General features: G+C 62.7%; 49 protein-coding genes and 1 pseudogene (1 of these 50 running past the window's edge). 28 read left to right on the top strand and 22 right to left on the bottom strand.

Annotated features, from left to right (window positions below; all coding sequences use genetic code 11):
• Positions 1-868, bottom strand: partial view of an omega-aminotransferase AptA gene (gene aptA, locus AC3ISR_RS03390; RefSeq protein WP_192300142.1) — the 5' portion only. It extends 482 nt beyond the left edge of the window; only the first 868 of its 1,350 coding nucleotides appear in the window; the start codon lies at positions 866-868; its stop codon lies beyond the left edge, outside the window.
• Between the two features lie 125 nt (positions 869-993).
• Between aptA and AC3ISR_RS03385 the strand changes: the two genes are divergently transcribed.
• The 6 genes from AC3ISR_RS03385 to AC3ISR_RS03360 all read left to right on the top strand — a co-directional run bounded on the left by AC3ISR_RS03385 (position 994) and on the right by AC3ISR_RS03360 (position 6,961).
• On the top strand, positions 994-1,914 hold the full coding sequence (locus AC3ISR_RS03385) for a LysR family transcriptional regulator (protein ID WP_192300143.1): 921 nt from the start codon (positions 994-996) through the stop codon (positions 1,912-1,914).
• Between the two features lie 79 nt (positions 1,915-1,993).
• Positions 1,994-3,388: a uracil-xanthine permease family protein gene (locus tag AC3ISR_RS03380; RefSeq protein WP_192300144.1), complete on the top strand. Its 1,395-nt coding sequence runs from the start codon at positions 1,994-1,996 to the stop codon at positions 3,386-3,388.
• Positions 3,389-3,475: 87 nt separating this feature from the next.
• Complete coding sequence (locus AC3ISR_RS03375; RefSeq protein WP_192300145.1) at positions 3,476-4,135, top strand: TetR/AcrR family transcriptional regulator; 660 nt, start codon at positions 3,476-3,478, stop codon at positions 4,133-4,135.
• Between the two features lie 12 nt (positions 4,136-4,147).
• The gene (locus AC3ISR_RS03370) at positions 4,148-4,729 is read left to right on the top strand and encodes an IMPACT family protein (RefSeq protein ID WP_192300146.1); all 582 of its coding nucleotides are present in this window, start codon (positions 4,148-4,150) and stop codon (positions 4,727-4,729) included.
• Between the two features lie 34 nt (positions 4,730-4,763).
• Positions 4,764-5,450 (top strand): SDR family oxidoreductase, encoded by a 687-nt coding sequence (locus tag AC3ISR_RS03365; RefSeq protein ID WP_463984741.1) that lies wholly within the window; start codon positions 4,764-4,766, stop codon positions 5,448-5,450.
• A 152-nt stretch (positions 5,451-5,602) separates the two neighbouring features.
• Positions 5,603-6,961: an 8-oxoguanine deaminase gene (locus AC3ISR_RS03360; protein WP_192300148.1), complete on the top strand. Its 1,359-nt coding sequence runs from the start codon at positions 5,603-5,605 to the stop codon at positions 6,959-6,961.
• Between the two features lie 123 nt (positions 6,962-7,084).
• Here AC3ISR_RS03360 and AC3ISR_RS03355 read toward each other — a convergent pair whose 3' ends face one another.
• Positions 7,085-8,170 (bottom strand): calcium:cation antiporter, encoded by a 1,086-nt coding sequence (locus AC3ISR_RS03355; protein WP_489324578.1) that lies wholly within the window; start codon positions 8,168-8,170, stop codon positions 7,085-7,087.
• A 194-nt stretch (positions 8,171-8,364) separates the two neighbouring features.
• Here AC3ISR_RS03355 and AC3ISR_RS03350 point away from each other — a divergent pair, with 194 nt between their 5' ends.
• Positions 8,365-9,318, top strand: a complete 954-nt coding sequence (locus AC3ISR_RS03350; protein ID WP_463984739.1) for an adenosine deaminase — start codon at positions 8,365-8,367, stop codon at positions 9,316-9,318.
• A 137-nt stretch (positions 9,319-9,455) separates the two neighbouring features.
• Here AC3ISR_RS03350 and AC3ISR_RS03345 read toward each other — a convergent pair whose 3' ends face one another.
• The 3 genes from AC3ISR_RS03345 to AC3ISR_RS03335 all read right to left on the bottom strand — a co-directional run bounded on the left by AC3ISR_RS03345 (position 9,456) and on the right by AC3ISR_RS03335 (position 12,906).
• A complete protein-coding gene (locus tag AC3ISR_RS03345; RefSeq protein WP_463984738.1) occupies positions 9,456-10,826 on the bottom strand; it encodes an MFS transporter in 1,371 nt (456 codons plus the stop codon).
• A gap of 320 nt (positions 10,827-11,146) precedes the next feature.
• Positions 11,147-11,842 (bottom strand): ArsR/SmtB family transcription factor, encoded by a 696-nt coding sequence (locus tag AC3ISR_RS03340; protein ID WP_463984737.1) that lies wholly within the window; start codon positions 11,840-11,842, stop codon positions 11,147-11,149.
• A 134-nt stretch (positions 11,843-11,976) separates the two neighbouring features.
• Positions 11,977-12,906: a LysR family transcriptional regulator gene (locus AC3ISR_RS03335; RefSeq protein WP_192300153.1), complete on the bottom strand. Its 930-nt coding sequence runs from the start codon at positions 12,904-12,906 to the stop codon at positions 11,977-11,979.
• Between the two features lie 124 nt (positions 12,907-13,030).
• Here AC3ISR_RS03335 and AC3ISR_RS03330 point away from each other — a divergent pair, with 124 nt between their 5' ends.
• Together AC3ISR_RS03330 and AC3ISR_RS03325 are read left to right on the top strand one after the other, a co-directional pair.
• On the top strand, positions 13,031-14,044 hold the full coding sequence (locus AC3ISR_RS03330; RefSeq protein WP_489324577.1) for a zinc-binding alcohol dehydrogenase family protein: 1,014 nt from the start codon (positions 13,031-13,033) through the stop codon (positions 14,042-14,044).
• 145 nt (positions 14,045-14,189) lie between these two features.
• The gene (locus AC3ISR_RS03325; protein WP_192300155.1) at positions 14,190-14,363 is read left to right on the top strand and encodes a hypothetical protein; all 174 of its coding nucleotides are present in this window, start codon (positions 14,190-14,192) and stop codon (positions 14,361-14,363) included.
• Positions 14,364-14,371: 8 nt separating this feature from the next.
• Here AC3ISR_RS03325 and AC3ISR_RS03320 read toward each other — a convergent pair whose 3' ends face one another.
• Together AC3ISR_RS03320 and AC3ISR_RS03315 are read right to left on the bottom strand one after the other, a co-directional pair.
• Positions 14,372-15,565, bottom strand: a complete 1,194-nt coding sequence (locus AC3ISR_RS03320) for a multidrug effflux MFS transporter (RefSeq protein WP_192300156.1) — start codon at positions 15,563-15,565, stop codon at positions 14,372-14,374.
• 85 nt (positions 15,566-15,650) lie between these two features.
• Positions 15,651-15,842 carry a heavy-metal-associated domain-containing protein gene (locus AC3ISR_RS03315; protein ID WP_192300157.1) on the bottom strand — a complete coding sequence of 64 codons (192 nt, stop codon included), beginning with the start codon at positions 15,840-15,842 and terminating at the stop codon, positions 15,651-15,653.
• Between the two features lie 147 nt (positions 15,843-15,989).
• On the opposite strand from AC3ISR_RS03315, the gene AC3ISR_RS03310 reads away from it, so the two are divergent.
• The 3 genes from AC3ISR_RS03310 (at position 15,990) to cueR (ending at position 19,036) form a co-directional block, all read left to right on the top strand.
• The gene (locus AC3ISR_RS03310) at positions 15,990-16,370 is read left to right on the top strand and encodes a hypothetical protein (protein WP_192300158.1); all 381 of its coding nucleotides are present in this window, start codon (positions 15,990-15,992) and stop codon (positions 16,368-16,370) included.
• Between the two features lie 66 nt (positions 16,371-16,436).
• On the top strand, positions 16,437-18,638 hold the full coding sequence (locus AC3ISR_RS03305) for a heavy metal translocating P-type ATPase (RefSeq protein WP_463984736.1): 2,202 nt from the start codon (positions 16,437-16,439) through the stop codon (positions 18,636-18,638).
• The gene (cueR, locus tag AC3ISR_RS03300; RefSeq protein WP_192300160.1) at positions 18,635-19,036 is read left to right on the top strand and encodes a Cu(I)-responsive transcriptional regulator; all 402 of its coding nucleotides are present in this window, start codon (positions 18,635-18,637) and stop codon (positions 19,034-19,036) included. The genes AC3ISR_RS03305 and cueR overlap by 4 nt, the downstream gene beginning before the upstream one ends.
• Before the next feature lie 162 nt (positions 19,037-19,198).
• On the opposite strand, the gene AC3ISR_RS03295 is transcribed toward cueR, so the two are convergent.
• Both AC3ISR_RS03295 and AC3ISR_RS03290 read right to left on the bottom strand, forming a co-directional pair.
• Positions 19,199-20,098, bottom strand: a complete 900-nt coding sequence (locus AC3ISR_RS03295; RefSeq protein ID WP_014716761.1) for a PA4780 family RIO1-like protein kinase — start codon at positions 20,096-20,098, stop codon at positions 19,199-19,201.
• A 124-nt stretch (positions 20,099-20,222) separates the two neighbouring features.
• Positions 20,223-21,500: an acetyl-CoA C-acetyltransferase gene (locus tag AC3ISR_RS03290; RefSeq protein ID WP_463984735.1), complete on the bottom strand. Its 1,278-nt coding sequence runs from the start codon at positions 21,498-21,500 to the stop codon at positions 20,223-20,225.
• Between the two features lie 116 nt (positions 21,501-21,616).
• On the opposite strand from AC3ISR_RS03290, the gene AC3ISR_RS03285 reads away from it, so the two are divergent.
• From AC3ISR_RS03285 to AC3ISR_RS03270, 4 genes are all read left to right on the top strand, one after another.
• Positions 21,617-22,960 (top strand): 3-oxoacyl-ACP reductase, encoded by a 1,344-nt coding sequence (locus AC3ISR_RS03285; RefSeq protein WP_463984734.1) that lies wholly within the window; start codon positions 21,617-21,619, stop codon positions 22,958-22,960.
• Between the two features lie 2 nt (positions 22,961-22,962).
• On the top strand, positions 22,963-23,811 hold the full coding sequence (locus AC3ISR_RS03280; protein ID WP_463984733.1) for a MaoC family dehydratase: 849 nt from the start codon (positions 22,963-22,965) through the stop codon (positions 23,809-23,811).
• Positions 23,812-24,102: 291 nt separating this feature from the next.
• Complete coding sequence (locus tag AC3ISR_RS03275; RefSeq protein ID WP_463984732.1) at positions 24,103-25,620, top strand: collagen-like triple helix repeat-containing protein; 1,518 nt, start codon at positions 24,103-24,105, stop codon at positions 25,618-25,620.
• 174 nt (positions 25,621-25,794) lie between these two features.
• The gene (locus AC3ISR_RS03270) at positions 25,795-27,480 is read left to right on the top strand and encodes a ShlB/FhaC/HecB family hemolysin secretion/activation protein (protein ID WP_463984731.1); all 1,686 of its coding nucleotides are present in this window, start codon (positions 25,795-25,797) and stop codon (positions 27,478-27,480) included.
• Positions 27,481-27,532: 52 nt separating this feature from the next.
• On the opposite strand, the gene AC3ISR_RS03265 is transcribed toward AC3ISR_RS03270, so the two are convergent.
• Genes AC3ISR_RS03265 through AC3ISR_RS03255 form a run of 3 tightly spaced genes read right to left on the bottom strand, consistent with a single transcriptional unit; the run spans position 27,533 to position 28,440 of the window.
• On the bottom strand, positions 27,533-27,940 hold the full coding sequence (locus tag AC3ISR_RS03265; RefSeq protein ID WP_192300166.1) for a response regulator: 408 nt from the start codon (positions 27,938-27,940) through the stop codon (positions 27,533-27,535).
• A 55-nt stretch (positions 27,941-27,995) separates the two neighbouring features.
• Positions 27,996-28,193, bottom strand: a complete 198-nt coding sequence (locus AC3ISR_RS03260) for a Flp family type IVb pilin (RefSeq protein WP_192300167.1) — start codon at positions 28,191-28,193, stop codon at positions 27,996-27,998.
• A 46-nt stretch (positions 28,194-28,239) separates the two neighbouring features.
• Positions 28,240-28,440, bottom strand: coding sequence for a Flp family type IVb pilin (locus AC3ISR_RS03255; protein WP_412547883.1), 201 nt, complete (start codon positions 28,438-28,440; stop codon positions 28,240-28,242).
• Positions 28,441-28,754: 314 nt separating this feature from the next.
• On the opposite strand from AC3ISR_RS03255, the gene cpaB reads away from it, so the two are divergent.
• The 8 genes from cpaB to AC3ISR_RS03215 are packed head-to-tail and all read left to right on the top strand — an operon-like array spanning position 28,755 to position 36,196.
• Positions 28,755-29,696 (top strand): Flp pilus assembly protein CpaB, encoded by a 942-nt coding sequence (gene cpaB / locus AC3ISR_RS03250; RefSeq protein WP_192300168.1) that lies wholly within the window; start codon positions 28,755-28,757, stop codon positions 29,694-29,696.
• Between the two features lie 20 nt (positions 29,697-29,716).
• Entirely contained in the window at positions 29,717-30,934 is a 1,218-nt protein-coding gene (locus AC3ISR_RS03245; protein WP_463984730.1) for a type II and III secretion system protein family protein, read from the top strand.
• Positions 30,931-32,121, top strand: coding sequence for a CpaE/TadZ family protein (locus AC3ISR_RS03240; RefSeq protein ID WP_463984729.1), 1,191 nt, complete (start codon positions 30,931-30,933; stop codon positions 32,119-32,121). The genes AC3ISR_RS03245 and AC3ISR_RS03240 overlap by 4 nt, the downstream gene beginning before the upstream one ends.
• Positions 32,118-33,392 carry a TadA family conjugal transfer-associated ATPase gene (locus tag AC3ISR_RS03235; protein WP_192300171.1) on the top strand — a complete coding sequence of 425 codons (1,275 nt, stop codon included), beginning with the start codon at positions 32,118-32,120 and terminating at the stop codon, positions 33,390-33,392. Before AC3ISR_RS03240 ends, AC3ISR_RS03235 begins: the two co-directional genes overlap by 4 nt.
• 12 nt (positions 33,393-33,404) lie before the next feature.
• Entirely contained in the window at positions 33,405-34,289 is an 885-nt protein-coding gene (locus AC3ISR_RS03230; RefSeq protein ID WP_192300172.1) for a type II secretion system F family protein, read from the top strand.
• A gap of 1 nt (position 34,290) precedes the next feature.
• Positions 34,291-35,175 carry a type II secretion system F family protein gene (locus tag AC3ISR_RS03225; protein WP_192300173.1) on the top strand — a complete coding sequence of 295 codons (885 nt, stop codon included), beginning with the start codon at positions 34,291-34,293 and terminating at the stop codon, positions 35,173-35,175.
• An 11-nt stretch (positions 35,176-35,186) separates the two neighbouring features.
• Positions 35,187-35,900, top strand: a complete 714-nt coding sequence (locus AC3ISR_RS03220) for a tetratricopeptide repeat protein (protein ID WP_463984728.1) — start codon at positions 35,187-35,189, stop codon at positions 35,898-35,900.
• A 20-nt stretch (positions 35,901-35,920) separates the two neighbouring features.
• On the top strand, positions 35,921-36,196 hold the full coding sequence (locus tag AC3ISR_RS03215; protein ID WP_192300175.1) for a DUF3613 domain-containing protein: 276 nt from the start codon (positions 35,921-35,923) through the stop codon (positions 36,194-36,196).
• Here the strand turns inward: AC3ISR_RS03215 and AC3ISR_RS03210 are convergent.
• Positions 36,193-36,976: pseudogene (locus AC3ISR_RS03210) on the bottom strand (response regulator transcription factor). The gene AC3ISR_RS03215 and the pseudogene AC3ISR_RS03210 overlap by 4 nt on opposite strands.
• A gap of 116 nt (positions 36,977-37,092) precedes the next feature.
• Positions 37,093-37,578, bottom strand: coding sequence for a prepilin peptidase (locus tag AC3ISR_RS03205; RefSeq protein ID WP_463984727.1), 486 nt, complete (start codon positions 37,576-37,578; stop codon positions 37,093-37,095).
• 72 nt (positions 37,579-37,650) lie between these two features.
• Between AC3ISR_RS03205 and AC3ISR_RS03200 the strand changes: the two genes are divergently transcribed.
• Together AC3ISR_RS03200 and AC3ISR_RS03195 are read left to right on the top strand one after the other, a co-directional pair.
• Positions 37,651-38,091, top strand: coding sequence for a TadE/TadG family type IV pilus assembly protein (locus AC3ISR_RS03200; protein WP_463984726.1), 441 nt, complete (start codon positions 37,651-37,653; stop codon positions 38,089-38,091).
• Positions 38,088-40,820, top strand: a complete 2,733-nt coding sequence (locus AC3ISR_RS03195) for a PAS domain-containing sensor histidine kinase (protein WP_463984725.1) — start codon at positions 38,088-38,090, stop codon at positions 40,818-40,820. Before AC3ISR_RS03200 ends, AC3ISR_RS03195 begins: the two co-directional genes overlap by 4 nt.
• On the opposite strand, the gene AC3ISR_RS03190 is transcribed toward AC3ISR_RS03195, so the two are convergent.
• From AC3ISR_RS03190 to pbpC, 6 genes are all read right to left on the bottom strand, one after another.
• On the bottom strand, positions 40,817-42,826 hold the full coding sequence (locus AC3ISR_RS03190; RefSeq protein WP_463984724.1) for a pilus assembly protein TadG-related protein: 2,010 nt from the start codon (positions 42,824-42,826) through the stop codon (positions 40,817-40,819). The genes AC3ISR_RS03195 and AC3ISR_RS03190 overlap by 4 nt on opposite strands.
• A gap of 164 nt (positions 42,827-42,990) precedes the next feature.
• The gene (locus AC3ISR_RS03185) at positions 42,991-43,548 is read right to left on the bottom strand and encodes a DUF4136 domain-containing protein (protein WP_192300181.1); all 558 of its coding nucleotides are present in this window, start codon (positions 43,546-43,548) and stop codon (positions 42,991-42,993) included.
• A 45-nt stretch (positions 43,549-43,593) separates the two neighbouring features.
• Positions 43,594-44,196: a DUF4136 domain-containing protein gene (locus AC3ISR_RS03180; RefSeq protein ID WP_192300182.1), complete on the bottom strand. Its 603-nt coding sequence runs from the start codon at positions 44,194-44,196 to the stop codon at positions 43,594-43,596.
• Positions 44,197-44,220: 24 nt separating this feature from the next.
• Positions 44,221-44,970, bottom strand: coding sequence for a methyltransferase (locus tag AC3ISR_RS03175; protein WP_192300183.1), 750 nt, complete (start codon positions 44,968-44,970; stop codon positions 44,221-44,223).
• Entirely contained in the window at positions 44,963-45,271 is a 309-nt protein-coding gene (locus AC3ISR_RS03170) for a MazG-like family protein (RefSeq protein WP_048723087.1), read from the bottom strand. The genes AC3ISR_RS03175 and AC3ISR_RS03170 overlap by 8 nt, the downstream gene beginning before the upstream one ends.
• 159 nt (positions 45,272-45,430) lie before the next feature.
• A complete protein-coding gene (gene pbpC / locus AC3ISR_RS03165; RefSeq protein WP_463984744.1) occupies positions 45,431-47,743 on the bottom strand; it encodes a peptidoglycan glycosyltransferase PbpC in 2,313 nt (770 codons plus the stop codon).
• Positions 47,744-47,967: 224 nt separating this feature from the next.
• On the opposite strand from pbpC, the gene AC3ISR_RS03160 reads away from it, so the two are divergent.
• Complete coding sequence (locus AC3ISR_RS03160) at positions 47,968-48,261, top strand: hypothetical protein (protein WP_017738360.1); 294 nt, start codon at positions 47,968-47,970, stop codon at positions 48,259-48,261.
• Positions 48,262-48,400: 139 nt separating this feature from the next.
• Here the strand turns inward: AC3ISR_RS03160 and AC3ISR_RS03155 are convergent, their stop codons facing one another.
• On the bottom strand, positions 48,401-53,299 hold the full coding sequence (locus AC3ISR_RS03155; RefSeq protein WP_489324830.1) for an alpha-2-macroglobulin family protein: 4,899 nt from the start codon (positions 53,297-53,299) through the stop codon (positions 48,401-48,403).
• Between the two features lie 425 nt (positions 53,300-53,724).
• Here AC3ISR_RS03155 and AC3ISR_RS03150 point away from each other — a divergent pair, with 425 nt between their 5' ends.
• Positions 53,725-55,062, top strand: coding sequence for an MATE family efflux transporter (locus AC3ISR_RS03150; protein ID WP_192300184.1), 1,338 nt, complete (start codon positions 53,725-53,727; stop codon positions 55,060-55,062).
• Between the two features lie 57 nt (positions 55,063-55,119).
• On the opposite strand, the gene speA is transcribed toward AC3ISR_RS03150, so the two are convergent.
• Positions 55,120-57,033 carry an arginine decarboxylase gene (gene speA, locus AC3ISR_RS03145; RefSeq protein ID WP_192300185.1) on the bottom strand — a complete coding sequence of 638 codons (1,914 nt, stop codon included), beginning with the start codon at positions 57,031-57,033 and terminating at the stop codon, positions 55,120-55,122.
• Between the last annotated feature and the right edge of the window lie 53 nt (positions 57,034-57,086).

Here is a 57,086-nt window from a genome sequence, read left to right as displayed (position 1 = left end):
GCTTGGCGATGCACATCAGGTCTGGCGTCACGCCAAAGCTGTCGGCGCCAAACATCGAACCCGTACGGCCAAAACCGGTGATCACTTCGTCGAACACCAGCAGGATATTGTGCTGATCGCAAATTTCACGCAGACGCTTGAGGTAACCCTGCGGTGGCACCAGTACGCCAGCAGAGCCGGCCATCGGCTCGACAAACACCGCGGCGATGTTCGACGCGTCGTGCAGTTCGATCAACTTGAGCAACTCATCGGCCAAGGCGATGCCGCCCTGCTCCGGCATGCCACGGGAGAACGCATTGCTCGCCAACAGGGTGTGCGGCAGATGGTCAACATCCATCATCGCCTGACCAAAAATCTTACGGTTGCCGTTCACACCGCCCAAGCTGGTACCGGCAATGTTCACACCGTGATAACCACGGGCACGGCCGATCATCTTGGTCTTGGTCGACTGCCCCTTCAGGCGCCAGTAGGCACGCACCATCTTCACCGCGGTATCGGCGCACTCGGAGCCGGAGTCGGTGAAGAACACGTGGTTCAAGTTGCCTGGAGTCAGGTCGGTAATCTTTTCCGCCAACTGGAAGGACAACGGATGACCATATTGGAAGCCCGGCGAGTAGTCCAAAGTCCCCAGTTGCTTGGCCACCGCTTCCTGGATTTCCTTGCGCGTATGCCCGGCGCCGCACGTCCACAAACCCGACAACGAGTCGTAGACCTTGCGCCCCTTGTCATCGATCAACCAGCTACCTTCCGCGCCCACGATCAAACGCGGGTCACGCTGGAAGTTACGGTTGGCGGTGTAAGGCATCCAGTGCGCGTCCAACTTCAGTTGGCTGGCCAGGGACGATGGGGCGTTTTCGGGCATGTTCATCAGCAAAACCTCGCAGGGCAAAAGGCAGCGTCGGGATTGAAAAGCGTTGTTGCAGCTAAATTGCCACGGCGATAAAGTCGGTGAAATTCAACTCTTCTAACCTTCAGTCAGGCCTTCACTAAACTATGAGCAGCCGTCGACCCGATCCCCTCGCCCAAGTCAGCGACTTCGATATACGCTTGTTGCGCATCTTTCGCAGCGTGGTCGAATGCGGCGGCTTCTCGGCAGCGGAAACCGTGCTCGGCATCGGTCGCTCCGCCATCAGCCAGCAAATGAGCGACCTGGAGCAGCGCCTCGGACTGCGACTCTGCCAGCGCGGCCGCGCCGGTTTCTCCCTGACCGAAGAAGGCCGCGAGGTCTACCAGTCCGCGTTGCAACTGTTGAGCGCCCTGGAAAGCTTCCGCACCGAGGTCAACGGCCTGCACCAGCATCTGCGCGGCGAGTTGATCATTGGCCTCACCGACAACCTCGTCACCCTGCCCCACATGCGCATCACCCACGCCCTCGCGCAGTTGAAGGAACGCGGCCCGGACGTGCAGATCCAGATCCGCATGATCGCCCCCAACGAAGTCGAGCAAGGCGTACTCGACGGCCGCCTGCACGTCGGCGTGGTGCCCCAGGCCAGCGCCCTCTCTGGATTGGAATACCAGCCGCTGTACAGCGAGCGCTCGCTGCTCTACTGCGCAGTCGGCCACCCGCTGTTCTACGCCGACGACAAGCAACTGGACGACGCACGTATTGATAGCCAGGACGCCATCGCCCCCACCTTCCGCCTGCCCGCCGATATCCAGGCCCACTATCAGGCGCTCAACTGCACCGCCAGCGCCTCGGACCGCGAAGGCATGGCTTTCCTGATCCTCACCGGCCGCTACATCGGCTACCTGCCCGACCATTACGCCAGTCTATGGGTGCAACAAGGCCGACTGCGCGCGCTGAAACCGGCTACACGTTTTTACGATTTGAGCCTGGCATCGGTCACACGCAAGGGGCGTCGCCCTCATTTGGTGCTGGAAAGCTTCCTGGAAAGCCTGGCCGCCACCCGTTAATTCGGGTGCAAACGAAAAGCTGAGCAGTTGGACAGCTTTTTGCAAGAACCCAAGGACATAGACCTTGAGTTTGCCCGCCATGCCACCAGAATCCTCCAGCAGCAGCGACCTGATCTACGGCCTCAACGACCGCCCGAAACCCGCCCCGGCCCTGCTCGCCGCACTGCAACATGTGCTGGCCGCGTTCGTCGGCATCATCACCCCGCCGCTGATCATCGGCTCCACCCTGGGCCTTACCGCGCACTTGCCCTACCTGATCAGCATGGCGTTGATGGTCTCCGGCGTCGGCACCTTCATCCAGGCACGTAGGCCGTATGGCATCGGCGCCGGCATGATCTGCCTGCAGGGCACCAGCTTTGCGTTTCTCGGCGCGGTGTTGTCGGCGGGTTTCCTGGTCAAGCAACGCGGCGGCAGCCCGGAAGACATCATGGCAATGATCTTTGGCGTGTGCTTTTTTGGCGCCGTGGTGCAGATCGTGCTGAGTCGCTTCATCGGTCAACTGCGCCGGGTTATCACACCGTTGGTGACGGGGATTGTCATTACCCTGATCGGCATCAGCCTGATCAAGGTCGGTATTACCGATCTGGGCGGTGGCTTCAATGCCCCCGACTTCGGCGCCCCCATCAATCTGGCACTGGGCGTGTTCGTCGTATTGACGATCATCCTGCTCAACCGCTCGAACACCCCATGGGTGCGCCTCTCGGCCATCATCATCGGCCTGGCGCTGGGCAGCCTCGCGGCCTGGTTCAGCGGCAAGCTGGTGCCCCAAGCCTTGCCCGACCTGCCCCTGGTCAGCCTGCCGATCCCATTCCGCTACGGCTTCAACTTCGACTGGAGCGCTTTCCTGCCCATCGCGCTGATTTATCTGATCAGCAGCATCGAAACCGTCGGCGACCTCACCGCCAACTGCATGATCGCCCGCCAGCCCATCAGCGGCCCTTCTTATATAAGCCGACTCAAGGGCGGCGTACTCGGTGACGGCGTCAGCTGCATGATCGCCGCCACCTTCAGCGCCTTCCCCAACACCACGTTTGCCCAGAACAACGGCGTGATCCAACTCACCGGCGTGGCCAGCCGTTACGTCGGCTTATACATCGGCGTGCTGTTGTTTTGCCTCGGCTTGTTTCCGTTGATTGGCGCGGTACTCCAGCAAATCCCCAAACCGGTGTTGGGCGGCGCAACCCTGGTGATGTTCGGCAGCGTGGCCGCCGCCGGGGTGCGCATCCTCGCCCAGGCGCCACTGGATCGGCGCAGCATGTTGATCATCGCCACCTCGTTCGGCGTCGGCCTGGGCATCGCCGCCCAACCGAACCTGCTGCACCTGATGCCGACGCTGGTGCAGAGCCTGTTCGACTCGGCGATCACCAGCGGCGGCTTGACCGCCATCGTGCTGTGCCTGCTATTACCGGAAGCCAAGGCCACCGGGAATGCCGCAAACCACGCGTCGGAAAGCGACACGGTGGAATCGCTCTGACGGTTTTATTGCATCAGGACTTGTCTGAGGCTTGAGGGTGGGTTATCTGTGCACACGTCGTCTCTATCGATCTGCACGGAAACCTCCATGAGCCTCGAAGTTCCTGCCCACAGCAACCCCACCGGAAAACCCGCCAGCCGCATTCGGCAAAAGAACGAACAAGCGATTCTCCAGGCTGCTGAAGACGAATTCGCGCGCCATGGCTACAAAGGCACCAGCATGAACACCATTGCTGCCAGTGCCGGGCTGCCCAAGGCCAACTTGCACTACTACTTCACCAACAAGCTGGGCCTCTATATCGCGGTGCTCAGCAATATCCTCGAACTGTGGGACAGCACCTTCAACACGCTGACCGCCGAGGACGACCCCGCGGTAGCCCTGGCTCGCTACATCCGCACCAAGATGGAGTTTTCGCGACGCCAGCCCCAGGCCTCGCGGATCTTCGCCATGGAGATCATCAGTGGCGGCGAATGCCTCACCGAATATTTCAGCCAGGACTACCGCGCCTGGTTCAGTGGCCGGGCCGCCGTGTTCCAAGCCTGGATCGATGCGGGCAAGATGGACCCTGTCGACCCCGTACACCTGATCTTCCTACTGTGGGGCAGCACCCAACACTATGCCGACTTCGCCACCCAGATCTGCCGCGTCACCGGTCGCACCAAGCTGACCAAGCAGGATATGGAAGACGCCGGCACCAACCTGATCCACATCATTCTCAAGGGCTGCGGCGTCAAGCCGGCCCTATAAACGAAGCGACTTATGCCTTTCACGCTCACCGGCCTTTGCGAGTTTCACGAAGAAATCCGCAAAAGCCGCTTTATCACCCTCGCCGCCCCGATCACCAGCCCGCAGGACGCCCAGGCGTTTTTCGCGCAACACAGCGACTTGAACGCCACGCACAACTGCTGGGCCTGGAAATTGGCTGATCAATACCGCAGCAACGACGATGGCGAACCCGGCGGCACCGCCGGGCGGCCGATCCTGGCGGCCATCGAGGCGCAAGGTTTCGATCAAGTCGCGGTGCTGGTGATCCGCTGGTACGGCGGCATCCAGCTCGGTACCGGCGGCCTCGCCCGTGCTTATGGCGGCGGCGCGAACAAATGCCTGCAGAATGCCGAGCGCATCGAACTGATCAGCCGCGTCCCGCTGAGTTGCGCTTGCAGCTTCTCCGAGTTGAACCTGGTGAAACTGCGTGTCGCCGACCTGGGCGGGCTGGTGGTGGAAGAAACCTTCACCGCCAATGGCGTCGAACTACAACTCGCTGTCGGCCAAGCGCATATCGATACCCTGCAAATTCAACTCGCCGACCTCAGCCGCGGGCGTATCCTGCTACAACGCTGAACTCCCTGAACCGCGACTCCAAAGGAAGCTTTTCATGTCTACGCCAAAAACCGCACTGATCATCGGCGCCTCCCGCGGGCTGGGCCTTGGCCTGGTCAAGCAACTGCTTCAGGACGGCTGGGACGTGACCGCCACCGTGCGTGACCCGAGCAAGGCCGAGGCCCTCAAAGCGCTCGGCCCGGTGCAGATCGAGAAACTCGACATGGACGATCAGCAAGCCGTGATCGCCCTGAGCCAGCGCCTCAAGGCGCGCACCTTTGACCTGCTGTTCGTCAACGCCGGCGTCAAAGGCCCGGCCAACCAGGAGCCTGGCCACGCCACCCTGGCGGAAGTCGGCCAACTGTTTTTCACCAACGCCGTTGCGCCGATCAACCTGGCCCAGCGCTTTGTCGGGCAGATCCGCAAGGACAGCGGCGTGTTGGCCTTCATGAGTTCGGTGCTGGGCAGCGTGACCATCCCCGACGGTTCCGACCTGGCGCTGTACAAGGCCAGCAAGGCTGCACTCAATTCCATGACCAACAGTTTCATCACCCAACTGGGCGATCACAAACCCACCGTGCTATCGCTGCACCCGGGCTGGGTGAAGACCGACATGGGCGGCGAAAACGCCCACATCGATGTCGACACCAGCGTGCGTGGCCTGGTGGATCAGGTAAATGCCTACACCGGCAAAGGCGGCCATCACTTCATCGACTACAAAGGCGACACCATCGCCTGGTAACTCCCACCTCAATCTCGTCCACTTTCCTACATGTGGACGAGATCTTTAACTACACGTAATCTAGCCCCTCGCCTTCACCGGCGACCCTGGATCAGCAGACAGGGCAACACTGAGCTGGCAAACCTGAACCCATCATTCAGAGGAGCCGGCCAATGCCTGCGACCCGTATCTGGTTAAAAAACCCCCTCGCGATTTTCACTGCCAACGGCCTCGACGCCCGTGGCGGCCTGGTGCTGCAAGACGGTGTCATCACCCAAGTGCTGGCCCTGGGACAAACACCCGCACAGCCCTGCGCACAAACTTTCGATGCCCGTGAGCATGTGGTCCTGCCGGGCCTGATCAACACCCATCACCACTTCTACCAAACCCTGACCCGCGCCTGGGCGCCGGTGGTCAACCAGCCGTTGTTCCCCTGGTTGAAAACCCTGTACCCGGTCTGGGCACGCCTCACCCCGGAAAAACTCGCCCTGGCCACCAAAGTCGCGCTGGCCGAACTGCTGCTCTCGGGCTGCACCACGGCGGCCGACCACCATTACCTGTTCCCCGACGGCCTGGAAAACGCCATCGACGTGCAAGTGCAAAGCGTGCGCGAACTGGGCATGCGCGCCATGCTCACCCGCGGTTCCATGAGCCTGGGCGAAGCCGATGGCGGCCTGCCACCGCAACAAACCGTGCAGCAAGGCCAGGTGATCCTCGACGACAGCCAGCGCCTGATCCGTGCATACCACGAGCGTGACGAAGGCGCGCAGGTCCAGATCGCCCTGGCGCCGTGCTCGCCGTTCTCCGTCACGCCAGAAATCATGCGCGCCAGCGCCGAATTGGCTGACAGTCTCGACGTACGCCTACACACACACTTGGCGGAAACCCTCGACGAAGAAGATTTTTGCCTACAGCGCTTCGGCCTGCGCACCGTGGACTACCTCGACAGCGTCGGCTGGCTTGGCCCGCGCACCTGGCTGGCCCACGGCATTCACTTCAACCCGGATGAAATCGAACGCCTCGGCGCGGCCGGCACCGGCATCTGCCATTGCCCAAGCTCGAATATGCGTTTGGCCTCGGGCATCTGCCCGACCCTGGACCTGCTCGCCGCTGGCGCGCCCATCGGTCTTGGCGTGGACGGTTCAGCCTCCAACGATGCGTCAAATATGATCCTTGAAGCGCGCCAGGCCCTGTACATCCAGCGCTTGCGCTACGGCGCGGAAAAGATCACCCCCGAAGGCGTGCTGGGCTGGGCGACCAAAGGTTCTGCGCAGTTGCTGGGGCGCACGGATATTGGTGAATTGGCTGTGGGAAAACAGGCCGACCTCGCGCTGTTCAAACTGGATGAACTGCGCTTCTCCGGCAGTCACGACCCGATCTCGGCACTGCTGTTGTGCGGCGCCGACCGGGCGGACCGGGTGATGGTGGCGGGTAAGTGGCGGGTGATTGATGGCCAAGTGGAAGGCCTGGACCTGAAAGGTTTGATCGCCGATCACAGCCAAGCGGCTCGAGCATTGATCGCCGGAACCTAAGTCATACGCAAATCAAAATGTGGGAGCGGGCTTGCCCGCGAAGACGGCGGGTCAGTCAATGCATGTGCTGACTGATACACCGCTTTCGCGGGCAAGCCCGCTCCCACAGCTGATTGGCGGCGGCTATAGACCCAGTAACGACAACATAATGAAGGTCGCAAACAACACAAAATGCGTCATCCCTTCAATGGCATTGGTTTCCCCGTCATTGAGGTTGATCGCACTGACAATCAACGTGATCAACACCATCACCGTCTGTACTGGCGTCATCGCCATCTGGAACGGCTGGCCAGTGTAGAGTGCCATCGCCTCCATCACCGGCACGGTCAGGATCACCGTCGACAACGAGGCCCCCAACGCGATATTGACCACCGACTGCATGCGGTTGGCCAACGCCGCACGCAACGCCGTCAGAATCTCCGGCGCCGCCGAAATGGCCGCGACCACAATTGCCGTGATCACCGGCGGTGCGCCCGTGCCCTCCAGGCCCAGGTCGAGGGTCTTGGACATCACCTCGGCCAACGCGCCAATCACAATCACGCCAAACACCAACGTACCGATAGAAAACGCCAGATTGATCGAATGCGCCTCTTCCGACGGCTTCTTACCGCGTTTCTCCGGGTAGCTGTAGCTGAAGAAATAACTGTGCGGCCCCACCTGCATGCGCAGGAACAGGGTGTAGAGCACCACCATCGCGCCGATGGTGAATGCCGAGTAAATTTTCCAGTCGGCCTCTGGGATAAATTCCGGCACCACCATCGACACACCCATGGCCGTCAGAATCATCACGCTGTAGCTGCGCGCCGAATCGTCGTTGTAGGACTGTTCGCCATGCTTGATGCCGCCCATCAGCGCCGCTAGGCCGAGGATGCCGTTGATGTCGAGCATCACCGCCGAATAAATCGTGTCGCGCACCAAGGTCGGCGAAGGCTCGTTACTCATCATGATCGCCAGGATCACCACTTCCACCAGCACGGCGGCCAGGGTCAGGATCATAGTGCCGTAGGGGTCACCGACTTTTTCCGCGAGCTGCTCGGCGTGATGGGCCACGCGCATCGAGGCGATCACGATGAACACGATCAGCACCACCCCGCCAAGCAGTGCCACGCCCTGCCCGTTGTTGAGCATCCAGTGTTCCAGGGGGTATGCGGCGATGGCGGCAAGCAGCGCCAGCAGCATGAATTTTTCTTGCTTGAGGGATGTGAGCATTCCGGGCCTTATCAAACAGCGAATCAGTCATTGATGGAGTACAGACTACGGCAGGCTGCTAACGTTTCGTTACACCTTAGTTCACGCGGCCCTTGCGCGAATCCAACGAAAACGATCCTGCTGGTCAGGTTTTACCGATTATTTCAGCCATGCCCTGTAGAATGCCGCCATTGCACCTGATGAGAATTTAGAAAATGTACGATTGGCTCAACGCCCTGCCCAAGGCTGAACTGCACCTGCACCTGGAGGGTTCGCTGGAGCCTGAGCTGCTGTTCGCCCTGGCCGAGCGCAACAAGATTGCGCTGCCGTGGAACGATGTCGAAACCTTGCGCAAGGCTTACGCCTTCAACAACCTGCAAGAGTTTCTCGACCTGTACTACAAGGGTGCCGATGTGCTGCGCACCTCCCAGGATTTCTACGACCTGACCTGGGCCTATCTGCTGCGCTGCAAAGCGCAGAACGTAATCCACACCGAACCGTTCTTCGACCCGCAGACCCACACCGACCGTGGCATCCCGTTTGAAGTAGTGCTCAACGGTATCGCCGCTGCACTCAAAGATGGCGAGCAGCAACTGGGCATCACCAGCGGCTTGATCCTCAGTTTCCTGCGCCACCTGAGCGAAGCCGAAGCCGAGAAAACCCTGGACCAGGCCCTGCCATTCCGTGACGCGTTCGTGGCCGTGGGCCTGGACAGCTCGGAAATGGGCCACCCGCCGAGCAAGTTCCAGCGCGTGTTCGACCGTGCCCGTCACGAAGGCTTCCTCACCGTGGCCCACGCCGGCGAAGAAGGCCCGCCCGAGTACATCTGGGAAGCCATCGACCTGCTGAAAATCCAGCGCATCGACCATGGTGTACGCGCCATCGAAGACGAGCGTTTGATGCAGCGCATCATCGACGAGCAGATCCCGCTGACCGTGTGCCCGCTGTCCAACACCAAGCTCTGCGTGTTCGATGACATGTCCCAGCACAACATCCTCGACATGCTCGAACGCGGCGTGAAGGTCACCGTGAACTCGGATGACCCGGCGTACTTCGGCGGTTATGTCACCGAGAACTTCCACGCGCTGCACACCGCGCTGGGCATGACCCAGGACCAGGCCAAACGCCTGGCGCAGAACAGCCTGGATGCACGCTTGGTCAAGCCATAACCCGCACTCACTGGATGAGTGCAGGCTAAATGTGGGAGCGGGCTTGCTCGCGAAAGCGGTGGATCAGTCCATATAGCACTGACTGAAAGACCGCCTTCGCGAGCAAGCCCGCTCCCACATTAGAGGTGTATCGTCGATCAGATTTCGCTCAGCTCTTCCAGCGTCTTGCCCTTCGTCTCCATCCCAAACACCCACACCACCAGCGCCGCCACCGCAAAACACAGCGCGCCCAGGGCAAACACCCCACCCTGCCCGGTCATCGGAAATACCAACCCGGTCACCAACGGCCCCAGCAACGAACCGACCCGGCCGATCGCCGAGGCAAACCCGGACCCGGTCGCACGCGCCGAGGTGGGATAGAGTTCAGGCGTATAGGTGTACAACACCGCCCACATGCCAAACAGAAAGAACTGCATCAACAAGCCCGAGGTGATCAGCAAGCCCACATTGCCGCCAAACACCGCGCTTTGCCCATACACAAACGCCATCACCCCGCCACCGAGCAGCGTCACCACACACACCGGTTTACGTCCCCAGCGCTCCACCAGCCAGGCCGCCATCAGGAAACCGGGAATCCCGCCCAGGGAAATGATCACCGTGTAATACACCGACTGCGTCACCGCAAAACCCGACTGCTGCAACAGCGCACTCAACCACGACGTCAGCCCGTAGAAGCCGAGCAGGGCAAAAAACCACACACTCCAGATCATCATCGTGCGTTGGCGATACTGCACCGACCACAGTTGCTGGAACGCCGAGAAAAATGTGCCCGGCGTGCTCTCCCCCCGTGGCAAGCGAATCGGCTCCGGCAACTGCGCGCCGCCCAGGGAGTTGCGCACTTTCTGCTCGATGCCCTGCAACACTTGGTCCGCCGCGTCATGCCGCCCGGCCTGTTCCAGCCAGCGCGGCGACTCAGGGATAAAAAACCGGATCGCCAGCACAAACACCGCCGGCACCGCCAACACCAGGAAAATGTCGCGCCAGCCGATCACCGGCAGCAAGAAGTACGACAGCACACCCGCAGCCACAAAACCCAACGGCCAGAAACCATCCATCAAGGCGATATAACGCCCGCGCCGCTTGGCTGGAATCAACTCCGACAGCATCGACTGCGCGATGGGAAACTCCATGCCCATGCCGATGCCCAGCAAGATGCGAAACAGCGTCAGCGTCTCTACCGTCTGCGCGGTGGAACACAGGTAACTGGCGATGCCCCATAACACGATGCTCCACTGGAACACCGGCTTGCGCCCGAAGCGGTCGGCGAGCATCCCGGACAACGATGCGCCCACCACCATGCCGAAAAAACTCGAACTGGCCAGCAATCCGGCCTGGGCCGTACTCAGCCCGAACTCGGTTTTGATCGAGCCCAACAGGAAGGTCATCATCGCCAGGTCCATGGAGTCGAAGAAAAACGCCAGGGCGATGATGATGAAAATGACTCGGTGGTAGCCGCTGATGGGCAACCGTTCCAACCGTTCCGCTGCGCTGTAGCCTCTCATACCCATGCCGCACCCCCAGTGTAAAAGTCCTCTCGGCGAGTGTGCGGCATGCTTTTTCCAGATTATTGCTGGATGCGACCTGATTGAAACTCTGAACGACGCCCGTATGGCCAAGGTTGCCGGGGCACAGGTATCTGCACAACTTTTGGCGAGCGCAAACACTATGACAACCGTGTTGTAGTGAGCGGGCTCGCCCGCGCCGGATGGCGAAGCCGCCCCAAACGGGACGCCGCCGTGTATCAGTAAGACCGCGGCGCCTGGATTTGGGGCGGCTTCGCCACCCGGCGCGGGGCTAGCCCGCTCACTACAAGGATGAGGTTCACGGTTTAGAGATTCTCGGGCGCAGCCAAACGATTGATTTCCACCAGCCCGCTGTCGTTGACCTGCAAGGCGTGTGACTCCTTGATCAGGCTGACCCAGTTCGATTGCAGAAACAGTTGCAGCAAGCCAGCGCCCAACGCACCGCCCAGATGCGGTTGCTGCTGGCTCCAGTCGAAACAATCACACACCACGGGCAATGCCAGCGCCTGGGTAAAAATCCCCAGGTCTGCCAAATGCCGAGCGCCCTTGAGGGTCACGCCCAGACGCTGCTCATGCCGCGCAATCCAGCCGGCCGCCAACATCCGTTGATACAACCCTGCCGCCAGTTCGCCGCCAAGGTGGCCGTGGCACATCCTGGCGTGACGCAGCAGCGATGGCACCACCAACGGCGGCGGTGGCGCACCCGGGCGACTGCGTGCGGCGCTGGCCATGGTGGTACTGGCCAAGGCATCGATGGCCGCACTGACATCCGGTGCCGCCACACGAAACAAGCGCTGGCCACGACGGGTCTCGACCCGCAGCAAGCCACCACCTGTCAATCGCGCCAAATGCGCAATGGCCGAGGCCGGTGACAGCCCTGCATGCGCCGCCAGATCCTGCGACGACTTTGCCGAGCCGTCCATCAAGGCCCAGAGCATCGCCGTGCGCTTGGGCTCGGCGAGCAAGCTGGCAACTTGACTGATGCAAGGTGCATCTTCCATGGTTTCACTCCCTGTTAAATCATTTTTCTGCTGTGGTTGGCGCCAAAGTATAGGGGCGCAAGCAACCCGTTCCGCGCCGTCCGATAGCGCGGATAAGGACAGAATCTGAGTGAAATTTCCTCGCTTGCTGGAGGCTACTGCCCAGCGGTCAATCGCTCCGGCCACTGCGCGGTCAAAGTCGCACAACGCGACACAAGCATTTCGCGCAGCAGGTTGACCGGTTTACTCAATTGCGCACGGTGGGCACACAGCAGATTCAGCGGCGTACGCTCACCACGCAGCTCCGGCAGGATCACGCGCAAGCGCCCGGCGAGCACGTCAGCGCTGACATCCAGCCAGGACTTGTAGGCAATCCCCACCCCCGCCACTGCCCAGCGGCGCACCACGTCGGCATCGTCACTGAAGCGGTCGCCACTCACCGTCAGGCTGACCTCGCGTTTGCCGTCGTGAAAGCTCCAGCGGTCATGCACGCGGCTGCCGAGCATGTACAGCAGGCAATTGTGCTGGGCCAATTGCTCCAGGTGCCGGGGTTCGCCGTGCCGTGCGAGGTAGCCGGGCGCCGCGCACAACACGCGCACATTGTCCGGGGCCACCGGCAATGCGATCAGGCTGGAGTCCTCGGGCTCGCCGTAGCGCAGGGCAATGTCCACCGGCTGGCGAAACAGATCGGCAATCCGGTCGCCCAACAACAGACGCACGGTCAGTTGCGGATGCTCACGCTGGAAGTCATCCAACCACGGCAGCAACAGGTTGCGCCCCAGGTCCGAGGGTGCGGACAACTGCAGCACACCGCTGACCTGATCCTGGCCACTGGCCAATAGGCGCCGCCCCTCGTCCAGCGAACTCAGCGCAGCGCGGGCATATTCCAGGAACCCCTCACCTTCAGCCGTCAGGCGCAGGCTGCGGGTGGAGCGCGCCAGCAAGCGCGCGCCCAGTTGCTGTTCGATGCGCTTGAGCGCCGCACTGGCCACGGCGGGCGACAGGTCCATCACCCGCGCTGCCGCCGACAGGCTGCCCAAATCCGCCGAACGTACAAACAACTGCAAATCGTCAAAACGCAGCATGCCGCCCATCCATTATCAAAATTTTATTGAAACAGACCTCTGTTTTAGCCGCTTTTATCTATACGGGAAATAGCCAATCATCTGTCCATCCCGTTTATTCGCCCACTCCCCGGAGCCCCCCCCCATGAAAGCCATCGCGTACTACAACTCGCTACCGATCAACGATCCCCAATCCCTGCAAGACATCGAACTGCCAGCGCCGGTCGCCGGCCCGCGTGACCTGCTGGTGGAAGTCAAAGCCATCTCGGTCAACCCGGTGGACACCAAAGTGCGCCAGAACGTCGCCCCGGAAAACGGCGCCGCCAAGGTGCTGGGCTGGGACGTCGCCGGGGTGGTCAAGGCGGTCGGCAGCGACGTGACGCTGTTCAAGGCCGGCGACAAGGTGTTCTACGCCGGCTCCCTGGTACGCCCCGGCGGCAACAGCGAACTGCACACCGTGGACGAACGCATCGTTGGCCACATGCCCAAGAGCCTGGGTTTTGCCGAAGCCGCCGCGCTGCCGCTGACGGCGATCACCGCCTGGGAATTGCTCTTCGAGCGCCTGCAAGTATCAGAGGGCAAAGAAGACTGGGGCCAGAGCCTGCTGATCGTCGGTGCCGCCGGTGGCGTGGGGTCGATCCTGACCCAACTGGCCAGCCAGCTCACCGCGCTGAAGGTGATCGGCAGCGCCTCGCGCCCGCAAACCCAGGCCTGGGCCAAGGCACTGGGCGCAGACCTGGTGATCGACCACAGCCAACCGCTGAGCGAAGAACTCAAACGCGCCGGTGTCGGCCAGGTCACCCACGTCGCCAGCCTGACGCAAACCGACCAACACCTCGATCAACTGGTCGAAGCCCTGCAACCCCAGGGCAAGCTGGCGTTGATCGACGACCCGAAGGCGCTGGACGTCAGCAAGCTCAAGCGCAAGAGCCTGTCGCTGCATTGGGAGTTCATGTACACGCGTTCGATGTTCGAGACGGCGGACATGATCGAGCAGCACCACCTGCTCAACCGCGTCGCCGAGCTGATCGACGCTGGCACCCTGCAAACCACGGTGGGCGAACACTTCGGCGTGATCAATGCGGCGAACCTGCGCCGCGCCCATGCCCTGCTGGAAAGCGGCACGGCCAAGGGCAAGATCGTGCTGGAAGGATTCTGAAAAGGGTCTGTAGGCGTCGTCCGTTATTCATGTGAGTGATGGACGACACCATTAGTCAGAGAGTTGATCTTTGTCATATTTGCGCGGGTATTCGGGTTTATATTGGCCGCCTTTGCCACGATTCTTTTACGCGAGGAAGTCAGTAATGAAGATCCTGATAAAAGCGTTAGCAAAATCCCAGTGGGAAGTGCGCCTGGACCAGAAGGCCATCACCTTCCACAGTGAAGCCGAGGCCCGCGCCTTTGCCGATACCCTGCAAGCCCGAATCCAGGCCCCTCACCGTCTTCCCGTCAACCAGCAACACTCCACCGCTGGCTGACCGCCACCTCAGACCTGCGCTTGCGCGGCCCGAGCCCGTTGCAAGCGCTGGGTCGACACGGCCACCGTCACTGCCAACACACCGCACAGGCTGATAACCATGGCCATCGGCATCGCCGTGCCATCGTGCAACAGGCCGACCAACGACGCCGCACCCGCCGCCACACCAAACTGAATGCAACCGAGCAGCGCCGACGCACTGCCCGCCCGCGCCCCTTGCCCACTCATGGCGCAGGCCGAGGTATTGGGCAAAATGCAGCCCAGGCTGGCGATGCAGATAAACAGCGGCACCAGCAGCGGCCACAGGGCATCGGTGTGCAAAGCGCTGATCGCCAGCAATGACAACGCCGCCGCCAGGTACACCCACACGCTGCGCGACAGCAAGAACGCCGGGCCGCGCTTGGCCAGCAAGCGCGCGTTCACTTGGGCGATCAGGATGAAACCGGCCGCGTTGGAACCGAACACCCAGCCGTAATGCTCGGCAGGCACGCCATACAGTTTGATGAATACGAAAGGTGAACCGGCGATGTAGGCAAACATCCCGCCAATCGCAATACCGCCAGTGAGGGCGTAGCCGAGGTAGACCCGGTCCGACAGCAACGACAGGTAGCGCCGCAGCGAGCCGGACAATGGCTGGCGCGGCTGATGGGCCGGGAAGGTTTCCGGCAGGCCGACGGCCACGGCAATCGCCGCCAATACACTGAACGCGGTCAGCGCGAGGAAGATCGACTGCCAGCCCCACAACCCGACCATCACCCCACCTGCCAACGGTGCGAGGATCGGCGCCAACCCCGTGACCAGCATCAGTTGGGAAAACACCTTGGCCGACCCCACCGCATCACATTTGTCGCTGACCACGGCGCGGGAAATCACCATGCCCGCACAACCGCCCAGGGCCTGGACGAAACGTGCGGCGATCAGCCATTCCAACGACGGCGCATAGGCACAGGCAAAGGACGCGAGGGTAAAAAGGGTCACACCGCTGAGCAGCGGCACGCGCCGGCCAAAGCGATCGGCCAGCGGGCCGTAGATCAATTGGCCGATGGCCAGGCCGGTGAAATACACCGCCAGGGTGGTCTGGATATGTTTTTCGTCAGTGCCGAACGCGATAGCCATGGCGGGGAAGCCCGGCAGGTAAAAGTCGATCGCCAACGGTGCGAAGGCGCTCAAGGCGCCCAGAATCAGAATTATGCGCAGGTTCATCAGACACCCAAGTGAGTCGGCAGCTCGACAGTCTAGCCGCGCTTGGGTGCCTTGAACATTACGTTAGCTCGCTAACTATTAAAAATCAGACGACGCTGTAGCCTTCTTCCCGAATCGCGTCGGCGATTTGCTGCGCGCTCAGTTGGCTTTGCACGCTGACTTGCTTCGCGGCGAGGTCCACCTTCACTTCGGCGCTCGGGTCCTGGTTGTGCACTGCCTGGGTCACCGATTTGACGCAATGGCCGCAGGTCATTCCTTCAACGCTGAATACTTGCATGACATGACTCCTGTATTGAGGGTGGAGGCAGTCTCGACCTTGCCATCATGGCAAGGTCAAGCTCAGAAAATATCCGCCGGGCTGGTATTCGCCCGCGCGGTCGGCCAAGCTTCACCCATCTTTGATTCAACCCACGGAGCATTCGCCATGCGCTGGTCGTTTTTTGCCCTTGCCGGCCTGATGAGCTTGTCTGCCGCTGCGCCGCTGGCCAGTGCCGCAGAAGACTATGCGGTGTTGATCATTTCCCGGGAACGCCTGGAAGTGTCGACCAACTGCGAGATCGGCCTGTACCTGAATGATCAGTTGGCCGGGCGGCTGTTCCAGGAACAGTCCACCTCGTTCAACCTGCCGGCGGGCAACCTGTCGTTGCGCCTCAAGTTGCTGCCGGGCCAGGCACCGGGCTGCCAGCCGGGCCTGCTCGCGCCGCCAGCACAGAACATCACGTTGAAGGTTGGCGACGTGCGCAAACTGCGCATTGCCCAGGGTCCGGACGGCATGTATCTCAAAGCCGCTGCGCTGGACTATTAAACGGCCTTGACCTTCCCCACAGGTCAAGGTTGATGCTAGGGGCCACTTCTCCTGGAGGACTGCCCCATGAATGGAACCACCACCTTTGACCTGCCGATCAGCGGCATGACCTGCGCCAGCTGTGCCGGCCGCGTCGAGCGCGCGCTGGGCAAGGTGCCGGGGGTGCAAAGCGTCAGCGTCAACCTGGCCAACGAGCGTGCCCACGTCGTAGTGGCGGGCCAGATCGACCCCGGTGTGTTGATTGCCGCCGTCGACAAGGCCGGCTACACCGCCACCCTGCCGCAGAGTGAAACCGCTACCGAAGTCGATCAGGCCCAGCGCCTGCAGCGCGAACGCCTGTCGCTGCTGCTGGCGATTGCCCTGGCGCTGCCGCTGGTGCTGCCGATGCTGGTGGAACCCTTCGGCCTGCACTGGATGCTGCCCGCCTGGGTGCAGTTCGCCCTGGCCACCCCGGTGCAATTCATCTTTGGCGCACGCTTCTATATCGCTGCGTGGAAAGCCGTGCGCGCCGGTGCTGGCAATATGGATTTGCTCGTGGCCATCGGCACCAGCGCCGGTTACGGCCTGAGCATCTATGAATGGCTCAGCGCCCACCCCGGCATGGCGCCGCACCTGTATTTCGAAGCCTCGGCGGTGGTGATCGCCCTGGTGCTGCTGGGCAAATACCTCGAAAGCCGCGCCAAGCGCCAGACCGCCAGCGCCATCCGCGCCCTTGAAGCCTTGCGCCCGGAGCGGGCGATTCGGGTCAATGGCGGGCGTGAAGAAGACGTCGCCATCAACGCGCTGGCGCTCAATGACCTGGTGTTGGTCAAGCCCGGCGAACGCTTCCCGGTGGACGGTGAAGTGGTGGAAGGCCAGAGCCACGCCGACGAAGCGCTGATCAGCGGCGAAAGCCTGCCGGTGCCGAAGCAGCCAGGGGACAGCGTTACCGGCGGCGCCATCAACGGCGAAGGCCGCCTGCTGGTGCGCACCACCGCTCTGGGCGCCGAAAGCGTGTTGGCGCGGATCATCCGCCTGGTGGAAGACGCCCAGGCCGCCAAGGCGCCGATCCAGAAACTGGTGGATAAAGTCAGCCAAGTGTTCGTGCCCGCCGTGCTGGTGCTGGCGTTGGTCACGTTGGTGGGCTGGTGGCTGTACGGCGCATCGCTGGAAACCGCGATCATCAACTCGGTCGCCGTGCTGGTGATTGCCTGCCCGTGCGCCCTGGGCCTGGCTACACCCACCGCAATCATGGCCGGCACCGGCGTGGCTGCGCGCCATGGCATCCTGATCAAGGACGCCGAAGCCCTGGAGCGCGCCCATGCAGTCAGCGCCGTGGTATTCGACAAGACCGGCACCCTCACCTCCGGCACGCCAAAAATCGCGCATCTGAGCGCCGTGGATGGCAACGAAGCCCTGCTGCTGCAACAGGCCGGGGCGCTGCAACGTGGCAGCGAACACCCGCTGGCCAAGGCCGTGCTGGACGCCTGCAACGAACAAGGCCTGGTGGTGGCCGACGTGAGCGCCAGCCAATCCCTGACCGGGCGCGGCATCGCCGGTACCCTCGATGGTCGGCAGTTGGCCCTGGGCAACCGCCGCCTGCTCGAAGAAAGCGGCTTGAATGCCGGTGACCTGGCCGAGTCTGCCAAGGCCTGGGAGGCCGAAGGCCGCACCCTGTCCTGGCTTATCGAGCAAGGCGCGCAACCGCGTGTGCTGGGGCTGTTCGCCTTTGGTGACACGCTCAAGCCCGGCGCACTGGAAGCAGTCCACCAACTCAAGGCGCAACACATCAGCAGCCACCTGCTCACCGGCGACAACCGCGGCAGTGCGCGCGTGGTGGCCGAGGCGCTGGGCATCGACGACGTGCACGCCGAGGTGCTGCCCGCCGACAAAGCCGCCACCGTCACCGAATTGAAAAAAACCGGCGTGGTGGCCATGGTCGGCGACGGCATCAACGACGCCCCGGCCCTCGCCGCCGCCGATATCGGCATCGCTATGGGGGGCGGCACCGACGTGGCCATGCACGCGGCCGGCATTACCTTGATGCGCGGCGATCCACGCCTGGTGCCGGCCGCGCTGGAGATCAGCCGCAAGACCTACGCAAAAATCCGCCAGAACCTGTTCTGGGCCTTTGTGTATAACTTGATCGGCATTCCACTGGCAGCATTCGGCCTGCTCAACCCGGTGTTGGCCGGTGCGGCGATGGCGCTGTCGAGCGTCAGCGTGGTCAGTAATGCCCTGCTGCTGAAAACCTGGAAACCCAAGGACCTGGAGGATCACCGCCCATGAACATCGGCCAAGCCGCACGCCAGAGCGGGCTCAGCGCGAAGATGATTCGCTACTACGAATCCATCGGCTTGCTCAAGGCCGCCCACCGCACCGACAGCGGCTACCGTGTGTACGGTGCCGACGACCTGCACACCCTGGCGTTTATCAAACGCTCGCGGGACTTGGGGTTTTCTTTGGAGGAGGTCGGCAAACTGCTGACCCTGTGGCAGGACCGGCATCGGGCCAGCGCCGACGTAAAAGCCCTGGCGCGCCAGCACATTGATGAGTTGAATCAGAAGATCATGGAACTGGGGCAGTTACGCGATACGTTGCAGGACCTGGTGGAGCACTGCCATGGCGATCATCGGCCGGACTGTCCGATTCTCAAGGAGTTGGCTTCGGGCAGTTGCTGCACCTGATGGAATCTAACTGACTACATACAAAACCAAATGTGGGAGCGGGCTTGTGTGGGAGCGGGCTTGCTCGCGAAGACGGTGCGTCAGTCAACGATATATTCACTGATCCACCGCATTCGCGAGCAAGCCCGCTCCCACATTTTTAGATCTACGCAGGCCTTGAGATCACTGCATCCAAGGCGGCGGCGGTGGCTCGTCCGGCACTTTGCTCGGTGGTGCATCGTCCGCCGCGCGGATCGCCTGCCGACGCTCTTCATCCAGCCGCGCCGCTTCGATCTCGCGGATTACACCGCCCACGTCCGCCAGCTCTTCCGGCTCATCGAACTCGCCGGTCAACACACTGGCCGGGTGCAACGTGCCGGCTTCGTAAAGCGCCCACATTTCCTTGGCGTATTTGGTCTTTTTCAACTCCGGGGCAAAACGCCCGAAGTACGACGCCATGTTGCCCACATCCCGCTCCAGCATGCTGAACGCGTGGTTGTTGCCCGCCGCATCCACCGCCTGGGGCAGGTCGATGATCACCGGGCCGGTCGGCGTGAGCAGTACGTTGAACTCGGACAAGTCACCGTGCACCAGGCCGGTACACAGCATCAGCACGATCTGCGAGATCAGGAAGGCATGGTATTCACGCGCCTGGTCCGGCTCCAGCACCACGTCATTCAGGCGCGGCGCCGCATCGCCGTACTCGTCGGCCACCAGTTCCATCAACAGCACGCCTTCCAGGAAGTCGAACGGCTGGGGCACGCGAACGCCCGCACCGGCCAGGCGGAACAACGCCGCCACTTCAGCGTTCTGCCAAGCATCTTCGGTTTCTTTCTTGCCGAATTTGGAGCCCTTGGCCATGGCCCGGGCCTGACGACTGTTGCGGACCTTGCGGCCTTCCTGGTATTCGGACGCCTGACGAAAACTTCGTTTGTTCGCCTCCTTGTAAACCTTGGCGCAACGCAATTCATTGCCGCAGCGCACCACATAAACAGCTGCTTCTTTACCACTCATGAGTGGGCGCAGCACTTCGTCGACCAGACCGTCTTCGATCAGGGGTTCAATGCGTTTAGGAGTCTTCATCAGCTTTTATTGTGGGTCCTTTATTACCAAATACGCGTATGGCACTCGTTATACGGCAATCGGCCGGCCGGTGGGAGAGGCGACTGACCGTTGATCACTTAAGAATGCATCAGATATGCCAGTTTCAGCGCTCAATGATCGCCGTAACCCCCTGCCCGCCTGCCGCACAGATTGAAATCAGCCCACGCCCCTTGCCCGCCGCGTCCAACAGTTTGGCCAGGTTGGCGACGATACGCCCACCCGTGGCAGCAAACGGGTGCCCGGCCGCCAATGAACTGCCCTTGACGTTGAGCCGGCTGCGGTCGATCGCGCCGAGGGGGGCATCAAGCCCGAGGCGCGTCTTGCAGTAGTGCGCATCCTCCCACGCCTTGAGCGTGCACAACACCTGGGCAGCGAAGGCTTCGTGGATCTCGTAGTAATCGAAGTCTTGCAGCGTCAGGCCATTCCTCGCCAGCAAACGCGGCACCGCATACACCGGCGCCATCAACAGGCCTTCGGCACCGTTGACGAAATCCACCGCCGCCGCTTCACCATCGCGCAAATACGCGAGGATCGGCAGCCCACGCTCTTTAGCCCAGGCCTCGCTGCCCAACAATACCAATGAGGCACCATCTGTCAGAGGCGTGGAGTTGCCCGCCGTGAGCGTGGCTTTTTCGCCGCGTTCGAACGCCGGCTTGAGCGCGGCAAGTTTCTCCAGGGTCAGATCCGGGCGCAGGTTGTTATCGCGGGTCAGGCCGAGGAACGGCGTGAGCAAATCGTTGTGCCAGCCTTCGGCGTAGGCGGCCGCCATGTTCCGGTGACTCTCCAGCGCCAGCTGATCTTGCTCGGCGCGGGGGATCTGCCAGGTCTGCGCCATCAGTTCGCAATGCTGGCCCATGGACAACCCTGTGCGTGGCTCACCGTTGCGCGGCAGTTCCGGCTTGAGGTGATGGGGGCGCAGTTGCAACAGCACTTTAAGCTTGTCCGCCAGGGATTTGCTGCGGTTGGCTTGCAGCAGAATCTTGCGCAGCCCTTCGTTGACGCCGATGGGCGCGTCGGACGTGGTGTCGACTCCACCCGCAATCGCGCACTCGATCTGGCCCAGGGCGATTTTGTTGGCCACCAGCAACGCCGCCTCAAGCCCGGTGCCACATGCTTGTTGAATGTCATAGGCCGGGGTTTGCGGCGACAGGCGCGAGCCGAGCACGCATTCGCGGGTCAGGTTGAAGTCCCGCGAATGCTTGAGCACCGCGCCGGCGGCCACCTCGCCGATACGCAAACCGTGCAGGTTGTAACGCTCGATCAGGCCTTCCAGCGCAGCGGTCAGCATCGCCTGATTGCTCGCCGTGGCGTAGGGACCATTGGAGCGGGCAAAAGGGATACGGTTACCGCCAATGATCGCTACACGGCGCAATTGAGTCATGAAAATCTCCCTGCTGGAAATGGGTGTAATCCGTCAGCCTAGCCTAGGCTGATCGAACGACTAGCGCGTTTTGATGGTCAACTCTTCTTTGAACCACAGTTTCTGGAGAGCGTTCCATGCCTGACCGTTATATCGACTTCGCCAATTCAGGCCTCGGCCATCGTCTGGTCGCCGCCCTTGGCCTGCCGTCACCGGTACGCCTGGAACGCTGGCAGGCCGGGCGTCTGCGCCCGGTCGAAGGCGCCTTGTTACTCGGCGGTGGCGGGTTGGTGGACAAGGTGCAGGCATTCGCGCACAAACTCACCGACGCCATTTACACCTACGGCACCGAAACCTCGACATGGATCCCCGGACATGGCCCGAAGATCAAGGCCGTGGTATTCGACGCCAGTGAGTTGCAGCACACCGAGCAACTCAAGCAACTGCGCGAATTCTTCCAGCCACTGCTGAAAAACCTCGATAACAGCGCACACCTGGTGATCCTCGGTCGTGCGCCAGAGAGCTTCCTCAACCCATTCGCGGCCAGTGCCCAACGCGCCCTTGAAGGCTTCAGCCGGTCCCTGGCCAAAGAGTTGCGCAACGGTGGCGTGCTGCAATTGCTTTACGTCGGTGACGGCGCCGAAGACCAACTGGAAGGCGCGCTGCGATTCTTCCTCTCACCCAAAAGCGCATACATCTCGGGCCAGGTGATCCGCCTGGAAGCCTGCGCCACGCCGGTCGAGGACTGGACCCGCCCGCTGGCCGGGCGCACGGCGCTGGTCACCGGAGCCGCCCGAGGCATTGGCGCGGCCATCGCCGAGACCCTCGCCCGCGACGGCGCCGAGGTGGTCCTGCTCGATGTGCCCCAGGCCAAGACCGACCTCGACGCTCTGGCCGCACGCCTGGGTGCGCGTAGCGTCGCGCTGGACATCTGCGCCGACGCCGCCGCCGACCAGTTGGTCGAGCAACTGCCCACCGGCCTCGACATTCTGGTGCACAACGCCGGTATCACCCGCGACAAGACCTTGGCCAACATGACCCCGGACTTTTGGGACGCGGTGGTGGCGGTCAACCTGAACGCCCCGCAAGTGCTGACCAAGGCGCTGATCGACAGCGGCACCCTGCAAGACCACGCCCGCGTGGTGCTGCTCGCCTCCATCAGTGGCATCGCCGGCAACCGTGGGCAAACCAACTACGCCGCGAGCAAGGCCGGCTTGATCGGCCTCGCACAGGCCTGGGCGCCGCTGCTCAAGGGCCGTGGCATCAGCATCAATGCCGTGGCGCCGGGCTTCATTGAAACCCAGATGACCGCGCATATCCCGTTCGGCCTGCGTGAGGCCGGGCGTCGCATGAATTCGCTGGGCCAGGGCGGCCTGCCGCAAGACGTCGCCGAGGCCGTGGCCTGGCTTGGCCAACCGGGGTCCGGCGCGGTCAGCGGCCAGGCGCTGCGGGTGTGCGGGCAAAGTCTTCTGGGAGCGTAGCCATGGATTGGCAAACCTTAGGCAGCACTCCGTTTCTGCCACCGCTGTACTGGCGTGCGGCGCTCAAGCGCAAAATCAGCGGCGACACCTTGCCCGCCCTGGGGCTGCGCTGCCGGGTCAGCGTCGACCCTACGCACGTGGCGGCCTATCGCAGGGTCTGCGGCTTTGCCGACAGCCCGATCCTGCCGGCGACGTACCCGCATATCCTGGCGTTCGGCCTGCAGATGCAGTTGCTCACCGACACAAGGTTCCCCTTCCCGTTGCTGGGCCTGATTCACCTGGGCAACTGCATCCGTATCCACAGGCCCTTGGGCGGCATCAGCGAGCTGACCCTCAGCGTACACACGCAAAACCTCAAGCCTCACCCCAAGGGTGCGACCTTTGACGTGGTGACCACCGTCGAAGATGCCCTGGGCCTGCTGTGGGAAGCCGAAAGCCGCATGCTTTGCCGAGGCGTGAAGACTGACGGCAACGCGGCGGACGACGCCCTGCCCACGCCCACCCCCGTCAGCGAACTGACACGCTGGCCCGCCCCTGCCGACGTCGGTCGGCGTTATGCCAGGGTGTCCGGCGACTACAACCCGATCCACCTCAGCGCCCTGACCGCCAGGCTGTTCGGGTTCCCCCAGGCCATTGCCCACGGTCTATGGAACAAGGCGCACGCCCTCGCCGCCCTCGGTGAGCATCTGCCCGCGGCCAATATCGAAATACACGTCGAGTTCAAAAAACCGGTGCGCTTGCCCAGTGAAGTGCGGTTATTCACCAGCGCAGCCGGTTCCAGTGGTGAATGGGTGTTGAAAGGCAGCGAAGAGATTGAGCATATGCTCGGCAAGTGGCAACCCATTGCCTGAAACAAACCGATAAATTGTATATATACACCTTAAGTGATAGCGGACTTCATAAAGTCCGCCCATTTATTCAACCCCATGTTTTTTAATATATATACATCCTCCCCCTACACCCTTCGTATTAATCGCCAAGTACACACTTGCCCTCCCTATATAAATCGTTAATACCAAGTTGAGCATTGCGCGAAAGTTGCCCCAGGCCTGTGATGATTCCACGGACAAACCCATCGCTATCCAAAGAAATAGCGAGTGTTTGAAGACAACTCAGGTTGTACAGGTGCAAGGAACTCAATCATGAAAACTCAAGTAGTGTTTTGGAAAGCAAGTACCGCACTCGCCCTCGCCGTAGCACTGACACTCGGCGGTTGCAGCAGCGGCGGTGGTGGGCATCACAGCGGCGGCTCGTCCTCCACCGACGATACGACTGCCGGCACAGGTGGCACCGGCGGTGGTACTGGCGGCGGCACTGGAGGTGGAACAGGTGGCGGCACCACCGGTCCTGGCACTGGCACCGGCGGCACGACCACGCCATTGGTCACCGCCACCGTCGTCGACACCGTGGGCACTACCGTGACCGGTGCCGGCACCGCTGTCGAAAGCCTAGGCACCCAACTAGGCAACCTGCCGATTGTCGGCGCTACCGCCGGCGGCCTGGTGACTGCCACTGGCACCGCAGTGGGCAGCATCGGCACTGGCCTGTCGGACGGCTTGGGCACGCTCGGCACTGACAGCAACGCACTGGGCACGACCCTCGCCGGGGTCGGCAACGGTGTCTCGGACCTGGGTGATGGCGTGAGCACGACCGGCACCAACGTTGCCACCTTGCTCGGGCGCGTGCCCGTGGTCAGCGGTGTCGCGCCGGTGGTCGGCGGGGCAGTCGACAATGTCGGCAACGTCGTGACCATGCTCGGCGACACCCTGAGTACCGCCGGCACCACCGGCCCACTGGGTTCGGTCACCAATGCCGTCGGCGCCAGAGTGCTGGTGCCCGTGGTCTCGCTGGTGGAAAAAACCACCGGCCAAGTCGGCACCGCGACCGGCCTGAACAGCCCTGTCAGTGGCCTGCTGAATAAAGTCGGGAGTACCGTCGACGGTCTCGGCAATCAAGTCGCCAGTGCGGGCGGCACTGGCAACCCAGTCACCGGCGCGGTGGGCAGCGTGCTCAATGGCGCGGGTACCGTGGTCGCCAGCGCCGGGGGCTACGTCAACCCAACCGGCGGCACGGGTGGCGGCACGGGGACAACCAACCTCGGCCTGCCGGAACTCATCGGCGGCGTGATCGCCGGCGCCGGCAACGGCCTCAATGCCGGCAACACCAATGGCCTGGTCAGTGCGGCGGGCATCACGGGCGGCAACGCAGGCGGCAGCGTGGCATCCCTGGGCACGCTGCTCGGCGGCAGCGGCGTGCCGAACAGCGCAGCGGGTGCGCCGGTGGCGGCACTCACCACCAGCGTGGGTGGCGCGCTCAACCCGGTCACCAGCGGCGTCACCAGCCTCACGCAGAACGTCGGTAGCGCCACTGGGCTCGGCGCTCCGGTCAATGGCCTGGTCACCAACGTCGGCGGGGCTGTGAGCAACCTGGGCGGCGCCATCGTCGGCACCAATGCCAACCCGGTCACCAATGCCTTGGGCGGCACTGTGAACGCCGTCGGCAACACCGTGGCCTCGGTGGGTGGCGTGGTCACAGGTGGCACCAGCGGCGGTGGGTTGCTCGGTGGCGGCCTGAACCTGGGCGGCAGCGCATCCGCCAGCGCCAGCGCCGGTACGAGCAGCAACGGCGGCCTGCTCGGAGGCCTGATTGGCAAGAAATAGAATTGCACCTGGCCGATTAGACGGCCTCCCCTACAGCGCCTACGCTTGGTTGAGACGAGAGACCCAGTAAGTCTCTCGTCTTTTTTAGCGCCAATGAAAGGCACCCGAACCGCGCCCCCAGAGCCCGGCGGGAATCTGCGAAACGCTGCAGCAGTTTTGACCATGGAGTGTCCTATGCGCGCTTTCACGCCGTTGTTGTTGCTCACCCTCAGTGCCTACGCCCACGCCGATACCCTGCCCAGCTTCCTCAATAGCAACGACACCATCCGCAACCTGCCCGTGCCCAACCTGCCCGCCGATGCCTATCGACCGAACACCCCGCAGACCCAGTTGCCGACGCCCGCAGCCAGCGAAGCAAAACCCTTATTGATGGACACCAAAGTGACCATCCGCAAACTGCAGATCGACGGTGGCACGGTCTACCCGCTCAAGGAACTGGCCCAGGCGTTCGAGCCGCTGATTGGCCACGAAACAGACCTGGCCCACCTGATCGAAGCCACCCGCAGCATCACCCGGCGCTACCAGGCGGACGGCTACCTGCTGTCCTACGCGTTCCTGCCGGAACAACATTTCGAAGGCGGCCTGGTGCACGTGGTGCTGGTGGAGGGCTATATCCGCGATTACCAAGTGCAGGGCGACATCGGCTCGGTGTCGGCCTACGTCGCCAAACTCGCGGACAAACTCAAGGCCGAACGCCCCCTCACACGCAAGACCTTCGAGCGTTACACCACGCTGATGGGCGCGATACCGGGCGTGACGCTCCAGGCGCAAGTGCCGCCACCGGGCACCACCGACGGCGGCACCCGCATGCAGATCACCGCCAGCCGCAAGCCGTTCACCACCAGCATGAGCCTCAACCAGGCCAGCCGTGGCGGCCTGCAAGCGCTGCTCAGCGCCACCAGCAACTCCCAGACGTCCATGGGCGAGCAGTTGACCGTCAGTGGCCTGTTCCCGCCGGGCGACGACAAGGAACACTACTACCGCGCCGCCTACAGCCAATTCATCAACGCCGAGGGCACCCAACTGGCACTTTCGGGGGAACGCTACCGCGCCGACCCAGGCACCCATTTGCAACTGGGCGGCGGTTTCGAGCTCAAGCCGCACCAGGCCATCGACCGATTCTCCATTGGTTTGAGCCACCCGCTGATCGCCTCGCCGACCGAGTCGTTGAGCCTGGGTACACGCTTGTACGGCGTCGACCAGAAAACCCGCTATCAACTGGTGGGTTTCCCCAATCGCTTCGATGTCGAAACAGACCTGCGCGCCCTGGCCTTCGAAGGCGACTGGCGCAAGGCCGACAGCGACCAACTGCGCATCCTCAGCGCCGGTTTGTACCAAGGCATCAACGGCATGGGCGCCAAGACCCGCAGCGATCTGCAAGGGTTAAAACCCGACCTCGACTTCTTCCGCCTGCGCCTGTCCGGCGTGCAAAGCAACAAGCTGTTCGCCAGCAACTTCCAGGGCGTGCTGTCGGGGGCGCTCTACTGGAGCGACGACACCCTGCCCGACAGCGAACGCGCCACGTTCGGCGGGCAGAATTTCGGCCGAGGCTACCCGGATGACCAGGGTTCCGGCGACAAGGGCTGGGGCGTGGCCTACGAGGTCAACTACAGCTACAACCGCGCCGGCGACTGGGTGCGCATCCTGCAACCCTACGTGGTGTTCGACCGCGCCAAGACGTGGTTCAACGAAGTGCCGGTCAAGGGCAATAACCTGTCCTCGGCGGCCGTCGGCCTGCGCTTTGGCGACAGCAAGTACTACAACATTGCGCTGGAAGCGGCCAAGCCGATGTCGGACGTCGCGCTGGACAGCTTTGATCGGCGGCCGCGCTATACCTTGAGCTTCAGCTATCAACTCTGAACGGCAGGGTTGTAAATCTGTGGCGAGGGCGCTTGTTGCCTCGCCATTGAGGTCAGAGATGGCGTTTCTGGAGAGGAAACAGATTGTTGAGGGTATCGATCAAGCGCACCAGATAGATCGGCTTGCGAAACAGATCCAGCACTTGCAGGCGCAGCATGTCGCTGACGTCATCCATCTCGGCATGACCCGACATCACGATCACCGGCAGGTGCTGGCGGTCGGTGTGTTCGCGCAGGCGCTTGATCAGAGAGATGCCACTTTCCTCGGGCATGCGCAGGTCGGTGATGATCAGCGCGATGTCGGGGTTGAGGGTCAATTCCTGTAGCGCGAAGGTGACGGAGGTGGCGGTGAAACAGACAAATCCCTCATTTGCGAGGGATTCGGCGAGTTCGATCAGGGCGTCTTCTTCGTCGTCCACCAAGAGGATTTGTTGCCGGGAAGACGAGGCAGGGAGGCTCATGGAAAAAGATCCTGACACTAAGAATGTACTCAGGTTAGTCGCGTCAATAAAATGATCAAGTCGACAGCAGGCTCGTTTCGATCAGGTTGAACAACACCTTCACACGGTCGCTGATCGGGGTCATGAAAATACCGATCACCGCCGCGCACATCGCCGCCACAATGGCGTACTCGATGCCGGAGGCGCCGTCCCTGGCGCTCACCATTACTTGCACTTTCACGTACGCGCTGCGAATGCTGTCTTCGATGTGCATGTAGAGCTCCGTCAAACTAAAGAGGAGAACGCAACGCATTAAAACATCAAGTACCGATCCCGGTTTGTATGGAAGTAAAGATAGCCTTCACCTTGGTGCTGATCGGCGACATGAACGCCCCGATGACCGCCGCACACATCGCTGCAACAATCGCATATTCAATACCGGAAGCCCCTTCCCTGCCATACGACAGGATCTGGATTTTGATGAACACCTTGCGAATACCGTCAAGGAACATATTGAACATATGACTTCTCCTTTGCGCAGGAAGCGCGATGTAGCGGGCTTGCAACATGATCTTGCTATGCCACAAGAGCATTGTCGGCAAATCCACTCCCAACAACTGTAACAAGCGACTAATCACAAAGTATTAGTCAGTTTCATGGCGCCAACCCCCCTGTATTTGTGTGGCGACGCATAATATTCAGACGGATTAATGGCGTTTTGTCCTAGCTCTACTACCTTCAAATAGCGAAATAGTCAGAAGCCCAGAATGCACTGATTGCGTAGTCGCTGGACGGACCCGATGGCAGGCCCGGCAGCAGGAAAGGGAGAGCCTTTATGAGCAGTCGTATCAGCATGATTCTGGCCGTGATATTGCTGCTCGGCGCGCTGATCGCCGGGTATTGGGGCCTCGTCCTGAGCCGGCCGGAGCCCATCACCGCCGTCGCGCCACCTGTCATTAACAACGCCCCCGTGGCTCCCGTCGAAGACCCGACCCGCCTACCCGTGGTCGTACTGATCCATGACGTGCCGCCCTTCGTCGCGCTGACCGCCGCCGACCTGAGCGTGGAAAAACTCAAGACCGTGCCCGCCGGCAGCCTGACCCGCCTGGACCAAGCCGTCGGCCGCGCCCCATGGCGCGCCCTGGAAGCCGGCACCTGGCTGACCGAAGAGAGCTTCAGCGCCGGCGGCAACCTGTCCCGCATGATCCGCCCCGATGAGCGCGCACTGGCGGTCGCCGTGGATGAAGTGACCGGCGCCGGCGGCCAACTCAACCCGGGTGACTACGTTGACGTGATGCTCTATCTGCGCCAGGAAAACGGCAACCCGCAACCCTCCGCACAAACCATCATCCCGGCCCTGCGCCTGCTGGGCGTGGGTGATCAGCTGGGGCTGACCAACGACGGCAAACCCGGCTCCCCGGTACCCGTCACCCAGGAAGACAAGGCCAGGCAACAACAAAACCGCGCCAGTGCGCGCACGGTGTTGCTGGCGGTGCCTGAACAGTTGATGACCCGCCTGGTCCTGGCCATACAAGCCGGCAACCTGCGCCTGGCCGTACGCAGCGCCGACGAGCAGCGCCTGAGCCACTACTGGAGCGGCGGCACCGACGCCATGGCCAACCTCGACAGCGCCAAGCGCGATCTCTACCAATTCAACCAACTGGCGCTCACCACGCCGCCCCTCGGCAACTTCAACCGGCCCGCCACCACGGGCGCCCCGCGGCGCTCTGGGGTCGAAGTCATACGCGGCAACCAGATCACTCAACAAACGCCCTGATAGCGCTAAGGATGTCTTGAATGAGCAGTCGTTCCATGCCGAAGTTTTCGCGAGTGTTCTGGACCGTCATCACCCTCAGCCTGCCCGTCGCGGCCGCCCAGGCGGCTTCCGCCAACTGCGCCAGCCTGGGACAGTTGCCCGCCACGCTGGAGGTGGGTGAAGGGCTGCAACAGGCCATACAGTCGCCGGTCGCCATTACCCGGCTGGCCGTCGGCGATCCGAAAATCGCCGACGTACACGTCAACGGCAACCAGGCCTTCCTGCTCACCGGCGTCGCACCCGGCGCCACCACCCTGATGATCTGGACCGCCTGCTCGCCCAACCCGCGCCAGACCATGGTGTTCGTCAAAGGCAAGGCCACTTCGGCGTTGACCAGCCTGTCGCTGTCGCCATCGGATGACCCTTCGCTGCCCAGCCAGGTGCAGACCGACATCCGCTTCGTTGAAGTCAGCCGCACCAAGCTCAAGGAGGCGAGCACCAAGTTCCTGGGGATCGGCACCAACTTCTTCGTCAGCAGCCCGAGCATCGTCTCGCCCTCGGAGAGCGTGTTCAAACTGCCGGTGAGTACCGACAATTTCAACGTCGGCTTCGGCGGGGGTCGAGTCAAGGCGATGATCAATGCCCTGGAAAGCAGCGGCTTCGCCTACACCCTCGCACGCCCCAGCCTGGTGGCCCTGAGCGGCCAGAGCGCGACCTTCCTGGCCGGCGGCGAAGTGCCGATTCCGGTACCCAGTTCCGGCAGCGACAGCATCTCCATCGAGTACAAGGAATTCGGCATCCGCTTGACCCTCACCCCCACGGTGATCGACCGCAACCGCATCACCCTCAAGGTGGCGCCGGAAGTCAGCGAACTGGACTACAGCAACGCCATCGCGATCCAGGGCATCCAGGTGCCCGCGCTTACCGTGCGCCGCACCGACACCAGCGTGTCCCTGGCCGATGGCGAAAGCTTCGTGATCAGCGGGCTGATCAGCACCAACAACCGTTCGACCATCGCCAAGTTTCCCGGCCTGGGTGACATCCCGATCCTGGGTGCATTTTTCCGTGACTCCAACATCAGCCGCGAAGAAAAAGAGCTGCTGATGATTGTCACCCCGCACCTGGTCCAACCCCTGGCCGCCAACGCGCAACTGCCTTCGCTGCCTGGGGAAAAACTGCGCAGCTATGACCCGAACTGGTATCGCCTGTTCTTCCTCGAAAACGGTAATTTCGACCGACGCACGGGACTGTCCCAATGAGTGAAAGCCTGAGCCAGACCTTCCTTGCAATCACCCGCAACGGCACCGACCTGGAATGGCTGCAGGGTGCCCTCGCGCCCCTCGGCCAAGTGGTCAGCGCCGGCAGCGGCAGCCTCGACGAATTGCTGGCGTTGGTAGACGTGACCTTCGCCAACCTGGTGTTCATCGGCCTGGACCGGGAAAACGTCAGCAACCAGTGCGCTTTGATCGAAGGCGCCCTGGAGGCCAAGCCCATGCTGGCCATCGTGGCCCTGGGCGACGGCATGGACAATCAACTGGTGCTGAACGCCATGCGCGCCGGGGCCCGGGACTTTGTCGCCTACGGCTCGCGCTCCAGCGAAGTGGCGGGGCTGGTCCGGCGCCTGGGCAAACGCCTGCCCGCCGTGGCCCACACCAGCCACCTGGGCGGCCTGACCGTGCTGTACGGCACCCAGTGCGGCACCGACGGCGCCATGCTGGCCGACCACCTGGCCCACGTGGTGCAGAAAAGTGGCCAGCAAACCCTGGTGCTCGACCTGGGCCTGCCACGGGGCGACAGCCTGGCGTTGCTCGGCCTGGAAAGCTCGTTCCACTTTGGCGATGCCCTGCGCCACCTGCGCCGCCTCGACGCCACGCTGATCAACAGCGCCTTTACCCAGGCCGAGGATGGGTTACGGATCCTCGCCTACACCGACGGCGACGATCCCCTGGAACAAACCAGTGCCGCCGAGTTGTACATGCTGCTCAGCGCCCTGCGCCAACACTTCCAGCACATCGTGGTGAACCTCACTGGGCAGCCGGACAGCGACGCCCTGCGCACCGTTGTCAGCCACTGCGACAAGCTCTTGTGGTGCACCGACCAGAGTGTGCTCGACTGCCGTCGCAACCTGGCAGTGCTCAATCGCTGGCGCGAAAAGGGCATGAAACTCGAACACGGGCGGCTGCTGATCGACCGCTACATCAAAGGCGCCGCGCCCGAGGCCGAAGCCTTGGGCAAAACCTTCGGCCTGGAGGTGATGGCCATATTGCCGCTGAGTGCAGACATCCGCCTCAACGCCAAGAATCAGGGCCAAAGCCTGTTCACCCTGGCCCCGCGCGAACCGTTGACCCAAGGCTTGCGCAACCTCGGCGAGCGCTTGGCCAAGCGCTCCGAAGGCCTTGAGAAACCCACCGCCAACTGGCTGACCCGTCTTTGGAGCACCAAATGAGCGGCGACAAACTGTTCGGCGGGCCGGGCGGGCGCAGCGCCGTCGGCAACACCGACCATGACGGCCTCAAGCTGGTACTGCACCGCTACATCATCGATGCCATCGAGGAGTCGGGGCGCAACCTGCTGGAAGGCACACGCCAGTCCCTCGCGCAGTTTGTGATCGACAAGGTCAGCGAATACATCACCCGCATGCACCTGGCGATTTCCCGCTACGAGATGGAACGCCTGGCCGAAGAGATCGTCGACGAACTCACGGGCTTCGGCCCCCTGGAAGTGCTGCTGCGCGATGCCTCCGTCACTGAAATCCTGGTCAACGGCCCCCATCGGGTGTTCGTTGAGCGCGAGGGGTTGCTGCACCAGAGTGACCTGCGGTTTATCGATGACCATCACGTAGAACGCGTCATGCAGCGCATCCTCGCGCCGTTGGGGCGGCGCCTGGATGAGTCCTCGCCGATGGTCGATGCGCGGCTGCCCGACGGCAGCCGGGTCAACGCGATCATCCCGCCGATTGCCCTGGATGGGCCGTGCCTGTCGATCCGGAAATTCCGCAAGGACATGCTCAAAAGCAGCGACCTGGTGGCGATGCAAACCATCGACCAGCCGATTTTCGAGTTCTTCCAGGGCGCGGTGGGCAAGCGCTGCAACATCCTGATCAGTGGCGGTACCGGCACCGGCAAGACCACCTTGCTGAACATCCTCAGCCAACTGATCAACCCCCATGAACGGCTGGTCACCATCGAAGACGTGGCTGAACTGCAACTGGGCCACCCCCACGTGGTACGCCTGGAAACCCGCCCGCCGAATGCCGAAGGCCACGGCGAAGTAAAGGCCAGCGACCTGATCCGCAACGCCCTGCGGATGCGCCCGGACCGCATCATCCTTGGCGAGATCCGTGGCGTCGAAGTGCTCGATGTGCTCACCGCAATGAACACCGGCCACGACGGCTCGATGAGCACCGTGCACGCCAACAATGCCCAGGACGCGCTGCTGCGCCTGGAGACGCTGGTGGGCCTGACCGGGCGCCTGATCGCGGAAAAAACCCTGCGCCAGATGATCTGCGCGGCACTCGACGTGATCATCCAATTGTCACGCCTGCCCGACGGCCGCCGCTGCGTCACCGAAGTGGTGGAAGTGGTCGGCGTGCGCGATGACATCTACGTCACCAATACCTTGTTCCGCCTCGACAAGCGCACCGGCTACGGATTCTTGCGCGAGGCCATCCACCCCGCCGGCGACAAGCTGCGCCGCGAGAGCCACCTGCCGCACTAGGAGGCGTGCCCCATGCTTGGTCCGATACTGCTCGCGCTGACCTCCCTGGCCATGTTGTTGCTCGGTGTGCAGTTGATGCGCCGCGGGGTACGTCAGGCCCAGACCGACCGCGTATTGGAGCGCCTGGCCCACGGGCAGCCGCAAGCCCAGGAAAGCAACCCACTGCTCAACAGCCTGGAGCGCGCCTTTATGCGTGCCGGCCTGGGCAAGCCGACCGAACGCCTGGGGCTGTGGCTGAGCCTGTGGGCGCTGGGCGTAGTGCTGGGCTTGCTCGCCTTCGAATGGCTGGGATTGCTGGTGATGCTACTGGGGCCGCCGCTGATCCTGCGCTTCTACATTTCACTGCGCTATCAACGGCGCTTGCAGCGCATGATCGAACAACTGCCGCAGTTGCTCGATCACGCGGTGCGCAGTCTCAAATCCGGGCGCACCCTCGCCGATGCGGTGCTCAACGCTATCGACGCCAGCGACGACCCACTGCGCACCGCCATGGGCCGCATCAAGCGCAATGTGCTGCTGGGCGTCAGCCTGCCGGAGGCCACCCACGATTTCGCCGAGCTGTATGAACAGGATGAATTGCGCCTGTTTGCCCTCGGTTTGAAGGTCAACCATCGGTATGGCGGCAACGCCAGCGAGCTGCTGGAAAACCTGATCAAGATGATCCGCGAGCGCGACCAGGGTGCGCGCCAACTGCGCGCAATGACCGGCGAAACCCGGGTCACCGCGGTGGTCCTGGCGTTGTTGCCGGTCAGCGTGGCGAGCTATTTCCTGCTGACCAACCCGACGTATCTGGTGGGCATGTGGGCCGATGACAGCGGCCAATGGTTGCTGATCGGCGCCTTCAGCATGCAGGTCATCGGGTGCGTGGCGCTGTGGCGCATGCTGAGGAGCGTCTGAGATGGCCGTGATGATCAGCATCGCCCTGTTTTTCGCGGCACTCGCGCTGCTGGTCATCAACCTGCTCGCCCATCGTCGCCAGCAGCGGCTGGTCAGCCAGCGGCTACAGGGCAACACCGTACGCGATGACAAGATGGGCCAGTTGCTGCGTCAGTTGGGCAATACGCGCATCGGCCAGCGCACCATCAGCCTGGACAACGAAACCCAGACCCTGCTCAACCGCATCGGCTGGAGAAAGGCCAGCCAGCGCTCGATGTTCGCCGCCTGCCAGGTGGGCGCGCCGATTCTGTTGCTGGGCCTGACGATCCTGGTGCAAAGCCTGTTTTTCCCGGACGTCGCCCATGTCTGGCCGGTGCCGTTTCTCGGGTTTGCCGTCGGTTACCTGCTGCCCAAACGTGTGCTGGCCTCCGTCGCCAAACGGCGCCAGGAGCAGATCGCCCAGGAGATTTCGACCTTTATCCCACTGCTGCGCATCCTGTTCGAGTCCGGCATGGCGGTGGAGCAAACCTTGCGGGTCATGTCCAACGACTCCCAGACGTTGATGCCGGTGCTGACCGCCGAGTTGCGCCTGGTGCTGGCACGGGTGGACTCGGGCCTGGAGCTGGGCGAAGAACTGAGCAAAACCAGTCTGATGCTCAGCGTGGATGAGTTCACCGACACCTGCACCATCCTGCAACAGCTGCTGTATCAGGGCGGCGGTGCGATGAAATCGTTGCAGGCCCTCAAGCAACTGCTCGATGACCGGCGCCTGACGCGCATGCAGGAATTCATTTCCAAGATGTCGGCCAAGATGTCGGTGGTGATGATGGTTTTTCTGTTTCCCGCGCTGCTGATCGTACTGGCCGGCCCGGGGTTTATTGCCATATCCAAGGCCATCGGCACTTGAGAGGACGCACCATGAAATTACTGTTTGCCGCCTGCAGCCTGCTACTGATCAGTGGTTGCGCGAACATGGGCCAGGCTCCCTGGGCCGGGTTCGCCGGCACCGGCAGTTGCACCAAGCCCAACGCCGACCAGGAGCTGTCGCTGAACCTCGCCGACGACATGGCCAACGACGGCAAGCTGCACGCCAGCCTGGCCAATCTGCAGAACCTGTCGGACAACCTGCCGCAGGTGCGCCTGCGCAAAGCCAAGGTCTACCGCTTGCTGGGGCGCAGCGAGGCCGAAGGGTTGTATCGCGGCCTGCTCGGCACGTGCCTGGCGGCCGAGGGCGAGCACGGGCTGGGCCAACTGGCGGTGGCCAAGGGGGATAACGGCCAGGCCATGGAGCATTTGCAGCGGGCAGCCAGGTTGTCGCCCATCGACGAGAAAATCCGCAATGACCTCGGCGTGGTCTACCTCAACCAGTTGCGCCTGGAGGACGCGCGCTTCGAATTCCTCACCGCCATGGAACTCAACCAGAGCAGCTCGCTGGCGGCGGTCAACCTGGTCACCCTGCTGATCTATCAGGACAACTGGACGCAGGCGTCGCAGTTGGTCAGCCGCTTTGGCTTGAGCCCCGAGCAATTCACCCAGGCCCAGCTCCGCGCCGAACAACTCAAGCGCTCGGCGCCCCGCGCCAAGGAGCAAGTGGCAACCGTCAGCGACGCACGGCAAGTGCCCGTCAAATAAGTATCCGAGGGAGTATTCAGATGACACTCAAACCGTTCGCCCACCTGCTGCTGGCCACCCTGCCCCTGAGCGCACTGGCCATCGAGCCCGGCCCGTCATCGCCTTATCAACAGCAGACCGAAGGCTGGCTGCAGATGCAGGTCACCGGGCAATTGGCTTCGTCCACAGCGCAAAAAGCCTCCCCGGCGGAACGCGAGCAGGCCATGCAACGCTTGATCGAAAGCTACAAGCACCCCATTCCCGAGTACTACGACCAGAAGCAGGGTGGCGCCGCGAAGAGTGGCAGCAGTAACTAGTGGGCGCTCACGCGCTGGCGGATCGACGCGCTGGCGGGTGACAGCGCGAGCGCCAGTTGCGTGCGGTTGTGCATGTGGGTCAGGCGCAGCACCTGGGACACGTAGAGCTTCACCGTGTTTTCGGTGATGCCCAGTTCGCAGGCGATCTGGTAGTTGGTCTGGCCCTTGCCGACCAGGCGCGCCACATCCAATTGGCGCGGCGACAGTTGCTTGAAGATCACCGGCATTTCGGCGCCTTCGACGTCGTCGCCCAGGGCGTCATCAGTAGCAGGTTGCGGGCCGCTGCGCACCTTGTCGAGGTCGTGGTAAAGGTCGTCGATCGACGCGGACAGGAACTGCAATTTCTGATTCAACTGCCCCAGTTCCAGATCCTTCTGGCGCTCATGCAACGCGGCCTCCTGGCGTTGCAGGCCTTCAAGCAGTTCTTCGAGGTTGATCGGCTTCTGATAGTAATCGGCGATGCCCGCCCGCAGCGCCTTGATCACGTCCTGTTTGTTTGTCGGCACGCCCGGTCAGCATGATCGCCTCGAAGGCGCGGCGTTTGCCGGCAAGGCGTTGCAGCTCCTGGACCAGCTCGATGCCATCCATTTCCGGCATGTGCAGGTCGCACAGCACCAGGGCGATTTCAGCGTCTTCACGGAACCGCGCGATGGCCTGCCGGCTTGAATCGCAAGGCACGCAACGGTAACCGCTGCTTTCGAGGTATTCGCACAACTCTTCCACGATCAAGGGCTGATCGTCGACCACGAGGACTTTCATCTGAGAGATAAGCTTGTTCACGCTCTACTCCATGCCTGGCCAAGCAAAAATCGGTTCAAAACGGTACAACCGCGTCTATTACGCACATCCTGGCTATAAACGTAGACGCACTTTCCGACTATGTACATAGAGCTACGCTACGTTGCGATCAGTGGGTTCCAAAGCCAGGCGAGGGTAAATCCGACCAACAAAAACGGCGCGAAGGGCTGTTTTTTTGACTGGTGCGGGCCGAGGTACTCAAGGGCATTTCTAAGCCCTTGATTCATCAGCGGCCACAATTTTGGCGCCAGCAGCAGCCACACCACGCTGGCCAGGCCGGCACCGACAAACGTGCCGAGCAAGTACGTGCAATTGCTCGCCAGGCCCAGGGCCGCCAGCAGTTTTACATCCGCAGCGCCAAGACGCCCCAGGGCATAACCGGGCAAGGTGAACACCACGGCAAGGGCAAATGCCCAGGCTCCCTCGGCCGGCGTCGCGCCCAGCCAGGTGGAACCGCTCCACACCAGGTAAACCAGTGCCAGCACGAAACCGCCGAGGGTCAGGCGGTTGGCGATCTGGCGTTGACGGGTATCTTGCACGGCGCACAGCGCCAGCCAAGCAAACACGATGAGGCTGTGAATCACGTAAAAAAAATCCCTTTTTACTGAATGACTCTATGCTGATATCAAGTAGTCGTTGTCAGGGTAGACGCGGTCATGAGAAAGGGCCCCCCCAGAAAACAGAAAGGTGCCGCCGCGCTTGAGTTCGCGATGGTGTTCATGATCTTTTTTGCCGTGTTTTACGGTTTGGTCAGCTACAGCCTGCCGTTGCTGTTGCTGCAATCGTTCAACCAGGCCACGGCCGAGGGTGTCAGGCGCAGCGTTGCGCTGGACCCCACCACCCCCGGTTACTCCAGCGCCGTCACCGCACGTGCCGTGGCGACCGCCCAGGCTCAATTGCAGTGGCTGCCTGCCGCGTTCAAATTCGTCCCGGGCTATGTCACCGCCACCTACTCGGCCGGCAACCTGTTGACCGTGCAAATCAACTACCCCTCCGACAACCTCAAAAGCGTCCTGCCATTCCTGGTGCTGCCGGGCTTCGGCACCGTGCCCAACCTGCCCACCACGCTGTCGGCCCAAGCGAGCCTGCAATTTTGACCTCGGGGGAAAAGTTCTTCGACCGCCTGCTCGGCCGCCCGCCCGAGTCACACCAGCCCGCGGCGCACGTCCCCGTCAACGCCGGTTTGCAGATTGACCTGGACAACCTCGGCCGCGTCCTGCAAACCCACGGTCCGCTGCGTCATCGCCTGGTCAAACACACCGCCGAGCAACATCCCGAACCGCTGGTGGACTACCTGTGTGCCCACAGCGCCGTGGTGATCGAGGGCAGCCCCGCCGATTGGCAGGGCCAAAACCTCGACCTGGATTTCAATGGCTTCGCCGGGCGCCCCCTGCAAACCCGTGGCTGGATCCAGCCCAGCGGCGACGGCTGGGTTTTGCAGCTGTTGGACATCGGCGACTTGATCGGCCACCGCGAGCACGCCGAAGCCCGCGAGCAACACCAGTTGCTCAGCGCCCAGGTCAGCGAACGCTTGCGCGTGTGCAGCCTGACCCGGCTGCCGGAAGTGGTGCAGGACAACCTGCAAAGCATCGCCCAACACTTTCAGATTCCCTGTGTCGCCATCGCCCTGCTCGACGAACAGGACCTGGGCTGGCGGGTCCACAGCCAATACCGCACGTTTGACGCCCCGGTGCTGTGGCACGATGGCCAGGCACTCGGCGCGGCCCTGGACAGTTTGGGCGGCACCGCGCCCTTGAGCCTGACCCTCACCCACGGCCACAGCGAGCATCCGCGCCTGCAAGGCATCTTTGCGAATGCCGAGGGGTTCCTGGTGCCCTATCGCGATGACCATGGCGTCGCCGCCTGGCTGCTGTGCGGTTTCTACCACGCCCAAGACACCTTCGAGCGCGACTGGCTGCAACTCACCGCAGCCCTCGCCGCGCCCCTGCTCAGCCGCCTGCGCGAACAGCGCCACCAACAGCAACTGGATCGCCTCGAAGCCCTGCAAGGCCTGCTCGGCACAGGTTGGTGGGAACTGCCCAACCTCAGCGACGACATCCAACTGGCGCCCCAGCTGCAACAGCACCTGAACCCCGACGAAGCCACCACACGCCACACCTTGAGCGACTGGCTGCGGCTGTTTCACCCCGCCGACCGCGAGGAACTCGCCAGCCGCCTGCACGACTTGCAGACCCTGAGCAAACCGCTGTCGACCAGCGTGCGCCTGCACCGTCTCGACGCCGCGCAAAACCCCATCTGGTATCGCGTCCAGGGCCAGGCCCTGGGCGTCGGCAACCATCGGCGCCTGGTCGGCTTCATGCTCGACATCAGCGACATCAAAAACCAGCAACAGCAAGCCGCTGCCGCCCACGCCCGGCTGGACAACCTGATCGCCAGCTCACCGGCAATCATCTATGTGCAGCGCTACGTCGAAGGCACCCTGCAACCGCTGTTTTTCAGCGACAGCCTGCTGCCGTTGCTCGGCCGTACGCTCGCCGAATGCACGGCCGCCAGCCTGATCGAATGGCTGCACCCCGACGACCGCGACCTGTATTTCGAACGCACCCGCCAACTGCTGCGCGAAGGCAATGTGCGCAGCCGCTATCGCGTGCAGGACAAGCAAGGCAACTATCACTGGCTGCTCGACGAAGCCAGGCTGCTGCGCGACGACCTGGGCCTGCCGGTCGAAGCCGTGGGCCTGTGGTTGGATGTGACCGAGGCCACCCTGGCGGCGGAGCACGTCAAGCAAAGCGAGGAACGCTACCGCATCCTGGTAGAGGACTCACCGGCGATGATCTGCCGCTACCGCCCCGACCTGACCCTGACGTTCGGCAACACCCCGCTGGCCAACTATCTGGAGTGCCGCCCGGAACAATTGCCGGGGCTGAACCTGGCGGATTGGCTGTCGGCCGAACAACGCGACAGCTTTGTGCAGCGCATTGGCCGACTGACGCCGGAGTTCCCGGTCAGCACCGCCGAAATCAGCCTGCAACTGCCGGGGCGCGAACATGCCTGGTGGGTATGGTCGGACCGCGGCGTGTTCGATGAGCAGGGCGCGCTGGTGGAAGTGCAGGCTGTGGGCCGCGACAACACCGAAGTGCGCCGCTCCCAGCAACAACTGACCCAGAGTGCCAAAATGGCCACCCTCGGCGAAATGGCCACGGGCCTGGCCCACGAGATCAACCAACCGTTGAACGTGATGCGCATGGCCATCGTCAACGTGCTCAAGCGCGTGCGCGATGGCGATGCACAAATCGACTACCTGACCGAAAAACTGCAACGCATCGACACCCAGGTGCAGCGCGCGGCGCGGGTGGTCGACCATATGCGCGTGTTCGGCCGCCGCTCGGAAGTCGAGCAGCACCCCTTCGACCCGGCACAAGCGGTGGAAGGCACGCTGTCGCTGCTCAGCGAAGGCTTGCGCGGCAAGGGTGTGGAGTTGCGCCTGACACCGCCGGACTTCACGGCGCAGGTCAAGGGCCACGTCGACCAGTTGGAACAGGTGCTGATCAACCTGATCGTCAACGCCCGCGACGCGTTGCTCGGCCAGCGCGAAAAACAGCCGCAGCTGCGCCCCTGGATCGCCATGCACAGCGAGCATGACGGCCGCCACGTGCGCATCTGGGTCGAGGACAACGGCGGCGGCATCGACCCGCGCCTGCTGGAGCGGATCTTCGAACCCTTCTTCACCACCAAGCCGATTGGCGTAGGCACCGGCCTCGGGTTGTCGGTGAGCTACGGGATTGTGGAAAACATGGGCGGACGCCTGAGCGTCAGCAACGGCGAGCACGGCGCCCGGTTTTGCGTGGAGTTGCCGCTGGCCTAGTTCACCAGCGCCGCCTGGCCATGGGGGCGGCAACTGAGGTTGGCACCGACTTCGACCTGGTTGAGGTTGATGCCGAGGGTGTTCAGCAGGCCGTTGACCAGTGGGTCGACGACTGGGCTGAGTACGTTGCCGATCACGCCGCCCAAGGCAGTGGTTAAGTCATTGAGCAAGGTGCCACTGGTTGCCAGCAATCCGCCCAGCAAGTTGAATCCGGTGGGTTTATAGACTTCGAACTTCAGGTTTGTTTTCAACGCTGATGCGACCGACGCCACCAAATTTTGAGTAGAAAGAGAATGATAAAGCGGGGGTTGCTTGATTTCTGGAGGCTGGTTGTACGTGTCTGGGCCTAGCGTCGTGTTGATTGAGCCGACGGAGGGGTCGAAGATCAATCCTATCCCACCGCCATAAAACGCCTTGCGGGTACTTTGATCACACGTAGTTGGACCAAGCCCCAGCAAGGGCTTTAGGCAAGTAATCGCGCCAATATCAATCACTGGCAACGGAGGCACCGACGCCAACGGCGTGCTAGCGCCCAAGGAATTGATCAGGGTTGGGCTTTGGCCGATTTTGATACTCACCGCTGAGGTTTTTGTTTGGGTGGTCAGCGTTTTGGTCGCGTCGCTGACGCAAGTAAACCCGGTAACATAACTTTCAGCTATGCCCACGTCTAAAATCACATCCACACTGGGGACGGGTGGGTTAGTCGCAGACGACAACAACCTCAAATCTGTCGTCTGACAAGGAACTCCGCCTACCGCACAAAGGAGCGAGCTGACAGTCCCCGCCAAGTTCAAATTAAGCAAGTTGTTCAGCACATCCGAAAGCGGCGCAACTAAGCCGTTCAAGGCCGTATTCACCAGCGGTGTGTTAAGTAGCGGCAGATTCACCGTCAGCCCCACACTAATCTGAGCGGTTCGCACATAAATACGCGTGTTCAAATCCGTCATGTTCTTGGCATACGTCGGATCGCCAATCGCCGACAACTGCGGCGGCTGGATCACTTTGATCTTGAGATTCGCCGTGACCCCGGGCAGCGTCACCGGCACGTCGGCAACCACGGCACTTGTCTTGTTGGCCAACTGCACAAACGCCTCGATCAACTGGAAGGCATTCACCGTGGTATTGAGCCCCGCGGACACCGCGCCGGTCTGCACTTGCATCAAGCTGCCCAACGTCACGTCCAGGTTGCCCACCAGCGCACTGATCTTCGCCGCCCCCGCCGCAGCCGCCACCGAGGCGGTGCTGCCTCCGGCCTGCAACACCGTGACCGCTGCATCCACCAACTGACCGAGCTTGAGGTTCTTGGCCAACAACTCATCGTAATTGCCTGCCTGCACCCCCACGTTCAGCGCCAGTTGGTTCAGGTAACTGAGCAGGTTTATATCGGTGCCCACCAACCCTTGCCAGCCCGCCAGGCCCACCGACAGGTTGCCGCCCAGCAGCTTGCCGAACAGCAGGTCCAGGGCGTCCGACTTGCTGGAGTCGACCGTCAGCACCGTCGACTTGATCGTCAACTGCGCCTGCGGCGGCAGAATCTTCGGCGCGGCGACGGCCCTGGCGGTCAATTGGGTCATCACGTTGTAGGCGTTGCCATTGACCAGCGTCCAGACGCCACCCGCAACGCTGGTCAATACCGGACGTGAGGCGGTCACCTGGATGGCATCGGTCTTGGTGGAGTCCTGGCTGAACACGCGCAGGTTGCTGGCATTGGTGCTCAGCACGCCGCAGCGCACGTCCAGCGCACTGCCGGGGGGAATGACATAGCCGTTGCGCGTGGCGCTGGCGCCGGCAAAGGTCGGCGCGGTGTTGGTGGCCGGTATGCAATTGCCGTTGCGCTGCACCGCTTCCAGCGCGGCCATGTCGGCGATGCCTTGCAGCTTGCGCTTCTCCAGGTACAGCCGCCCGCTATCGACGACCAGCAATAGAAAGACCAGCGCCAGCCCCAGGGTCAGGGCCGCCATCAAGCCAATCGCACCACGCTGCCTGGAACGAAGTCGGGGAGACATCGAGCACTCCTTTAGCGCTTACTCTCCGTAGTGCAGTGGAGTGTAGACAAGGCGTTGCGGCCGCGCCGGCCAGTCGCCACATTGGCGACTGACGGAGATTGTGGGGCGTGCACAAAGCTAGAGGTGGGAGCGGGCTTGCTCCCACAGGGGGATTGCGGTGTTGGTTAGTGCGGCGGGTAGTTGGAGAGAATTTTAGTCACCGTCGCGCGGATGGCATTGCTGCGATCCTGGGGATTCGGCGTGCTGCTCATCATCTGCTCGTCGCTGCCGCGCCACACCAGCTTGCCGTCCTTGCCGTCGAGCAGGTCGATCTGAAGGGTCGCCACTTTGTAAGTGATGTTGCGCGTTTCGTTGTACATCGGCGCGCCCCAGTAGCCGTTCCACGGGCCGCCCCAGGCGCCGCCGTAGTTGGTGGTGACTTGTTGCTGGCGGTCTTCGACGATCAGGTAGGCCTGCACCTTCAAGTCCGCCTTGGCGCCAGCCGCCGCCGGACGCAGGCCGCGCTGGTCGAGTTGTTCGCCGACGGCCTGGCGGATGCGTTGTTCGGTGAGGTCGCTCTTGATCCGCGGGTCATCCGGGCGGTATTGCAGCGCCGGGTCTTTCCAGGCCCAACTGCGGTACGCGCCGAAATCACGGCTGGCGTCAAAATCGTGGTTGACCTGGCTGGTCTGGCAACCGCCCAGCAGCACTACAAAAGCGAGCGTTGCGATACGACGAAACATGAGTGTTCTCCAAAATAGACCGGGGCCTGTCATTGAGCTTAGCGCTTAACGCGGCGGATAAGCGCTCATCGCCTTCTGCACTGCCTTGCGCAGCCCATCGGCGCGCTCGCTGAGGCTACCCTGGCTGGCGGTTTCCGCGCTGGTGCTCCACACCGGCTGGCCGCTGCGGGCGTCGAACAGGTTGACGCGCACCACCGCCACCGTCACTTCATAGGTGCGCACGATCGGTGCCGAGTTGTACATGCCGTAGCCATTGCCATAGCGGTTGTAGCCACCATAGCCGTAGCCATAGTCATCCTGGACTTGCTTGAGGCGCTTCTCCAGGCGCACGTCGGCACTGACCAGCAGGTCCGGCGGGCGATTGTCGTGCAGGGGGCGCAAGCCGCGCTGGTCGAGGGCGCCGCTGACCGCTTCGGCAATCTGCGCCGAATCGGCCCAGGCCGTGCCCGCCGGCAGCTGGCCGTTGCGCCAGGCCCAGTTGCGGTAGGCGCCATAGTCGCGCACCGGCGCCGGGTAGGCACTGGCATCAAAGGTATTGGCCGCCTGGGCGGGGGCCGGCGGCATCGGGGCCGAGGCGGCCACGTAGGGATTGGGGCTGGAACAGGCGCCCAGCCCCAAAGACAACAGGATCAAACAGAGACGACGCATTTCGACCTCCGCAGACTGGGCCGCTTAAACCGGACGGCAGATCCAGTGCAAATAACGCCCAAGTCCGGCAAAGCTTGGGTGACGACGGTGAGCGAGTTCCATCTCCAACAAGTCCTGCAGATTCGCGCGGGCCTGGAATTCCACCGGCATGTAGTCGTGGAACACCCGCACGCCACTTTGGCTTTCGACCTGCCAAAGGCCTTCGAGTTGCGCCGCCAGTTCACGCGGGTCGAGCGGCTGTTGCGGGGTGAGGCTTTGCTTTTCCCCAGCCATATCGTTCTTGCGCATCTTGCGGAAGTGGCCTTTGAGCAGATTGCGGTAAATCAGCGCATCACGGTTGTAGAACGCCAGGGACAACCAACCGCCGGGCACCGTGAGTTGGTGCAGCACCGGCAGGATCGCGTGGGGCTCGGCCAGCCATTCCAGCACGGCGTGGCACAGCACCAGGTCATAGGGTTCGGTGAGTTGGCCAAGCAAATCCTGCCACGGCGCGTGAATGAACGTTGCGCTCTGCCCGGCCTCGGCGAAGCGTTGGCGCGCGCCTTCGAGCATCGGTTCGGCGGGTTCGGCCAGGGTCACTTGATGGCCCTGCTCGGCCAGCCACAACGACATATGGCCCAGGCCCGCGCCGATGTCCAGCACGCGCAATGGGCGCTGGGGCAGCGCTTCGGTCAGGTCGGCCTGGAGCACCGCCAGGCGGATCGCCCCCTTGGCGCCGCCGTAGATTTTCTCGGCAAACCGCGTGGCCAATTGGTCGAAATGTCGGTCACTCATGGGCAAACCGCCGTTCGCTGTCGGCCAGTTTGGCGCGCACCACCTCGTTCATGTCCAGGCCCAACTCGCTGCACAGCAACAGCAGGTACAACACGATATCGCCGACTTCCTGCCCGGCATGGGCGAGTTTGTCGGCAGGCAGCTGGCGGGATTGGTCTTCGCTCAGCCATTGGAAGATCTCCACCAGCTCGGCCATTTCCACGCTGGCGGCCATGGCCAGGTTTTTCGGGCTGTGGAACTGCTTCCAGTCGTTGGTATCGCGGATGCGGTGCAGGCGTTCGGTGAGGTGTTCGAGGTTCATGCGTGAGGCTCCTGAAGGTGAGTAGCTTCGGGGGGATTGGCCTTGAAGGCAAGTGAATCTCCGGGTGTTCTTGAGGACGCCTTCGCGAGCAAGCCCGCTCCCACGCTTGAAGGTATTCACAGATCAAAATGTGGGAGCGGGCTTGCTCGCGAAGGCGATTTAGTCGACGACACTGAACTCAAGCCGGGCAGTCTGCCCCGCCTCATCCAGCACACTCAACTGATACCGCCCCAACCGCTCAAAGCTGGCATTGATAAAGTCCTGGTTGGCACTGTCCCCCAACGGCTCGCCATTGAGAAACCACCAACGCCGCCCACTGCCACCCAGCGCCGAGATTTTCAGACGCAGCGCCTGCTGGCTGGCAGCCGGCAAGCGCAGTTGATCACCCTCGCGCACTCCTACAATCGACAACGGCGACGACGCGGCCAATACCGGCGGCGGGCAATCGGGATCGGCGGCCGGGATGCGTGCTTCGCGGCGCTCGACCCGTGGCAACCATGGCTCCAGCGGCGCCGGCCACAAGGCGATGCTTTTCGCCTCGGCGCCAGGGCAATGGGCGTCGACCCGCAGGCCCTTGGCGTTGACCCAAACGCTCTCCATCAACCCCACGCTCAACGGTTGGTCCAATGCCTGCAAGGTCGGCGGTGTGGTGTTGTCCAACGTCCAGGCAAATCGCTGGCGCCGGCAATTGGGATCGCTGCGGCCCAGCGGCTGGCCCAGCGGCCAACAGATCGCAGCCACGCCAACATTCGCCGGCACCGGTTTGACGGGCGCACTGATGCCGCGCTGGCTGTCGCGGTTGGTCAGCACATCGTGCACCTGCAGCATCAACGGCGCCGCCGAGGCCAGGCCGAACTGCCCCGGCACCGGCGTGCCGTCCGGTCGGCCGATCCACACGCCGATCAAGTAACGCGGCCCCACACCAATCGCCCAGGCATCGCGAAAGCCATAGCTGGTGCCGGTTTTCCAGGCCAGCACCGGGCGCTGCACCAGTTCGGCACGCGGGTCGCGGTCGGGGCGTGCCTGGCCACTGAGGATACGTCGCACAATCCACGCCGCACCGGGGGACAACATCGGCCGCTCCCTGAGAACGTCGTCTGGCTGCAAGCGGATGGTCGCGCTCTTGCCATCCCGGGCGAAGGCGCTGTAACCGCTGACCAGATCCTCCAGACGACTGCCCGCGCCGCCAAGAATCAACGCCAGATTGGGCTCGGCCAGCGCCGGCAACGCCAAGGGCACGCCGCCGATACGCATTTGGGCGGCGAAGCGCTTGGGCCCATAGGCTTCCAGCAACTGCACCGCCGGCAGGTTCAGCGAACTGGACAACGCCGTACTCGCAGGCACCGCGCCGGTAAAGCCCATGGAGAAATTGCCCGGCCGGTAATCGCCGTAACGGCGGGGGACGTCTTGCAACAGCGACTCGGAGTGGATCAAGCCGTCATCCAACGCCATGCCATACAGAAACGGTTTCAACGTCGAGCCTGGCGAACGCAACGCGCTGATCATGTCCACATGGCCAAAGCGTTTGGCATCGTTGATGTCCACCGAGCCGACGTAGGCGCGCACGGCCATGCTTTCTTCTTCCACCACCAGGATCGCGGCGGAGGTGTACTCCGGCAAACGGGCGCGCCAGCCCAGCAGCAGGTCTTCGAGACGGCGTTGCAAGGTGGCATCCACAGTAGTGCGGATCAGCGGCGGGCTGTCCGGACGGTTCAGGCGGCGCGCGAGCAAGGGAGCCAGGCTCGGCTCCAGGCGCGGGGCGAGCAGCAGCGGTTCCTCCAGGGCTTCGTCGACAGCGGTTTGCGGCCACACCTGGAACTCGGCGAGGCGACGCAGCACCTTGTCGCGGGCTTGCTGGGCGCGTTGCGGGTGACGGTCCGGGCGCAAGCGGCTGGGGGCCTGGGGCAGTACGGCGAGCAAGGCCGCTTCGGCATGGGTCAAGTGCGCCGGGGATTTTCCCAGGTAGGCCCAACTGGCCGCCGCCACGCCTTGCAACGTCCCGCCAAACGGGGCGCGGTTCAGGTAGAGGTTGAGGATTTCGTCTTTGGACAGGTGCCACTCCAACTGCGCCGTGCGCCACAACTGGCGCAACTTGCCGTGGAAGGTACGCGAATGCGGGTCGAGCAGGCGTGCGACCTGCATCGACAAGGTGCTGCCGCCGGACACTACCCGTGTGCCGCTGAGGTTCTGCCAGGAGGCCCGCACCAGCGCCAGCGGGTTGACGCCGGGGTGTCGGTAGAACCAGCGGTCTTCATAGGTGAGCAGTGCGTCGAGGTAATACGGCGAGACTTCGCCGGTTTGCACCGGGTAGCGCCACACGCCGTTGGCATCGGCGAAGCGCCACAAGGGCGTACCGTCTTCGGCGAGGACCACGCGTGCCAGGTCGTCCTGAGGGAGCGGCAAGGGCCAGATACGGTCGGCCAACCACACCAGCGCGATCACCAACACCACAACCCCCAAGCTCCAGCGCAGTAACCGTGGGAGCGGGCTTGCCTGCGATAGCGGTGGGGCCGTTGGTAAATTTTTCACTGACCCACCGCTATCGCAGGCAAGCCAGCTCCCACATGGGATTGTGGGTATCCGATACTAAGCAAACCCATTATTTAACCTGCAAACCTCTATGCTTATAGGGAACTAGCCTGGCGCAATCACAACCAAAGGCACAGATACGCCCACCTTCTCATCAGGACACACACATGCAGGTAGAAAGCTTCTTCGAATGGCTGGGCCAAGCGCTCGGTTCGGTCATCCGCTTTATCGTCGATGGGCTCAGCGGGTTGTTCGGGGCCTTGACCAACGCTGGCGGCAACTTTGTCGAGGGCCTCTCACGTACGCTGGGCATGGACACTTCGATCATCAGCATCCTCACGCTGATCATTGGCCTGCTGTTCCTGTATTCGGCGGTGCGGGCGTTTATGCGTGCGTCGATCATCTTCGGGATTATCTGGTTGCTGCTGGGGCTGTGGCTGCTCAGCTGGGTCGTGCACTGATCCCCCAAACAACCAGGATCCCCCTGTGGGAGCGGGCTTGCTCGCGAATGCGGTATGTCAGTATCAGATGTACTGGCTGACACGCCGTCTTCGCGAGCAAGCCCGCTCCCACATTCAGGCCCCATTTCAAGTTGAGATCTCAGCGGCCCTTGATCACCAAGTCCGCCGGGGTCTCGCCCACCGCCTGCCAATTCGGCCGGTACATCGACTCCACTTGCGGCGGCGGGACGCGGTACGTGCCCGGCGTCACCGCTCTTGCCAGATACAGCAAGTGCGTGGTGCCGGAACCGTCCAGGTTCAGCGCGGCCACATAACGGTCATCGCGGAACTCCTGATGCTTGAGCGACGCGTTCTGCATCGACTCACGCCATTCCTTCACCTGGCTGCTGGCGTTTTCCAGGCTGGCAGCGCTCTGTGCCAGGTTCTGGTTTTCCAGTTCCAGGCCGGCGGGCAGCAGGTCCACCACCAGGGCGTCCGGCACACGTTGCTTGGCGCTGACGGCCAAATGCACCAGCACCAGGTCGCCGCTGTTGAGGCTGCGCAGGTTCAGCGGCTGGCCGTTCATGCCCAGGTATTCACGGCGGATGCTCAAGTTGTCGCCACCTGGCGCCGGTGGCACCTGTGGGTAACCTGAAATCGTCAGTTGCTGGTAAACCGGCACATCGCCCTGATTGGTCAGGCTCAGGTTGCTGGAAAGCAGCTTGCCCTCCAGATCCAGGGTCGACTGCTTGTTATTCAACTCGTGGCTTCCAGCGCTGCCATCCAGTAGCACTTTCCAGTCCGACTCAGGCTTGGCAAACCCCAGGCGCCCGGCGAGGAACAGCGAATTACGCTCCTGGGTCGACAAGTACGGGCTCGCTGCCAACTGATCCGACAGCGTGAACAAGCGCTCCTCACGCTTGCCCTTGGCCAGGTCGTTCTCCTCCAGCAGCGCCAGGATCATCGCTTGATCACGCAACGGGCTGCCGTAGTCGGCCAGCCATTCATTGGCATTGCGCTGCGCCGCCAGACCGGCCAGCAACGCCTGGTCCGCCCGTGGCTGGTCGCCCATTTTCTGCAACGCAATCGCCAGTTGCACCAGCGGCAACCCGGAGCGCGCATCGCTGCGACGCTCGAAGATGCTGCGCAACGCGCCCAACGGCGCCTGCTGGCTGCGCGCCAGGACCATGCCGGCGTAGGCCTGCACGGCGAAGCGGGTGTGGTCGGCGTTGTCGCTGTAATCGACGTCGATCAGGTTGCGTTCCTGCACATAACGCAGCAGTCGCTCGCTGGCCTTTTTCAAGGCCTCCTGCGGCACCGCGAAACCCTGATCGCGGGCGCGCAGGAGGAAGTCGGTGACGTAGGCTGTCAGCCAATATTCTTCTTCGCCGTCAGCCCCCCACAATCCGAAGCTGCCGTTATAGCGCTGCATGCCCAGCAAGCGCTCGATGCCGATTTCGATCTTGCGCTTGCGCTCGGCATCCGGCTCGCCCTTGATCGCCAGGCGCTTGAGCAACGTATCGTCGGCGTACAGCGACGGGTACAGGCCGCTGGCGGTCTGCTCCAGGCAGCCATAAGGGTAGGCCTTGAGCGCGCTGATCTGCGCGCCAAGGTTCAACGGCGGCCGGCTCGACAGGCTCAACAGCGCCTCGCGCCCCGACGCATCGAACTGATCCAGGGTGCCCGCTGGCAGGCTCCACGGCTGATCCTTGAGTACCGCGCGGTACTGCTTGAGCAATGCCGGATACGCCGGACGCACGCCCAGGGTCCATTCGCGAGTGAACGGCGGTAGATTTTCACCCGGCAGGTCGAGCCCATTCACCGTGACCTTGACCTTGCCCTGCCCCAAGCCGCCCCAGGCTTTTACCGGGATGCGCAGGGTGGTGCGCTGGCCTTGTTTGAGTTCGAGGTTTTGTGCGCCAGGGCTGACCAATTCCAGCTGCCCTTCGACGCTCAATTGCACATCGAGCTTTTGCGCACGGCCCGACAGGTTGGACAGGTCCAGCGCCAAGGTGGTCTGGTCGCCCCCGGCAAGGAAACGCGGCGCCGACAGCTCGGCGATCAGCGGCGCGGCAATCACTGTCTTGGCTTCGGCCATGCCATAGCGATCATCGCTCCAGGCCTGGGCCATCAGGCGCAGTTCGCCGTTGAAGTCGGGGATGTTGACGCTGACTTCGCCCTCGCCCCGCTCATTCAAGGTCACGGGCGCGCTTTGCAGGGCGACGATGGTGAGGCTGGTGTCCGGGCGCTTGCCGCCTTTGGCCAGCGCAGCGTCACCACCAAATGCCAGGCTGGCCAGGCGGCCCTGGCCAGCCTCGATCAACTGGCCGTAGATGTCGAACTGGTCCACGCCGTAAGCCTTGCGACCGAACAGGCTGGCGTACGGGTCCGGCGTCGGGTATTCGGTGATATTGAGGATGCCCACATCCACCGCCGCGACCAGCACGTGCACCTGTTTCGGCACGCTGCCATCGGCATTCTTGGCGGCGACTTTCACCGTCAGCGCTTGCTTGGGACGCATTTTTTCCGGCGCGCTGAGGGTCACGCCGAGTTTGCGCTGGGTGCGATCCAGCGGCAGGTGCAGCAGGCCCACGGCCCGTTTGGGGGTGATATTGGCTTTGCGCTCGCCGGGACGAATCACCAGGGCACTGACGTACAAATCATGGCGCGACCATTTCGGGTCGAGCTTCACGGCGAAGCTTTTGCCTTCGGCCGGCACGTCGATTTCCTGCCACCACAACGGCCCTTCGGCGGACTCCACCAGCAGGTAGCCCTTGCCGGCGGCAGGCGGGGTCACGGTGACGTTGGCGGTATCGCCGTCGCCATACGCCGGTTTATCCAGCGCCAGCTTGACCTGATCGGGGCGTACGGCGCCGCCTTCGGTGTTGTCCTGGGCCTGGTAGCCGGCCCAGAAGCGCAGGCTGCTGACCAGCCCGGTCTGCGGGTCTTCGACCTCGACGCGGTAAGGGCCCCACTCGACCTGGAAGCTGACCTTGGCGGTGTCGCCCGCCTTGATGTTCAAGGTCTGTTCGTCGAGGTTGAGGAATTTTTCGTTGAAGTGGTAACTCCAGCCATCGTTGTCGGAGTAGTTCCAGTAGTAATCGCGACGCTCACGCACCAGGCGCACTTTGAGGTTTTGCGCGGCGAGCTTCTGCCCCTGCGGGTTGGCCAGCAGTACTTCGAATTCTGCCGGGCCATCGCCGTTGGTTTCCTTGCCGTCAAACAACCCGCGCAGGCCCGGCAGTTGTTCGGCCGGCCAGATCGGCTGCACCAGGCGCCGGGTGATGGGGCGCCCGCCGGACTCGTGCAGGCTGGCTTGCACGATCAGTTGCAGCGGCGACTTGGCGTCGGCCCATTTGCTTTCCAGGGTCAGTTCTTCCTGGCCCTTGGCGTCGAGCACGCTTTCGTCGAGTTCGAAATCCTGGCTCAGTTCTTCTTCGGTGACAGAGCCGAACTGATAGCCCGGCAGCGCCTTGACCGCTTCGCGCAACGGCCGCACATAGATTTGCCCGCTGACGCGGTTCCCCGATGCCGGGGCGCCGTAGAGGTAGCGGCCACTGACCTGGATGACTGGGTTATCGGCCGGGCTCAACGCCGTGTCGCTGCCCTTGAGTTCCAGCGCCAGGCGCTCGGGCAGGAAGTCTTCGACGAGGAATTCATACAGCTGAGGCTTGCCGTCACCCAGGTCGAACACCAGCTGCCAGCGCCCGGTCGGCGCTTCGCCAGCCAGTTGCAGTGGGTATTGATAGAGGCCGGACGCGTCGGCATCCCACACGAACTTACGGCTGACCTGCTCATCCGGGCGACGGACCTCGACGCTCACGGGTTGCGGCTTGACCGCGTTGCCATCCTTGTCGCGCAACAGGGCGTTGAGCAGCACGGTTTCGCCGGGGCGATACAGGTCACGCGGGCCGAACACAAAGAACTGCAACGGATGGGACGGCTGGCCGCCGATGTCGAACTCGGCCAGGTCCAGCGCCGCGCTGTCGAGGCGCAACAGGCTGGTTTGCTCGCCCTGCTTGGCCAGCAACACCTGGGCTTTTTTCGGCAACGGCAGCTCGGCGTGGCCGCCCTTCTCGGTCTTGCCCTGGCCCAGCACGCGGCCGTCGGCATCGAGCACTTCGAGGTCGACGCCATCCAGCGCCTTGCCGCCTTCGAGGGCCTGGGTAAACACGTCCAGGCGATTGGCGTAGCGGTGCACCGACAAGCCGATGTCACTCAAGGTAAACAGCGTCGCCGGCTGGGAATAGTTGTAGGTGCCGGAAGCGCGCATCACCGCCAGGTAAACGCCTGGCTGCTGCAATTGCTTGAGGCCGGCAATCGGCAGCAGCAGGGTTTCGCGGGTGTTGCGTGCCGGGTTCAGGTCGAAACGGCCGCCGTAGACCAGGTCGGCCATCGGCAGCAGTTCGCGGGCCTCATAACTTTGCAGGCTGCTATTGCGGCCCCATTGCGCGAGGAAGGTGGGCAGGGATTCGGGCTTGATGCGAAAGAATTCGACGTCGATCTTGTCGACGTTCAACGCAATCACCGGCAGGCCTTCGGCCAGGCGCGTCGGCAGCAAGGTGCCACGACTGGCGAAACCGACGGTGGCTTGCAGGTCGCGGGTTTCCAGGCGGGCGCTGTATTCGGCGGCGAGCTTGGCGTCGTTGACCGCTTTCACGCCGGCGTCGATGGTCAGCACCAGCTTGCGCTGTGGCTCCAGATGGCGCAGGCGCAGCTCCATCAGGTTGTCGGAAATTTCCCAGGCACCATCGACCTTGCCGGACTTACTGTCCACCAGGTGAAGTTTGTCGGCGAATTTCTGATCGGGGTCCAGGGGAATGGAAAAGCTCACGGAGAGCGTGCTGGCCCCATCGAGCTGCACCTCGGACACATCCACCACACTCAACTCACGCCCGGCGTAGCGCTGCTTCAGCGCCGCCACGTCCACCGCGGCCTTGGCAGGCTTGGGCGCAACCGTCGCCGCGGCGGGGGCAGTCGGAGCCGCCGGCTTATCGGAGGAATCGCAGGCGCTCAGCAGGGCCAGCGCACAGGCCAGGAACAATCCTTTGTTAAGCACGCTTTTATTAAGCATGTGAGCACTCGTTGTGAGGGGGTCCAAGGGGATGAACTATATATCAGCCCGCGCGGGGCCGATGTGGTGCTGGTCACATTGACCGACGGAGGGTGGTTTGGTTCTTGATGAGGCGTGATGCCAAGCCAAATCCCACAAACACTGAAGACCAAAATGTGGAAGCGGACTTGCTCGCGAAAGCGGTGGATCAGTAATACCTGTGCAAGCTGAACCACCGCTTTCGCGGGCAAGCCCGCTCCCACAGGTGATTGGTGTTGATGAATAGTGAGTGTTTGGCTGCACGCCTGTGGGAGCTGGAGCTTTAGCGAGGCCGCGAAGGCGGCGGCACTGTTGCAACCATGGAATCTCCCACATTGGTCCTGCTGTGGCAGGGAGGGGCGGTTACAATGCCGTTCTCCCAAGGAGCCTGCATGCCCACCTTATTGACCGACTGGCGCGACCGCTTTACTCATCGACGTGTATGGGCCCTGGCTGCGCCGATGATCCTGTCGAATATCTCGGTGCCACTGGTGGCCCTGGTCGACAGCATGGTCATCGGCCACCTGCCCCACGCCCATCAACTGGGCGCCGTGGCCGTCGGCGCCAGCCTGTACACCTTCCTCGCCTGGGCCATGGGTTTCCTGCGCATGGGCTCCACCGGGTTCGCCGCCCAGGCCGCCGGGCGCAATGACGGCGCGGCGCTACGGCAAATTCTCCTGCAAGGCTTGTTGCTGGCGCTGGGGCTGGCCATGCTGCTGGGCAGCGTGGGCATTCCATTGAGCCATCTGGCCCTGGAATGGATGCAGCCCTCCCCCGAACTCAATCAGTTGACCCAGGATTTTTTCCACACCCGCCTGTTCGGCTTGCCCGCCGCCCTCGCCAGTTATGCGCTGGTCGGCTGGTTCCTCGGCACGCAAAACGCCCGCGCGCCGTTGGCGATTCTGCTGACGACCAACCTGGTGAACATCGCCCTGAACCTGTGGTTTGTGCTTGGCCTGGATTGGGGGGTGATCGGTTCGGCGCGCGCCTCGGTAATCGCCGAATGGACGGGGGCCCTGCTCGGTCTGGCCCTCACGCAAAAAGCCCTGCGGGCCTATCCCGGGCAGATCTTCTGGGCTGCGTTGAAACGCTGGGAGAGCTGGCGCCCGTTGCTGGCGGTAAACCGTGACATCTTTATCCGCAGCCTGGCGCTGCAGTCGGTGTTTTTCATGATCACCGTGCAAGGTGCACGCCTGGGCGATGCCACCGTGGCGGCCAACGCGTTGCTGCTCAACGGCCTGTTGCTGACCGCCCACGCACTGGACGGATTGGCCCACGCGGTCGAAGCCCTGTGCGGCCATGCCATCGGTGCCCACGACCGTCAGGCGCTAAGGCGTTCACTGGTGGTCGCCGGCGGTTGGTCGCTGATCGCCAGCGTCGGTTTTGCCTTGCTGTTCACGGTCGGCGGGCACCTGTTTATCGCCATGCAGACCGACATCCCCAGCGTGCGCGAAACGGCTGACCGTTACCTGCCGTATCTGGCGGTATTGCCGTTGATTGCGGTGTGGAGTTATTTGCTCGATGGCCTGTTTATCGGCGCTACCCGTGCGCGGGAGATGCGCAATGGCATGTTGCTGACGGTGCTGTTGACGCTGCCGTTCGCCTGGCTGTTGCAGGGGTTGGGCAACCACGGGCTGTGGCTGACCTTCCTGCTGTTCATGGCGCTGCGCAGCCTGACCTTGTGGGCGATTGCGTGGCGACTGAACCGGCAGGACCAGTGGCTTGGATAAAAAAAATGTGGGAGGGGGCAAGCCCCTTCCCACATCTTGGATCGCCGTCGACTGTGCTTATGAGGACAGGTACGACGAACGCGTCAGGCCCAGGCGCAAGGCGTCGAGGAACTGGGTACGCTCAGACGCAGAGATCTTCGCGCTCGCACACTTGTCGCGGTAGTGGGTCATCAACTCCTCCGGCGACAAGTGCACATAACGCAGCATGTCTTCGATGGTGTCGTGGGTCTCGATCCCGGCGCTGTACACCGAACCGTCTTCACGCTGGTAGATGTTCACCGAATCGGTGTCACCGAACAGGTTGTGCATGTCGCCCAGGATCTCTTGGTAAGCACCGACCAGGAAGATGCCCAGCAAGTAATCCTCACCTTCGTTCAACGCATGCACCGGCAGGCTGGTCTCGATGGACTGCTCGTCGACGTACTGCTTGATCTTGCCGTCGGAGTCGCAGGTCAGGTCCTGCAACACCGCACGGCGCAACGGCTCTTCGTCGAGGCGGTGCAGCGGCAGGATCGGCAGGACCTGGCCGATGGCCCAGGTGTCCGGCAGGCTCTGGAATACCGAGAAGTTGCAGATGTACTTGTCGGCCAGCTTGTCGTTGAGTTCGTCCAGCACCTGGCGGTGCGAGCGCTGGCGGGCCTTGAGCGAGTTATGCAGGCGGCGGCACACGGCGAAGTAGCACTGTTCGGCCAGGGCCTTTTCCGCCAGGGTCAGTTTGCCGTCGGCGTACTGGGCGGCCACGTCGCTCATGTAGTGGGTGGCGCGCCAGTAGGTTTCGGTGACCATTTCAATGTCGGTCGGACCGAGCAGGTCCACCAGCCACTGCACGGTTTCCGGCAGGCTTTCCTTGTTTTCGATCAGCGGGATTTCGTCGTTGTGTTTCTCGACGTCGGTAACCTGCACCACCAGCATGGCGTGGTGGGCAGTCAGGGAGCGGCCGCTTTCGGAGAAGATATGCGGGTGCGGCAGGCTCTGGGCATCGCAGAACTCCTTGAGCATGCCCACTACCACGCCGGCGTAGTCGTCCATGTCGTAGTTGATCGAACTGGCGTTACGCGAGTGGGTACCGTCGTAGTCCACGCCCAGGCCGCCGCCGACGTCGATGTGATCCACCGGCAGGCCGAGGTTGCGCAGTTCGCCGTAGTAACGAATGGCTTCCTTGAACCCGTGCTGGTAATCCGCCAGGTTGGCGATCTGCGAGCCCATGTGGAAGTGCAGCAGGCGGATGCCCTGGTCCAGGCCGGCGGCGCGGAAGCGCTCGACCACCGACAGCAGCTGCGCCGCCGACAGACCGAACTTGGATTTCTCGCCGCCGGTGTCCGCCCACTTGCTCGACGCCAGGGACGACAGGCGTACGCGCAGGCCGACCTGTGGCTTGACCTTGAGGCTGGCGGCCTCTTCGATCACCAGGCCGACTTCGGATTCTTTCTCGATCACGATGAACACGTTGTGGCCGAGTTTCTGCCCCATCAGCGCGAGGCGGATGAACTCACGGTCCTTGTAACCGTTGCAGACGATGGTGCCGCCCTTCGGCGCCAGCGCCAGCACGGCCAGCAGCTCAGGCTTGGAACCGGCTTCGAGGCCGATGGACACGTTCTGGGTGGCGATGATGTTCTCGATCACCGCTTCCTGCTGGTTCACCTTGATCGGGTACAGCGCGGTGTACTTGCTCTGGTACTCCAGGCGCTCGATGTTCGCATCGAAGGCGCCGGTCAGCTGGCGTACACGGTCTTGCAGGATGTCGGGAAAGCGCACCAGCAGCGGCAAGGACAGGCCGCTCTTGCGCAGCTCGTCGACTTGCTCGTAAAGGTCGACAGGCGTGCTGTTCGGGCCGTTCGGACGGACTTCAACGCGACCGGCATCATTGATCGCGAAATACCCGGCCCCCCAATGGCGAATCCCGTAAACACTGCGGCTGTCCGCAACTGTCCATTGGCTGCCATCGTCTTTGCGTGTGCGTCGTACGGACATCGAAGTCCCCTATAAATGAAGTCGAAGGCGCAGCCCCCTATCAGAGGCTGGCG

This window comes from Pseudomonas sp. GL_117 (assembly GCF_057835125.1).
This window is presented reverse-complemented; position numbering and strand designations above follow the sequence as displayed.

What these genes read in the sequence shown, in the direction of transcription:
- AC3ISR_RS03385 (WP_192300143.1), top strand. Translation starts at nt 994, where the DNA reads ATGAGCAGCCGTCGACCCGATCCCCTCGCCCAAGTCAGCGACTTCGAT.
- AC3ISR_RS03380 (WP_192300144.1), top strand. Translation starts at nt 1,994, where the DNA reads ATGCCACCAGAATCCTCCAGCAGCAGCGACCTGATCTACGGCCTCAAC.
- AC3ISR_RS03375 (WP_192300145.1), top strand. Translation starts at nt 3,476, where the DNA reads ATGAGCCTCGAAGTTCCTGCCCACAGCAACCCCACCGGAAAACCCGCC.
- AC3ISR_RS03370 (WP_192300146.1), top strand. Translation starts at nt 4,148, where the DNA reads ATGCCTTTCACGCTCACCGGCCTTTGCGAGTTTCACGAAGAAATCCGC.
- AC3ISR_RS03365 (WP_463984741.1), top strand. Translation starts at nt 4,764, where the DNA reads ATGTCTACGCCAAAAACCGCACTGATCATCGGCGCCTCCCGCGGGCTG.
- AC3ISR_RS03360 (WP_192300148.1), top strand. Translation starts at nt 5,603, where the DNA reads ATGCCTGCGACCCGTATCTGGTTAAAAAACCCCCTCGCGATTTTCACT.
- AC3ISR_RS03355 (WP_489324578.1), bottom strand. Translation starts at nt 8,170, where the DNA reads ATGCTCACATCCCTCAAGCAAGAAAAATTCATGCTGCTGGCGCTGCTT.
- AC3ISR_RS03350 (WP_463984739.1), top strand. Translation starts at nt 8,365, where the DNA reads ATGTACGATTGGCTCAACGCCCTGCCCAAGGCTGAACTGCACCTGCAC.
- AC3ISR_RS03345 (WP_463984738.1), bottom strand. Translation starts at nt 10,826, where the DNA reads ATGGGTATGAGAGGCTACAGCGCAGCGGAACGGTTGGAACGGTTGCCC.
- AC3ISR_RS03340 (WP_463984737.1), bottom strand. Translation starts at nt 11,842, where the DNA reads ATGGAAGATGCACCTTGCATCAGTCAAGTTGCCAGCTTGCTCGCCGAG.
- AC3ISR_RS03335 (WP_192300153.1), bottom strand. Translation starts at nt 12,906, where the DNA reads ATGCTGCGTTTTGACGATTTGCAGTTGTTTGTACGTTCGGCGGATTTG.
- AC3ISR_RS03330 (WP_489324577.1), top strand. Translation starts at nt 13,031, where the DNA reads ATGAAAGCCATCGCGTACTACAACTCGCTACCGATCAACGATCCCCAA.
- AC3ISR_RS03325 (WP_192300155.1), top strand. Translation starts at nt 14,190, where the DNA reads ATGAAGATCCTGATAAAAGCGTTAGCAAAATCCCAGTGGGAAGTGCGC.
- AC3ISR_RS03320 (WP_192300156.1), bottom strand. Translation starts at nt 15,565, where the DNA reads ATGAACCTGCGCATAATTCTGATTCTGGGCGCCTTGAGCGCCTTCGCA.
- AC3ISR_RS03315 (WP_192300157.1), bottom strand. Translation starts at nt 15,842, where the DNA reads ATGCAAGTATTCAGCGTTGAAGGAATGACCTGCGGCCATTGCGTCAAA.
- AC3ISR_RS03310 (WP_192300158.1), top strand. Translation starts at nt 15,990, where the DNA reads ATGCGCTGGTCGTTTTTTGCCCTTGCCGGCCTGATGAGCTTGTCTGCC.
- AC3ISR_RS03305 (WP_463984736.1), top strand. Translation starts at nt 16,437, where the DNA reads ATGAATGGAACCACCACCTTTGACCTGCCGATCAGCGGCATGACCTGC.
- cueR (WP_192300160.1), top strand. Translation starts at nt 18,635, where the DNA reads ATGAACATCGGCCAAGCCGCACGCCAGAGCGGGCTCAGCGCGAAGATG.
- AC3ISR_RS03295 (WP_014716761.1), bottom strand. Translation starts at nt 20,098, where the DNA reads ATGAAGACTCCTAAACGCATTGAACCCCTGATCGAAGACGGTCTGGTC.
- AC3ISR_RS03290 (WP_463984735.1), bottom strand. Translation starts at nt 21,500, where the DNA reads ATGACTCAATTGCGCCGTGTAGCGATCATTGGCGGTAACCGTATCCCT.
- AC3ISR_RS03285 (WP_463984734.1), top strand. Translation starts at nt 21,617, where the DNA reads ATGCCTGACCGTTATATCGACTTCGCCAATTCAGGCCTCGGCCATCGT.
- AC3ISR_RS03280 (WP_463984733.1), top strand. Translation starts at nt 22,963, where the DNA reads ATGGATTGGCAAACCTTAGGCAGCACTCCGTTTCTGCCACCGCTGTAC.
- AC3ISR_RS03275 (WP_463984732.1), top strand. Translation starts at nt 24,103, where the DNA reads ATGAAAACTCAAGTAGTGTTTTGGAAAGCAAGTACCGCACTCGCCCTC.
- AC3ISR_RS03270 (WP_463984731.1), top strand. Translation starts at nt 25,795, where the DNA reads ATGCGCGCTTTCACGCCGTTGTTGTTGCTCACCCTCAGTGCCTACGCC.
- AC3ISR_RS03265 (WP_192300166.1), bottom strand. Translation starts at nt 27,940, where the DNA reads ATGAGCCTCCCTGCCTCGTCTTCCCGGCAACAAATCCTCTTGGTGGAC.
- AC3ISR_RS03260 (WP_192300167.1), bottom strand. Translation starts at nt 28,193, where the DNA reads ATGCACATCGAAGACAGCATTCGCAGCGCGTACGTGAAAGTGCAAGTA.
- AC3ISR_RS03255 (WP_412547883.1), bottom strand. Translation starts at nt 28,440, where the DNA reads ATGTTCAATATGTTCCTTGACGGTATTCGCAAGGTGTTCATCAAAATC.
- cpaB (WP_192300168.1), top strand. Translation starts at nt 28,755, where the DNA reads ATGAGCAGTCGTATCAGCATGATTCTGGCCGTGATATTGCTGCTCGGC.
- AC3ISR_RS03245 (WP_463984730.1), top strand. Translation starts at nt 29,717, where the DNA reads ATGAGCAGTCGTTCCATGCCGAAGTTTTCGCGAGTGTTCTGGACCGTC.
- AC3ISR_RS03240 (WP_463984729.1), top strand. Translation starts at nt 30,931, where the DNA reads ATGAGTGAAAGCCTGAGCCAGACCTTCCTTGCAATCACCCGCAACGGC.
- AC3ISR_RS03235 (WP_192300171.1), top strand. Translation starts at nt 32,118, where the DNA reads ATGAGCGGCGACAAACTGTTCGGCGGGCCGGGCGGGCGCAGCGCCGTC.
- AC3ISR_RS03230 (WP_192300172.1), top strand. Translation starts at nt 33,405, where the DNA reads ATGCTTGGTCCGATACTGCTCGCGCTGACCTCCCTGGCCATGTTGTTG.
- AC3ISR_RS03225 (WP_192300173.1), top strand. Translation starts at nt 34,291, where the DNA reads ATGGCCGTGATGATCAGCATCGCCCTGTTTTTCGCGGCACTCGCGCTG.
- AC3ISR_RS03220 (WP_463984728.1), top strand. Translation starts at nt 35,187, where the DNA reads ATGAAATTACTGTTTGCCGCCTGCAGCCTGCTACTGATCAGTGGTTGC.
- AC3ISR_RS03215 (WP_192300175.1), top strand. Translation starts at nt 35,921, where the DNA reads ATGACACTCAAACCGTTCGCCCACCTGCTGCTGGCCACCCTGCCCCTG.
- AC3ISR_RS03200 (WP_463984726.1), top strand. Translation starts at nt 37,651, where the DNA reads ATGAGAAAGGGCCCCCCCAGAAAACAGAAAGGTGCCGCCGCGCTTGAG.
- AC3ISR_RS03190 (WP_463984724.1), bottom strand. Translation starts at nt 42,826, where the DNA reads ATGTCTCCCCGACTTCGTTCCAGGCAGCGTGGTGCGATTGGCTTGATG.
- AC3ISR_RS03185 (WP_192300181.1), bottom strand. Translation starts at nt 43,548, where the DNA reads ATGTTTCGTCGTATCGCAACGCTCGCTTTTGTAGTGCTGCTGGGCGGT.
- AC3ISR_RS03180 (WP_192300182.1), bottom strand. Translation starts at nt 44,196, where the DNA reads ATGCGTCGTCTCTGTTTGATCCTGTTGTCTTTGGGGCTGGGCGCCTGT.
- AC3ISR_RS03175 (WP_192300183.1), bottom strand. Translation starts at nt 44,970, where the DNA reads ATGAGTGACCGACATTTCGACCAATTGGCCACGCGGTTTGCCGAGAAA.
- AC3ISR_RS03170 (WP_048723087.1), bottom strand. Translation starts at nt 45,271, where the DNA reads ATGAACCTCGAACACCTCACCGAACGCCTGCACCGCATCCGCGATACC.
- AC3ISR_RS03160 (WP_017738360.1), top strand. Translation starts at nt 47,968, where the DNA reads ATGCAGGTAGAAAGCTTCTTCGAATGGCTGGGCCAAGCGCTCGGTTCG.
- AC3ISR_RS03150 (WP_192300184.1), top strand. Translation starts at nt 53,725, where the DNA reads ATGCCCACCTTATTGACCGACTGGCGCGACCGCTTTACTCATCGACGT.
- speA (WP_192300185.1), bottom strand. Translation starts at nt 57,033, where the DNA reads ATGTCCGTACGACGCACACGCAAAGACGATGGCAGCCAATGGACAGTT.